Here is a 57,314-nt window from a genome sequence, read left to right as displayed (position 1 = left end):
CGATCGCCATGATCATCGCGACGAGACCGAAGTCGCTCGGCTCCAGCAGACGCGCGAGGATCATCGTCGAGGCGAGCTGGATGAGCGTCTTCAGCCACAGTCCGCCGGCGGTCACGGCCGCACCGCGCGAGGCGCGGTGGCTGAGATTCGACGGAACCGTGTTCATGCCCTCGCCGCCGATCGCAGACTGTCGTCGCGCGCCCACGACACCGGGCTCCGGCGCTCCGCACGCGCCTTGAGCTGCACCATGCCGAAGCCGTAGACGTACGCGGGCAGGCTCGGCCACAGCGACGGGCGGGCGCCGACGCGGCGCAGCAGGCGCGCGTACCGCACCGCCGCCGGATCCTGGCCGGCCAGCTGGACCTGGGCGGGAAGCGCGCGGTTGCCGCGCTCGATCCGCACGCCCCGACGGATGTGGGAGCCCATGTCGCGGGACGCCGCGACGGTGAACGAATGCCCGGGGAGCGTGAGCCGCTCGTCGGGGAGGAAGCGCTGCTGGACGAACCGGTCGTCCGCGATCACGTCCGGGAACGCCTCCCACCGAGCGCGCCCTTCGGCGTTGACGGCGTAGACCCCGGAGCCGATGTGCCCGCTCGCCCGGTAGTCCGACAGGGCCCAGATCCGGTAGTAGGCGCGCACCGCCGCGCTGCTGCGCGAGCTGTCGATCCGCAGCGCGGGCGCGGCGGCGCGCGCCGGCGACGGGGACGACAGCGCGTCGGCCAGCGCCCGCAGGGCGGCGGTGTCGATCGCGACGTCGGAGTCCACGTACGCGCGGGGAAGGACGGTGGCGACGGCGTCGCCGGCGTTGAGCGCGGCGATCTTCGACGCGCGGTCGATCTCCACGACCTCGACCCCCGGGACGGCGCGAGCCTGGGCCGCGGTGTCGTCGGAGCAGCCGTTGGCCACCACCACGACCTCGAACTCGCCGGGTGCCGCCTCGGCCAGCATCCGCTCGAGGGTGGTGCGCACGAGCGCGCCCTCGTCGTGGGCGGGGACGATCACGCTCATCCGCGTCACGAGGGACTCTCCGCGGCGACCGGGTCCGCCGTCCCCTCCGTCGCGACCGGCGCGCCGTCGCGGGCGGCGATCGCGGGCGGGCTCGCCGTCAGCAGCCACGCGCCGCAGGCGAAGAGGAACATCAGGACGAAGAAGGTCTGATAGAAGCCGAACGCGTCGTAGAAGAACAGCGCCGCGATGTACCCGGCCATCGACACCGAGAGCGTGAACGCGAGCATCGCATAGCGCGGCGCGTGCCGCGCCGTCGTGAAGGCGTATCTGAGCAGCATGATCGGCGGGGTGAGGACGAGGACGGCGAGGCCGATCACGCCGACCGCGCCCGCCTCCAGCAGCGTGCCCAGCACCTGGTTGTCGAGGATGAACGCGTTGGCGTCGTCGCCGATGACGATGCGGCTTCCGACGCCGGTCCCGAAGAACGGATGCTGCCGGGCCAGCGCCATGGCCGGTTCCAGGTCCGCCAGGCGACCGGCCCCGCCCCACCCGGCCGAGGTCTTCTGCGACGCGATGAGCGAGTCCACGTCGAGGAACGACCCGATCAGGGTGTCGAAGACCTTGGGCAGGATCAGGTACCCGGCCACCAGCGCCGGCAGTCCGAGGGCGATGAGGGTGACCCCGAGCATCGGGCGCAGGATGAGGGCGAGGAGCACCATCACGGCCAGCACCACGACGGCGGTGCGGGAGACCGCCGACAGGACGCCGAGCAGCAGGAAGACCACGGCGCCGCCGTAGGCGATGCGGCGGTTGATGTCGTTGACCGGTCGCGCACCGTAGCGGGCGAGGTAGATGGCGATCGGAATGAGCATGCACAGCATCACCGACAGCGCGATCGGATGCTGGGCCGAGGCGTACGAGCGGTAGCCGCCGGCGCGGAACGCGGCGCTCTCGTCGGTGAGCAGGTCCAGCGGCAGGAACGTCGAGAGCCGCCAGAACACGTTCACGCGCGTGGCCCGCTCGAAGGTCGCCAGGATCGCCACGATGACGCCCGACCAGACGAGACCGGTGAGCAGGCCCATCACGATGCGCTCGGTCGTGACGAGCTGCCGCACGATGTAGAAGGTCGACAGGAGGATGCCGTAGTTCACGAGCGCGCCGACCGCCGTCGAGGCGAGGTTCTGTTCGACCAGGCTGGTGCCGTTGACGATGACCGACAGCATCAGGGTCCCCACGAAGATCCCGATGGGCCACCCGAACGCCACGGGCTGCCAGCGCCGCGTGCGGTCCAGGACGAGGGCGCCCAGGACCGCGATCAGAAGCAGGATCAGCACCACGCGGTACGGCTCGAGCGCGAACGGGAGGGGGATCGGCAGCGAGTACCGCCGCACCGGGATGAACATGACGACCGCCACGAGGATCGTCAGTCCGCCGATCCACGAGAACACCAGCCGGCGCGCCAGGTACAGCAGGGCCACGGTGAGCAGCACCGCCCCGGCGATGAGCGGGGGGAGCAGCAGCACCGACGCCACGGCGATCACGGCGACGATGGCGCCGGCGATCAGCTGGCGCACGCCGGTGCGTGCCGGGGCGGTCTCGTCACCGGTCGCCGCGGACGGCGTCGCGTCGGAGTCGATCGGAGCCAGGTGGGTCACGATCCGAGCCGATCAGGGCGTGTACGACGGTTCGTGCTCGACGGTGGATTCCTCGTCGGGGGTCGTCTCCGGCTCCTCGGAGGTGCCCTGTGCCGCGCGGGACCGGCGCGTCGCACCCGAATCGGCGACGGGCTCGTCGGACCGTGCCTCCTCGGCATCCTCCGGCGTCTCGGAGGCGCCGTCGGCCTGCTCGGCCGCCAGGGCCTTCTTGCGGGCGCGAGAGCTCCGGGCGCCGGCCACGATGAACGCGGCGACGACGAACAGCAGGAAGACGCCGACGAACGTGATCGCGATCGGGATGGCCGGGTTGGAGCCCTCGACCTCCTCGGCGGTCGCCGTGTCGAGCACCGAGAGCACGACGCGATCGCCGTTGGGGATGTTCGACTCGTCCTGCTGCGCGAGGACGTCCTCGATGAACAGCTGGGCGGCCGCGTCCGAGATCTCCTCGGCCCGATCGGGCGACGTCGAGCCGCCGACCACCGCGATGATGGGGAGCGTGTAGCGCCCGGGGAAGGCCTCGTCGCCGCCCGGCTGCGTCGTGCGGCGCAGGGCCGTGAGTCCCTCGGTGTCGCTGAACGCGCCCACCTGGGTCTCGACGCGCTCGCGCATGTCGGTGCCGCTGATGATGTAGGCGTACAGGATGGCCTTGGAGGTCAGGTCGGTCTCCTCCGGGAGCGTCTGCCCCTCGACGAGCGCCTGGCCGGGGATGACGGCCTGGTACATGTCGCTCGACGGGCTCGAGACCAGCAGCGTGGTCTCGGCCGTGTACTCCTGCACCGCGCGTGACTGCACCTTGCCGTCGACGATCGCGAAGCCCGCGAAGAACGCCGCGACCGCGGCGACGAGCACGCCGACCAGCAGCAGCCACTTGCTCTCCCACAGAACCTGCAGGTACCTGGGTACGCCCATTGTCTCTTCTCCCTGTCCCGCCCCCCGGGCGACTGGGTGATGAATCCGCCGCCGTGGCGCTGAACAGGGGAAATGAGCCGATCCGGCATCGTTCCCCGTCTTCATCTTGGGGCCGTGCGGCCGAAGTTGTGTTGCCGGAGTGTTAAGGGCTCGCGACATTTCGGTGGGAGCCCGCCGAAGGGGTTGCCCCGCGGCCCCCGGGCCACCCACCCTGGTCTCAGACGGCTCGACCGTCGAGCGATGGGGCGGGAAGACCGTTCCCGTCCCGCATACCTCCGGGGGGTCGGATGCGGGTTCTGATGTCATTCCCGCACGCGCTGGGCGCGCCGGGCATCGGCTGGACCGCATGGAATCAGGCCGACTCGCTCGTGCGCGCCGGACACGAGGTCCACCTCGTCGCAGCCAGCTTCGCCCGCCGCGTTCCCGGCGCCGCCTCGGCGACCGCGTCGCTGTCTGCCGGGCGCGTGCGGATCCCGCACCGGGCGATCGGACGCGACCGCGCCTTCGCGTGGCACGACCGGGTCGCCGCGGGCGTCCTCGCCCGCACGCAGGTGGATGTCGTCCACCTGTGGCCGCTCGCTCCCGGCATCACCGCGCGGGCCGCTCGTGCACGGGGGATCCCCGCGGTGCGGGAGGCTCCGAACACCCACACCCGTCGGGCCTGGCGCACGGTCGCCGACGAGATCTCGCGCCTCGGCCTGACCGCCGATCGCACCGCGCACACCGAGGACCCCGCGCACCTGGCGATGGAGACCGCCGAATGGGACGCGGTGACGGGCATCCTCGCCCCGTCCGAACCGGTGGCCGAGTCCTTCATCGCCGAGGGCTTCGCGCCCGAGCGGATCCTCCGGCACCGGTACGGCCATCGGCCCGGCACCAGACTCGCGCGCGTGCGCGGCGGGGATCGTCCGCTGCGGGTCGTCTACGTCGGGCTCGCGGAGCCGCGCAAGGGACTCCATCACGCGCTGCGCGCCTGGGCCGACTCCACCGCCTCCGAGCGCGGCACCTTCCTCGTCGTGGGACGCATGCTCCCGGGGTACGCCGACATGCTCGCGCCGCTGCTGGCCCACCCCGGCGTGGAGGTCGTCGGCTTCAGCGACCGCGTGGATGCGGCGCTCGCATCCGCCGACGTCATGGTGCTGCCCACGCTCGAAGAGGGCAGCGCCCTGGTGACGTACGAGGCCCAGGCCGCCGGCTGCGTTCCGCTGGTCTCGTCGGCGGCGGGCGCCGTGATCGACCACGGCATCCACGGTCTCGTGCACGCGCCGGGCGACGTCGCCGAGCTCACGAGGCAGCTCGACCGGCTGGACGCCGACCGCGAGGAGCTCGCGCGCCTGAGCGCCGCCGCGCTCGCGCACGCGCCCGAGCTGACGTGGGACGCCGCGGCCGAGGCGCTCGTCGCCGCCTACCGGCAGGCGGTCGAGAGGACGGGGGCGCGCGATGCCGCAGCCGTCTGACATCACCATCATCGTGTGCACCCGCAACCGCGCGGCCATGCTGACCGAGGCCCTGTCCGCGATCGCCGCGGCCTCGCCGCCCGAAGCCGAGGTGCTGGTCGTCGACAGCGCGAGCGACACGGACGACACGCGACGGGTGGCCGAGGCCGCCGGGGTGGCTTACGTGCGCGCCGGCAAGGGGCTCTCGGTCGCCCGGAACGCGGGCATCACGTCGGCGGCGCGCCCGCTCGTGGTGTTCACCGACGACGACTGCCGCCCGACCGTCGGCTGGATCGAGCGACTGCTCGCCTGCTTCGAGGACCCCGGCGTGGCCGCCGCGACGGGGCGCATGCTCGACCACACGCTCACCGCCGACGCTCCCTACTCCCGGCCCGCCCGGTACACGACGCCGCTGAGCGGTCTGGATGCGGGGCACGGCGCCGTGATGGCCTTCCGCCGTGAGGTGCTGCTGCGGCTGGGGGGCTTCGACGACCTGATGGGTGCGGGTCAGAAGCACGCGGGAGCCGAGGACCTCGACATCTTCATCCGCATCCTCCGCGCCGGGCCGGACGTGGTCCACGACGGCAAGTGCGTCGTCCTGCACGCCAACACGCGCGTCGGCGATGCGTACGTCGACCTGCACCGCGGATACGGCCTCGGCCTGGGGGCGCTCGTCGGCAAGTGGCTGCGTCTGGACCCCGTCTTCGGCATCCGCATGGGGTGGACGCTCACCCGCCGGACGGCCGCGCGCATCGCCCGGTCCCGCCGCCGCGGGGGCTCGGCCGCCCACGAGCGCGCGATGGTGCAGGGGCTGATCAGCGGCGTCATCGACGTCCGGCGGATACCGCTCGTGGGCGAGCGGTTCGTCCCTCCCTGGTCCCCCCAGCGCGTTCCCGTGCTGCGAGCCGAAGGAGTCGTCTCATGACGCGACCGCCCGTCAGGGTCGAGCTGATCCGCACGCTCGACGAGCAGAAGATCGTCGACAGCATCGTGTACGAGGCCATGCACATCGGCGCGGTCATCGTGATGGACGGGGCGCCGTTCCTGCGCCCCGACGGCACCATCGACCGCGAGCGGATCCACGCCCAGCTGCGGTCCTCGCTCGGGCGGGTGCCGGAGTTCTCGATGCGGCTCATGCACGCGCCCCTGGGGATCACCACGCCCGCCTGGGTGCCCGACGAGCACTTCGACCTGCGCGACCACGTGACCTTCGACGACTCTCCGACACCGCTCACGGGCGAGACCGTGCCCGCGCTCGCCGGGTTCGGCAGACCGCCCCTGCCGCAGGACCGGCCCCTGTGGGACGTGCGGTTCACGGTGCTCGACACGGGCGAGATCGCCCTCGGGGCCCGGATGCACCACGTCGTCGGCGACGGCGAGTGGGGGTTCAGCGTCATCAAGCGCGTGACGAGGCCGGAGCCGCAGACGCCGGATCACTCGGCGGCGCTGCCGCACCCGGGGCGCCCGCCGCGGACGTCGCTGGCGATCCCCGTCGTCGCGCTGCGCCGCTTCCTCGCGGCGAACCCCACGCCGGCGGCCGCCTGGCACGAGTACTGGCGGAAGCCGTTCGTCAAGCGGGTCCGCCGCGCCGGCGGCCGCTGCATCCGCCCGCTCAAGGAGCACTGGATCCGGCGCACGGGAATGCGCGACCGGATGCTGCCCGCCACGCGGACGGCGATGTTCGAGGTCGACGCGTCGCGCGCGGCCCGCGACGCGGCGCGGCTGCGCGGCTCGCTCACCGACCTGCTCGTGGCCGCGGCCACGCGCGCCGTGGACGACGACGAGCGCGGCATCGACCTGATGGTGCCGGTCTCGCGTCGTCGGCGGGGTGCGGGGGGCGACTCCCGCAACCACATCTCGATGGCCCGCGTGCACACCGCTCCCGGTGCGGGGCTCGCCGACCGCGTGGCGGGCATCCGCGAGACGGTGCGGGCGATCGTGCGCGGGGAGGGCGAACCCGACACGCCGCGCGGGCGCATGGTGGGCTACGCGACGCTCATGCAGCTGTCCGACCGGCCGCTGTGGTTCGGCGACGCCCGTGTGACGCGCATCGCGTTCCTCCCCGCCGGGGATCCTCGCAGCGAGATCTCGGTGCTGGGGACGGTGTACGACGGAACGCTCTACACGACGATCGCCTCACGGCTCGAGTTCGACGTCGACGCGATGGCCGGTCGCATCCGCGCGGATCTGGCCGACGCCGCGGCGCCGGCGCGGGCGGACGCGGTCGACGGCTCCGATCGGCAGGAGGCCGCATGAAGCGCGTGCTGCACGCCGTCGGGTCGCTGATCGACCCGCGCGTCTACCTGCACGGACTGCGGATCCTGCACTTCTACGGCTACGCCCACGTCTCGCAGGTGCGCCGTCTCACCCGCGGGGCGAACGTGTCCTTCGCCCCGAACGTCTCCTTCCGCAACGCGGAGCGGATCACGATCGGCGCCGGCACGCACATCGGCGAGTACTCGACGATCTGGGCCGGCAACGCCACCGGACGCATCACGTTCGGCGAGAAGGCGCTGCTGGCGCCGCGCGTGACCGTCACGGCCTCCAACTACGGCACCGCGCGCGGGGTCCCACCGATGGACCAGCCGAAGGTCGAGCAGGACATCGTGATCGGCGCCGGGACGTGGCTGGGCGCCGACGTCGTGGTCCTGGCCGGGGTCACGATCGGCGACGGCGCGATCGTCGCCGCCGGCGCGGTCGTGACGCGCGACATCCCGGCGGACGCCATCGCGGGCGGCGTCCCCGCCAAGGTCATCGGGTGGCGGTCGGATGCGGCTGCGGCCGAGGCGGCGCAGGGGGCGGCGTGACCGGGCCGACCGTCGACGTCATCGTCGTGAACTTCAACACGCGCGAGCGCACGATCGAGTGCCTGGATTCCGTGCGCGACCAGGCGATTCCCGGCGTGCGGGTGATCGTGGTCGACAACGGGTCCGCCGACGGCAGCCTGGCGGCGATCGGTGCGGCGCACCCCGGGGTGACGCTGGTGGACGCCGGCGAGAACCTCGGTTTCGCGCGCGGCGTCAACCGGGGCGTGGCGGTGTCGGACGCCGACTACGTGCTGCTGCTGAACCCGGACGCGACCGTCTTCCCGGGGTCGCTCGAGGCGCTCGTGGACTTCGCGGAGGCCCACCCGGGGCACGGCGTCTACGGCGGGCGCACCGTGCGCGCCGACGGCGCGCTCGATCCGTCGTCGTGCTGGGGTGCGCCCACGCTGTGGTCCCTGAGCTGCTACGCGCTGGGGCTGACCACGGCGTTCCGGCACTCGCGGCTCTTCGACCCCGAGTCGCTGGGTCGCTGGCAGCGCGACACGGTGCGCGAGGTGCCCGTGATCACCGGCTGCCTGCTGCTGGCGCGGCGCGCCGACTGGGATCGCATCGGCGGCATGGACGAGAGGTTCTTCCTGTACGGCGAGGACGCGGAGTTCTCGGCGCGCGCCCGGCGACGCGGCTTCGCCCCCGTCGTCGTCCCGCAGGCCGTGATCCAGCACGACGTCGGGGGCTCCACCGCGTCCAGCGGCCGGAAGATGGCGATGGTGATGGCCGGCAAGGTCACCTACCTGAACCTCGTGTGGCATCCGGCGACGGCGCTCGCCGGCAATCTGCTGCTGCAGGCCGGCGCGGGGATCCGGGCGGCGCTCGAGCGCGTGACCGGCTCGACCCGGCGCACGTGGCGAGACGTCTGGCGCAACCGCCGGGCCTGGCGCCGGGGGTACCCGGATGCCGAGCGGACCCTGTTCGGGCGGACACCTGCGAACGTGCCCTCGCCGCTGCGGGTGCAGGCCGAGCCGGCGTTCCGCACCGAGCGCGCCAATCCCTACAACGGGCGCCTGTACCGCGCGCTCCAGCGGCGCGGCGCGCGCGTGACCGACCTGAACTACTGGCATCTGCTCGTCGAGCCCACCGACGTCGTCCACCTCCATTGGCCCGACCTGTCCTTCCTGTCGGGATCGCGGCGCGTGATCCACGCCGCGCGGCTGGCGTGGTTCTACGGCGCGCTGCGCGCGGTGCGCGCCCGCGGGACGGTGCTGGTGTGGACCGTCCACAACGTCTCGTCCCACGAGGAGCGCTCGTCCCCCCGGGTGCGGCGTGCGGCCGAGCGGCTGCTGCTGAGCAGCGTGGACGGGATCATCGCGCTGACCGAGGACGGCGTCGACGCCGCGCGTGCCGCCTACCCGCGGCTGCGCGAGGTTCCCGCCGCCGTGACGCCGCACGGCCACTACCGCGGCGACTACGCGTTCGGGCTGTCGCGCGCGCAGGCGCGCACGCGTCTGGGACTGGACCCCGACCGGCCGGTCGTGGTGGCGGTGGGCCAGCTGCGTCCGTACAAGAACATCCCGCACCTGATCACGACCTTCCGGTCCCTCGATCCCGACGCGGTCCTGCTGGTGGCGGGAAAGGCCGCGCCGGCGGAGCTCGAGCGGGAGGTCCGCGCCGCCGCGGCCGACGATCCGCGGGTGGTCCTGGATCTGCGCTTCCTGCCCGACGAGGAGCTGCCGGTGGTGCTCGCCGCCGCCGACCTCGTCGTCCTTCCCTATTCCCGGATCCAGAACTCCGGGTCGGCCATCCTCGCCGCCTCGGCGGACCGTCCCGTGCTCGTGCCCGATCTCGGGGCCATGCGGGAGCTGCAGACCCAGCTGTCGGACCAGTGGGTGCGGCTGTACTCGGGGGACCTGGAGCCGGACGACCTGGCCGGGGCCCTGGCGTGGGCGACCGCCGAGGGCCGCCCCGAGACCGCCGACCTGTCGGCCCTGGACTGGGACGAGATCGCCGCGCGCACGCTCGCGGCCTACGAGGACTTCCGTGAACGGTCACGGTGGCGCCGACAGCCGGCGGCGAAAGAACCGGCGATCAGCTAGGGGGCTGAACCATCATGATCGGATCGACTTCCGGCGCCCGGGGGGACGCCGGACGACGGCTCCGCACCGGAGCCGTCATCGCGGCGGGGATCGCGCTGGTCGCGGCGACCCTCGCGGCGCCGCAGCCGGCGGCGGCACTGCCCGCCGGCTCGTACGTCGTCGTCCTCGACGACGGCGTCAATGCGGCTGCGCTCGCGCGCTCCGCCGGCATCCAGCGCGATCAGCGCTTCGTGTCGGCGCTCAACGGATTCTCGGTCGAACTCACCGCCGCCGAGGCGACGGCGCTCGCCCGGGATCCCCGCGTGCTCGCGGTGAGCCCGGACTTCCCCATCGAGGGGATGGCGCAGACGGTTCCGCCGCACGTCCCGTCCGTCGAAGCCGACGAGGCGCCGGTGAACGCCGGCGACGGGGTCACGCAGTGGAGCGGGCCGGCCGTCGCGATCGTCGACTCGGGGGTGAACCCGCATCCGGACTACAACCTCGCCGGAGCGGTGAGCTGCTACCCGGGCCTGGACGCGAGCGACGGCAACGGCCACGGCACGGCCGTCGCCGGCTATATGGCCGCGTACGACGACGACTCGGGAACCGTGGGGGTCGCGCCCGGCGCACCGATATATTCCGTGCGGGTGATGGACGCGAAGAACCGCGGCACGCTCTCGACGCTGCTGTGCGGTCTGGACTGGGTCTCGCGCAACGCCGCGAGCCTCGGGATCGAGGTCGTCAACCTCAGCCTCGCGGCCCGCGGCGACGATGACGGCAACTGCGGCTACTCCAACGGGGATCCCCTCCACCAGGCCATCTGCGGGCTGGAGGACGCCGGGCTGGTCATGGTGGCCTCCGCCGGCAACTCCGACACCGATCTGGCCGGGTACGTCCCCGGGGCGTATGACGAGGTGCTCGCTGCCACGAACGTCGGCGACTACGACGGCCGTCCCGGAGGGCTGGCATCGGCTCCGTGCTCGGTGAGCACGCGCGACGACGAGCCGGCGGTCAACACCAACTACGCCGTCACCGCGGCCGACCGTGCGCATACCATCGCGGCGCCGGGGATGTGCCCGTACACGACGCTCAAGGGCGACCGGTACGGCTACATCCAGTCGGGCACGTCGATGTCGGCGGCGGCCGTGAGCGGCGTCGTCCTGGACTGCCTCGCCGCGGGCGACTGCGGCGGCTCCGCCGCGCAGATCCGCAGCACGGTGCTTGCGCAGGCTCAGGCGGCGGCCGCGCGCGGTCATCGCTTCGCGGGCGATCCGCTGTCGCCGGTCGCCGGCCGGTACTTCGGGTACCTCGCCTCGACCGTCCCGGCCGGCGGCACCGTTCCGACGCCGACGCCGACGCCGACGCCGACTCCGACGCCGACTCCGACTCCGACTCCGACGCCCACGCCGACTCCGACTCCGACGCCGACGCCGACTCCGACGCCGACGCCGACTCCGACGCCGGACACCACCGCGCCGACGGTCGCCATCGTGTCGCCGCCGTCCGGAGCGGTGGCCAGCGGCACCGGAACGATCGTCGCGACCGCATCGGACGACGTGGGCGTGACCGCCGTGTCGTTCTGGTCGGGCGGCACGCGTCTGGGCACCGGGACACAGGCCGCCGACGGGACCTGGCGCGCGACGCTGTCGACGACGGGCTTCCCGAACGGGACCTACCCGGTCCACGCACGGGCGAGCGACGCCGCGGGCAACGTGGGGCAGAGCGCGACGATCACGGTGATCGTGCGGAACTGAGCGTGCGTCCGCACCCCGGCCGCTCGCGCGCCGGGGTGCGGACGCCCTGAGCAGCAGGAGGCTGTGCGATGAAGATGAGCGTGATCGGGTGCGGGTACCTCGGTGCCGTGCACGCGGCGGCGATGGCGGAACTGGGCCACGAGGTGGTCGGCGTGGACGTCGACGCCGGCAAGATCGCGGCACTGTCGGCCGGCCGCGCGCCCTTCTTCGAGCCGGGGCTCCCCGAGATCCTCGCGTCGGCGCTCGCGAGCGGGCGGCTCCGTTTCACGACCGATATCGCGGAGGCCGGCGGCGCGCGCGTGCACTTCATCGCCGTGGGGACGCCGCAGACCAAGGACTCGTACGCGGCCGATCTCACCTACGTCGACGCCTCCGTGGCGGCGCTTCTGCCGCACCTCGGCGACGGGGACCTGGTCGTGGGCAAGAGCACGGTGCCCGTCGGCACGGCGGCACGCCTCGCCGACGCGATCACGGCATCGGGCTCGGGGGCGCGTCTGGCGTGGAATCCGGAGTTCCTGCGCGAGGGCTTCGCCGTGAAGGACACCCTCGAGCCGGACCGGCTCGTGTACGGGGTGGCGGATCCTGCGGACGCCGAGGTGCTCGACGAGGTCTACCAGCGCGCACTCGGCGCGGGCACGCCTCGCATCGTGACCGACTTCGCGACCGCCGAGCTGGTCAAGGTCTCGGCCAACGCGTTCCTGGCGACGAAGATCTCGTTCATCAACGCGATGGCCGAGATCGCCGAGGCGACCGGCGCCGACGTGACCCGCCTCGCCGACGCGATCGGGCACGATGCCCGCATCGGGCGGCGGTTCCTCAACGCCGGGGTGGGCTTCGGCGGCGGCTGCCTGCCCAAGGACATCCGCGCGTTCACGGCGCGCGCCGAGGAGCTGGGCAGAGGCGAATCGGTGGCGTTCCTCAAGGAGGTCGACGCCATCAACCTCCGCCGCCGCCAGCGCGTCGCCGACCTCGCCGTCGACCTTCTCGACGGGTCCGTCGTGGGCAGTAAGGTGGCGGTCCTCGGGGCGACGTTCAAGCCGCACTCCGACGATGTGCGGGACTCCCCCGCCCTCGATGTCGCGGTCCGTCTCAAGGGACTCGGCGCCGACGTCGTGGTCACCGACCCCGAGGGGCTCGACAACGCACGTGCGCGGCATCCGCAGCTGCTGTACGCGGCGATCGCCGACGAGGCGCTGCGTCACGCGGATCTCGCCGTGCTCGTCACGGAGTGGCCGCAGTACACGAGCCTGGAGCCCGCCGACGTCGGTGCGATCATGCGCGGGCGGCGCGTCATCGACGGCCGCAATGCGCTCGACGCGGCGTCCTGGCGCGCGGCCGGATTCACCTACGCCGGACTGGGCCGCGGCTGAGGCCCGACGCGCCGGGAGCTCAGCGGGCGAGCCGGCTGTAGTCGGCGAGGGCCTTGGCGTCCTCGGCGTCGCGCATCGCGCGCCGTGCGGCGTCGAGGGCCTCGACGGGGTCGGCGGCCTGACGGGCGCCGGCGAGCTCGGTCTGGGCGGACAGCAGCCGCGCGCGGGCATCCGCTCCGGCGCGTGTGCGCGTGATCGCGGCCTCCGCGGCGGCGATGGCCTGGCGTGCGGCCGCGAGCGTCCCCGGCAGGGCCGTGCGCGCGCCGCGCAGACGCTGCTGAGCCGTGCGCGCGTCGCCGAGCGCGATGTCGAGGCGGTCCCTGATGCGCGCGATCGCGTCGACCGTGCGCGTGGGCCGGCGTGCGGCCTGCGGCTCGAGGGCATCGAGCTGGTCCGTGAGGGCGCGCACTTCGGCGCCGAGCCGGGCGGAGTCCGCGGGCTCCAGGTGCTCGCGCGTCACGGAGGCCTGCCGCAGCGCAGCGCGCGCCGCCTCGAACTCCCCCGGCAGCGCCTGTGCGGCCTGCGTCACCAGCCGGTGGGTCTCCTCGAGGATGCGGGACTCGGCCTCGGCCTGCCGCAGGGCGCGCTCGGCCGCCGCGAGGTCGCCCAGGACCGAGGTGCTGGGGTCGGGAGCCGCCGCGGACGCCTCCGCCAGGAGCGACTGCGCCGTATCGGCGGCACGCGTCGCCGCGGTCGCCGCGCGCCGCGCATCCGCCCATTCCTCCTCGTCGAACCGCTGCTCGAGCGTCGCCATGAGGGCGGTCGGGTCGCCCATCTCGGCACGCAGGCGCGTCAGGCGCTCGCGCCCCGCGGCGACCTGGCGCGGCGCCGACACGTTCGCGCTGACCCACGCGGCATGGTCTCGACGCGCCGAGGCGATCGTGGCGAGCGCCTCGGCCGTGCGCCGCTTGATGCGGGCGGAGCCGCGCCGCACCTCCGCGGGGTGGACGCCCTCCTCCCCCAGCCGGCGGTACTCGTCGAACGATTCGTCCCGCACGTGCTGCGCGGTCATGCGAGCCCGCCGCAGCGACGACGGCGCCGTCCCGCCGTACAGCGCGCCCGAGAGCCCGACCTCGAGCTCGAGCTCTTCGACGGCGTCGTCCAGGCGCACGAGCTCCACGCCCGCGGCGGCGCGCACCGGCTCGGCCGCCGCACGCGCACGGGGCGAGCGCCGTGCGCGACGCACCGCCCACACCGTGACGGCGACGGCGATCGCCGTCACGCCGAACACGACCAGCGCCGGGATGAGCCAGCCGAGCACGGCGCCGAGGAGGTCAGGCATCGACATCCTCGAACAGCAGCAGCGTGCGCAGCTCGTCCACCGTGTCGACGGCGGCCTGGGCGCCCTCGGCCTCGTGCGGCCAGCTGAATCCCCACCGCACGAAGATGACGGGCACGCCGTGCTCGGCGCCGCCCTCCACGTCGTGGTGCCGATCGCCGATGAGCACGGGCCGGTCCGTGTCGATGCCCTCGGCTTCGAGGCGCCGCAGCGCTTCGGCGACGATGTCGGCCTTCGAGCTGAGCGTGCGCTCGTCGATCGTGGCTCCGACGATCGCGTTCAGGTGCGGCGACAGATCGAAGTGGTCCATGAGGGCGTCGACCTGGATCTCGGGCTTGGAGCTCGCGGTGGACTGCGCGATGCCGGCGGCGGAGATGTCGCGGATGAGCTCGCCGATGCCGTCGAAGAGCTTCGCGCCCGTCGTGTAGCCGTCCTCGCGGCCGATGGCCCGATAGTGGCTGACGGCGGCCGAGGCCTCGTCGGGGGTCATGCCGACGTTCACCTGGAAGGAGTCGTACATCGGCGGTCCGATCCAGTGCACGAGCTCCTCGCGCGTCGGGGCCTTCCTGCCGAAGTGCTCGAGGCACATCGTCAGACGGCGCAGGATCCCGTCGGAGGCATCGACGACGGTGCCGTCGACATCCCACAGGACGCAGGACCAGGGCGAGCGCATCGTCATGTCCTTACGCTACCGGCCGCGCCGCGGGCCGGCGTCCACTCAGAACAGGCGCGGAGCGCCGGACTCGACGCCCTTCATGCCCTCGTAGTCGAGGGTGACGCAGCGGATGCCGCGGTCGGCGGCGAGCACCTTCGCCTGGGGCTTGATCTCCTGCGCGGCGAACACGCCCGTCACCGGCGCGAGGTGCGGATCGCGGCCCAGCAGGTCGAGGTAGCGGGTCAGCTGCTCGACGCCGTCGATGTCGCCGCGCCGCTTGACCTCCACGGCCACGGTGCCGCCCGAGGACGCGTCCCGCAGCAGCAGATCGACGGGCCCGATCGCGGTGGGGAACTCGCGGCGCATTAGGCTGAGCCCGTCGCCGATGACGTCGACCTGCTCGGCCAGCAGGCGCTGCAGGTCGGCTTCGACGCCGTCCTTCTGCAGGCCGGGGTCGACGCCGAGCTCGTGCGAGGAGTCGTGCAGCACCTCGTAGATGCGCACCAGGAGCGCGTCGCCGGTCTTGGCGTGCGTGACGCGCCAGTGCTCCTGCACCCCGGCTGCGGCGGAGTCGGCATCCGGCTCCTCGACCTCGAGCCGGCAGGGCGGGCTCATCCAGTTCAGGGGCTTGTACGACCCGCCGTCGGAGTGGACCAGCAGGCTGCCGTCGCCCTTGTGCACCAGCAGGCGCGTGGCCAGCGGCAGATGGGCGTTGAGGCGGCCGGTGTAGTCCACCGAGCAGCGGGCGATGACGAGGCGCACCCGAAGATCCTAGTGCGCCCGCACTCCCCCGGCACCGACTCCGGAGCCCTTGAGCGGCCGTGCCGCGGGCGATGCCAGGCCCGACGCCACGATGAGGACGACGAGGATCAGCAGCGTGTTCAGCAGGCCGATGTGCTCGCTGATGAGGCCGAGCAGGGGCGGTCCCGCGAGGAAGGCGACGTAGCCGATCGTGGCGGCGGCGCTCACGCGCGCGGCGGCGCGGGCGGGATCGTCGGCGGCCGCCGACATGCCGAGCGGGAACCCGAGCGACACGCCCGCGCCCCACAGCGCCGCGCCCGCGAAGACGAGCGGCACGTTCGGCGCGTAGATGAACAGCAGCAGGCCGGCCGCGGCCAGGACCGACAGCACGCGCAGCACCGCGACGCGGCCGAACCGGTCGACCAGCGGTCCGCCGAACATGCGCACGAGGGTCATGCTGACCGAGAAGACCGCGAGCCCCGCCGCGCCCAGCGCCGCGCTCTCGCCGTGGCCCTCGACCACGCCGAGCGCGAGCCAGTCGTTCGCGCCGCCCTCGGCGAAGGCCATGCCGAGCATCACGACGCCCAGCGCGTACGTGCGCGGCTCACGCCAGGCCGACATCGCGAGCGCCAGCCGCTCGCGCCACGTGCCGCGCTCCTCCCCCGCTTCGGGGTCCATGGCCGCCTCGCGCCGTGGCACGTTCAGCACGCTGACCACCCCGATCGCGACGATGAGGACGGCGGTGGCGGCCAGATGCGTGATCGGCGGCATGCCCCACGCGATCGCCAGGATGCCGATGCCGGCGCCGAGGACCGTGCCGAAGCTGAAGAACGCGTGGAACAGGGGCAGCAGCGTCTTGCCGGTGGTGTTCTCGATCGCCGCGCCCTCGACGTTCATCATGACGTCGACCGCGCCGTTGCCGAAGCCCCACAGCATCAGCCCCACGACGACGACGGGAGCCGAGTGCAGGGTGTCGGCGCCGATGCCGATGACGGCGAGACCGCTCGCGAACACCGCGATCGCGCCCATCATCCCCCGTCGCGCGCCGAACCGCGCGAGCACCACCGACGACAGCGACAGGCCGACGATCGAGGCGATCCCGCCCGCGAGCAGCATCAGGCCGAGCTCGGCCCGATCGACCGAGACGGCGTCCTTGATCTCGGGGACGCGCGCCGCCCAGGTCGCCACGCTCAGGCCGCTGCTGAGGAAGATCGCGAAGATCGCCAGGCGCCAGCGCAGCAGCTGGGAGGCGGTGAGGGTCAGGTCCACTGCTGAAGGATATCGAATCGATTCGAAACACGGAACCACGCGGGCGACGATCCCCGGTACCATCGCGGTCATGAGCCCCCGCCGTGCCACCATCGCCGACGTCGCGCGCCGCGCCGGCGTGGCGCCGTCGACGGCGTCGGTGGTGTTCAGCGGGAAGACGTCGGTGTCGGACGCGACGCGGGCGCGAGTCCTGGACGCCGCCGATCAGCTCGGGTACACCGGGCCCGACCCGGTCGCGGCGTCGCTGCGCACCGGGCGCTCGGGGATCGTGGGGGTCGTCTTCGAGGAGCACCTCGGTCGCGCGTTCCTCGACCCCGTCAAGACCCTCATGATGGACGGCCTCGCCGACGCGGTGGCACCCCTCGGCGCGGGCCTGCTGCTGCTGCGCGACCAGGAGCCGGCAGGCACCGGCCCCACCCTCACCACCGCTCCCCTCGACGCGGCGGTGCTCGTGGGCTGCAGCGGCCTGCTGCGCGAATCGCTGCACGCGGTGCGGGCGCGCGGCATCCCCGTCGTCGTGATCGAGGGCGATGCCGGGGAGGACGTGCCCCGCATCGATCTCGACAACCGCGAGGCCCAGCGCCAGGCCGCATCGCACCTGCGGGGTCTCGGACACGAGCGGGTGGCCACGGTCACGCTGCCGATCCGGGCCGGGTGGCGCGCGGGATGGGTCGAGCCGGACGCCGAGATCTCGGTCGAGGTCACGCGCGATCGGCTCGACGCCGTGCGCGACGTGTACCCCGACGCGCCGGCGTACGCGGCCTCGGCGAGCTCGATCGACGAGGGGCTGGCCGCCGGCCGCGTGCTGCTGGCAGACCCCGGGACCCGTCCCACCGCGGTCATCGCCCAGAGCGACCTGCTCGGCGCGGGCGTGATCCGCGCGGCCGAGGAGCTCGGTCTCGACGTGCCGGGCGACGTCAGCGTCACCGGCTTCGACGGCATCGTCGTGGACGGTCTCGCTCCGTACCGGCTGACCACCCTGGTCCAGCCCGCGACCGAGAAGGGGCGCGCCGCCGGGCGCGCGGTCGCCGCGCTCGTCGACGGAGACGATGCGCCGTCGATCTCGCTCACGAGCACGTTCCGCGAGGGAAATACGACCGCGCCGCCACCGTCCCCCGCGTCGGTAGACTGAGCCATCACGCCCTGATCGCCTGAGCCGGTGACACATCCGGCCCGACGAACCGAGGAGGCCGCCATGCTCCTCCTCCTCGCTGCGTTCGCGCTCGTCCCGCTCGCCCTGCCGTGGCTCGTCGCCCGGATCGGGCCGCGGGCCTTCACGGTCGCCTCCGTCCTGCCGTTCGCCGCGTTCGCGCATGCCGCCGTCCAGACGCCCGCCGTCGCCGCGGGGAACATTCCCTATGAGGAATTCGAGTGGATCCCCTCGCTCGGGATCGCCCTGTCGATGCGGATGGACACGCTGTCGTGGGTCATGACGCTGATCGTCACCGGCGTCGGCGGCCTCGTGCTGGTGTACTGCCGCTGGTACTTCGTCGACGAGGGGGTGGGGCTCGGTCGCTTCGCCGCGGTGCTGCTCGGGTTCGCCGGCGCCATGTACGGACTCGTCCTCACCGACGACCTGGTCGTCCTCGTGATGTTCTGGGAGATCACGAGCGTCCTGTCGTACCTGCTGATCGGCCACTACAACCGCCGCGCCCCGAGCAGGCGCGCCGCCCTCCAGGCGCTGCTGGTGACCACGCTCGGCGGTCTGGTCATGTTCATCGGCGTCGTCCTGCTCGTGGTGCGCGCCGGAACCTCCAGCATCTCGGCGGCCGTCGCCGACCCGCCGTCGGGCCCCGTGGTCACCGCCGCGATCGTGCTCCTGCTGGTCGGGGCCCTCAGCAAGTCGGCGATCTTCCCGTTCCACTTCTGGCTGCCCGGGGCCATGGCGGCGCCCACCCCCGTGAGCGCCTACCTGCACGCCGCGGCCATGGTGAAGGCGGGCATCTACCTCATCGCGCTCGCGGCCCCCGTGGCCGCCGAATCGCCCGCGTGGCGGCCGATCGTGATCGGGCTCGGCGCGTTCACCATGCTCCTCGGCGGTTTCCAGGCCCTGCGCGAGACCGACCTCAAGCGCATCCTGGCCTTCGGGACGGTCAGCCAGCTCGGGATGCTGACGGTCGTCCTCGGCTACGGCACGCGGGACGCGGCGCTCGCCGGGCTCGCCCTGCTGATCGCGCACGCGCTGTTCAAGTCCGCGCTGTTCCTCATCGTCGGCGTGATCGACCGCCAGCTGGGAACGCGCGACATCGGCGAGCTGAGCGGCCTCGGCCGGCGCGCTCCCGTCTCGGCGGCGGCATCCGTCCTCGCGATCGCGTCGATGGCGGGGGTGATCCCCACCATCGGGTTCGTCGCCAAAGAGGGGGCGCTCACGGCCCTGCTCGACGAGGCGCTCGGCGGCGCCGCGTGGGGAATGGTCGGGATCTCCGCGGTCGCGCTCGGGACGGTGCTGACGTGCGCGTACGGCATCCGTTTCCTGTGGGGGGCGTTCGCCACCAAGAAGGATGCCGACGGAGGCATGCTGCCGGCGACCGACTGGCCGCGTCCCCCGTTCGGGTTCGTCCTCGCGCCCGCTCTCCTGGCCCTGCTGAGCCTCGCCGGGGGTTTCGCGGCACCCTGGCTCGACACCGTGCTCACGCCGTATGCCGAGACCGCACCGGCCGCCTCACCGGGGGTCGCCGCGCCGGAGCACCCCGCGCACCTCGCGCTGTGGCACGGGTTCCAGCCCGCGCTGTGGATCTCGGTGGCGGCCCTCGCCCTCGGCATCGGGGTGTTCGCGCTGACGCGGGGATGGACGCCCGCACGCCGTTTCATTCCGTTCACCGCATGGGATGTCTACAACGGCGCGCTGCGTGGGCTCGCGAAGCTGTCGGTGGCGACGACGAGCGTCACCCAGCGCGGATCGCTGCCGATCTACGTGGGGATCATCTTCGCGGTCCTGGTCGCCGCCGAGGCGACGGCGATCGCGGCGGGCTCCCCGTGGAATCTCGACCTCACCACGTTCCAGACGCCGACGCAGTGGGTGGCGGCGCCCATCATGATCGCCGCGGGGATCATCGCGGTGCGCGCGCGCAAGCGCTACACCGGCGTCGTGCTCGTGTCAGTCACCGGCATCGGGATGACGGTGCTCTTCGCGACCATGGGAGCACCCGATCTCGCCCTGACGCAGATCCTCATCGAGACGGTCACGATGGTGGCCTTCGCCCTCGTGCTGCGGCGCATCCCGGCGCGCCTGGGGGAGCGCAACGCCTCGGTCAAGCCGGTGCTGCGGGCGATCCTCGGGGCGGCCGTCGGCCTCACGATGGCCGCGGTCGCCGTCGTCGCGGTGTCGGCGCGCGTGCACGCTCCGGTCTCGGAAGCCTTCCCCGAACTCGCCTACGAGATCGGCCACGGGAAGAACATCGTCAACGTCGCCCTGGTCGACCTGCGCGGATGGGACACGATGGGGGAGCTGTCGGTGCTGATCCTGGCCGCGACCGGCGTCGCGTCGCTGGTGTTCGTGACGCACCGCGCCGACACGCTGTCGGATCTGACTCAGCCGCTCCCCCGCGACATCACCCGTCACCGGCGCCCTCTCGTCGAGACGCACGGGCCCGAGGCCGCCGACAGCTCGTCCCCGGCGCGCACGGCCTGGCTCGTCGGCGGGCAGCGCGTCCGGTCACGGGAGCGGTCGATCATGCTCGAGGTCGTCGTCCGCATCCTCTTCCACACGATCATCGTGATCTCGCTGTACCTGCTGTTCGCCGGGCACAACCTCCCCGGCGGCGGGTTCGCGGGCGGGCTCGTCGCGGGCATGGCGCTGGTCATGCGGTACGTCGCGGGCGGCCGGTACGAGCTGGGAGCGGCCGCCCCCGCGGACGCCGGGCGCCTGCTCGGCATCGGCATGGCGATCGCGGTGGGCTGCGCCGTGATCCCGGTGCTGCTGGGAGCGGCGCCCCTCACGCGCGGATTCGTCGAGGCGACGGTGCCGGTGCTCGGGCATGTGGAGTTCGTGACGTCGACCCTGTTCGACGTCGGGGTGTACCTCGTGGTGATCGGCCTTGTGCTCGACGTGCTGCGCAGCCTCGGGGCAGAAGTGGACCGTCAGCGTCTGGCGGCGACCGGATCGGGGGAGCGGGCATGACCGAGACCGCGGATGCCGAACTGAGCGTGTCGATCGTGCTGATCGTCGTCATGGCGGTGCTCTTCGCCGCCGGCGTCTACGCGATGCTCGAGCGCAGCCTCACGCGCGTGCTGATCGGGTTCCTGCTGCTGGGGAACGCGGCCAATCTGCTGCTGCTGATCGTCATGGGGGCCCCGGGCGTCGCGCCGTTCGCGGGGACCGCCGAGGCCTCCGAGATGTCGGATCCGCTCCCGCAGGCGCTCATGCTCACCGCGATCGTGATCACTTTCGCCGTCTCGGCGTTCCTCCTGGCCCTCATCTACCGGTCGTGGCAGCTCGGACGCGCTGACACCGTCGAGGACGACGAGGCGGACCGCGCGGTGCGCGAGCGCGGCGCCGAGGACGAGGAGTCGCTGGACGCCGAGACCGAGGTCGAGGCGTCGGATGCCACCACCGACTTCGTCGACATCCAGACGCGGCCGATCACGATCCCGACGGCGCGCGACGCGACGCGCCGCGAGGACGGGGGACGGACGTGACCCCCATCGCCCCGGCCCTGGTCCCGCTGCTGGTGACGCTGCCCCTGCTGGGCGCGGCGATCGCCCTCATCGCCGCGCGCCATCGCCGCGTGCAGGTGGGCGTGTCGATCGTGACGCTCACGGTGGTGTGCGCCATCGCGGGGATCCTGCTGGCCGTGGTGGACCTCGGCGACCAGGCGATCGCGGTCTCGGTGGGCGGCTGGCCGATCCCGTACGGCATCGTGCTGTACGTCGACCGCTTCGCGGCGCTGCTGGTCATGGTCTCGTCGATCGTGCTGCTGGCCGTCCTGCTCTTCTCGGTCGGCCAGGGCGCCGCCGACGGCGACGACGACACCCCGGTGTCGATCTTCCACCCCACGTACCTCGTGCTCGCCGCCGGCATCTTCACCGCGTTCGTGGCCGGGGACCTGTTCAACCTGTACGTCGGGTTCGAGATCCTGCTGGTGGCCTCGTACGTGCTCATCACGCTCGGCTCGACGAGGTCGCGCATCCGCACCGGCGCCGTGTACATCGTCGTCTCGCTGGTGTCGTCCATCCTGTTCCTCGCGGCGATCGCGATGATCTACGGCGCCCTCGGCACGGTCAACATGGTGCACATCGCCCAGCGGATGTCGGAGCTGCCGCAGGAGACGCAGCTCGTGCTGCACGTCCTGCTGATCGTGGCCTTCAGCATCAAGGCCGCGGTGTTCCCGCTGTCGTTCTGGCTGCCCGACTCGTACCCGACGGCGCCGGCGCCGGTCACGGCGGTGTTCGCGGGCCTGCTGACCAAGGTCGGCGTGTACGCCATCATCCGCACCGAGACCGAGCTGTTCCTCGACAACGACATCAACACCGTGCTGATGTACGCAGCGCTGGCCACGATGATCGTCGGGGTCCTCGGCGCCGTCGCGCAGGCCGAGCTCAAACGCATCCTGTCGTTCACGCTGGTCAGCCACATCGGCTACATGATCTTCGGGCTCGCGATCGCGACGCCGGCGGCGATCGGCGCGACGGTGTACTACATGGTCCACCACATCGTCGTGCAGACGACGCTGTTCCTCGCGGTGGGGCTGGTGGAGCGCCGGGCCGGGTCGACGTCGATCCTGCGGGTGAAGGGACTCATGCGCGCGGCGCCGGTCATCGCGGTGCTGTACTTCATCCCGGCCGTCAACCTGGGCGGGCTGCCGCCGTTCTCGGGGTTCATCGGCAAGTTCGCGCTGTTCGACGCGGCCGCGCAGGTGGGGACGCCGCTCATGATCGTGCTCATCGTCGGCGGGGTCGTGACGTCGCTGCTGACGCTGTACGCGCTGATGCGGGCCTGGAACCTCTCGTTCTGGCGCGAGGAGGCCGACTCCGCCGAGACCGAGGAGCGCATCGCCTACCTCGGGGACGCGCCGGAGGCGACCGTGCAGACCGAGCGCCGGGCGATCCCGCGCATCATGACCGCCGCCACGACCGGCATGGTCACCGTGACGATCGCGCTGACGGTGTTCGCCGGCCCCCTGTACGACATCTGCGCCCGCATCGGCGGCGCGCTCCTGCAGCCGGTGACCGTCGTGCAGCTCGAACAGGAGCACGATGAGAGCACCGGACAGTCGGGGGAGGAGGCGCCGTGACGAACGTGGACACGACACCGCCCCGCGCACGGGAGACCCTCACGCGGCTGTGGCGCCAGCTGCCCTTCTTCGTGTGGCTGGTGGCGCTGTGGATGCTGCTGTGGGGCCAGTTCACCTGGACGGCGGCGATCACCGGGCTGATCGCCGCGATCGTGGTGACGCGGGTGTTCCGCCTGCCGCCGGTCGAGCTGTCCGGCCGGGTGAACGCGTGGTACGGGCTCGTCTTCGTCGTCGAATTCCTCGGTGCGCTGGTGCTCGGCTCGCTCACGGTGGCGTGGCAGGTCGTCAGCCCGCGAGGACAGCCCGGCGCCGCCATCATCGCCGTGCACCTGATCACCGACGACGACCTGATCATGACGCACACGGCGGTCACGGCATCCCTCATCCCGGGATCGCTCGTCCTCGAGGCCGATCGCGAGCGCCGCGTGCTGTACCTGCACGTGATCGGCGTGCGCGACGACCGCGATGCCGAGCGTCAGCGCGAGAGCGTGCTGCGGTGGGAGCGGCGGATCGTCAAGGCGGTGGGCTCGCGCGCCCAGGTCGCGCAGCTGCGGAGCGCGTCGGAGGATGCCGCATGAACACCGTGCTCGCCATCGCCTACGCGATCTTCGCGATCGCGGCGCTCGTGACGGTCTACAAGATCGTCGTCGGGCCGTCGATCCTCGATCGCGCCGTGGCGTCGGACGTCCTGCTCACCGAGGTGATGTGCGTGCTCGGCGTCGACATGGCCGTGAACCATCACACGCGATCGCTGCCGGTGCTGCTGATCATCGCGGCGGTCGGCGTGTTCGGGTCCATCGCGATCGCGCGGTTCGTCGCGCGCAGAGACCAGGAGGACCGATGACCGCGTTCCTCGACATCCTCTCGCTCGCCCTCATCCTGGCGGGCGCGGTGCTGTGCCTCACCGCGGCGATCGGGCTGCTGCGCTTCCGCGACGTCCCGAGCCGGCTGCATGCCGCGACCAAGCCGCAGGTGCTCGGCTTCCTGCTGATCGCGCTCGCGGTGGCGCTGTCGCTGCGGTCGTGGCCGGTCGTGGCGTTCCTCGTCCCGGTGGTGCTGATCCAGCTCGCCACCGCGCCGCTGGCCGCTCACATCGTCGGCCGTCAGGCGTACCGCAACGGCACGATCGACCGCCCGGGACTCGTCGTGGACGACCTCGACGAGTCGCGTCGGACGCCGCCGGGGTCGGGCGGCTGACTCAGCCGGCGGGCGTGAGGGTGAGCGTGTTCGTCGTCGCCGCGGCGACGGCCTCGCGCGAGAACGCCCACGGCGTCAGCCGCACCTGCTGCCAGGCCTCCGTCTGATCGATGTAGTTCGGGTGGAACGCGTGGCCGCTCGTGCCGGTCAGGATGTGCCAGCTCGACGCGTCGAAGTCGGACAGGTCGACGATCATGCGCATCGAGGGCACGGTCACCGTCGAGAAGTCCCCGCCGAGCCGCCAGCCCGTGGCGTTCACGAGCGAGGTGCCGCCCGAGGTCGGGTACGGGCCGCGGTTGAACAGCAGCTCGATCGGCGCGATGCCCGATTCCCCGAAGGTCTCGCTGCGCAGCTCGAGGGTGTGCAGCGATCCCCAGTCCCAGCGCGACGGCTTCGCGCCCTGCACGGCGGCGAGACGGCGGTAGGCGTCGGACGCGCTCCGCTCGAGCATCTCGTCCATGCCCGACACCCCGAGCCCCTGGTTGGTCCACCACGACGACTCGGGATCGTCGAACAGGTCGTCCACGAGCAGGAACAGCCGGCTCTGGTCCGAGATCGGCGCCGCGGACTCGCGCCCGAGCACGAAGAGGTTCCGCACGAGCTCGTCCCACAGGACGTTCGCGTATGCGGCGGCGGCCGAGTCGGCCGCGTTGTGCGCGTCCCATGTCCGCAGCAGGTCGAGCGCCGCGTCGACGGCGGGATCCTCGGAGGTGCGCGTGAGGAACACCGCGGCCAGGCGCTTGCCCATGAAGAACTCGTCGTCGGCGAGGATGTCGCGCATCTGCTCGGCGGTGAGCGTGCTGTTGGTCTCGGCGATGCGGCGCTCGATGAGCTCGGTGATGCGCGCGGCGCGCCACCCGTAGTCCCAGTCGCTGGTGAGCGCGTAGCCGTAGTCGTCGGTGACGACGGCGTTGTTGGCCGTGACGATGTAGCCGTCGTCGGGGTTGAACAGCACCGGCAGGTTCTCGAACGGGATGTAGCCCTGCCAGTCGTAGGCCGAGGACCACCCGGGCATCGGCATCGAGCCGTCGCCCTTGCCGCGCACCGGCAGGCTGCCGGGGGTCTGGTAGCCGATGTTGCCGTCGACGTCGGCGTACACGAGGTTCTGCGCGGGGACGTCGAACAGGGACGCGGCGGCGCGGAACGCGCCGAAGTCGGTCGCGGTGTTCAGGGCGAAGAGGGCGGATGCCGTCGTCCCCGGCTCGAGGGCGGTCCAGCGCAGACTCACCGCGTACTCGCCGGTGGGCGCCGACGAGGGCTGCACGGCGGCGTCGGTCCTGCCGACGTACGGCTGCGAGGCGATCGTGGCGAAGTCGGGCGCGGCCTCCGAGACGACGGGGCCGTGGACGGTGCTGCGCACCTGGATCGTCACGTCCTCGCCGCCGGCGACGCGGATGGTCTCGGTGCGCGTCTCGAGCGGCACGAGCTCGCCGTCGCGCCAGTACGCGTCGCCCTCGAGCTTCTCGACGTAGAGGTCGGTGACGTCGCTGGTGAGGTTGGTGAAGCCCCACGCGACCCGCGCGTTGTGCCCGATGATGATGCCCGGCAGACCCGAGAACGAGAAGCCGGCGACGTCGAACGGGCAGCTCTCGTCGACGACCGCGCAGCGCAGCTGGACCTGGTGCCACACGCTCGGCAGCGATGCGCCGAGGTGCGGGTCGTTGACCAGCAGCGGCATGCCGGTCTCGGTGAGGTTGCCCGAGATCACCCAGGAGTTCGAGCCGATGCCCTCGCCGGCGTCGCCCACGAGCGTCCCGACGGCCTCGATGACGCTCCCCACCTCGGTCCACTCGATCGAGGCGGATGCCGTGGACGCGGTCTCGTCGGACTCGGCGTCGTGCGACGCGGTGGCGATGTCGGGAAGCGACATCAGGCGCGGGACGATCACCGGGTTCCGGTCGAAGGGGTACGAGGGGTAGAGCTCCGCGATCTGCTCGGCGGTGAGGTCCTGCGCCGTGATCGCGCGCTCGGTCTCGTCCTCGACGTTCGAGCGCAGGTCCCAGGCCATCGCCTTGAACCACGCGATGGAGTCGGCGGGCGTCCACGGCTCGATGACGTAGTCGGGGTTCTGAAGCTCGAGCACGGCGTACTCGAGCGACACATCGGCGCCCTCGCGGTCCGCCAGGTAGGCGTTGACGCCCTCGGCGTACGCGTCGTAGTACGACCGGGTGGTCTCGTCGAGCGACTCGGCCTCGACCTCGGCGATGGCGTGCCAGCCGAGCGTGCGCAGGAACGTGTCGGTGGCGACCTGCGACTCGCCGAACAGCTCCGAGAGCCGTCCGCTGGTGACGTGCCGGCGGAAGTCCATCTCCCAGAACCGGTCCTGCGCGTGCACGTATCCCTGGGCGTAGAAGAGGTCGTGCGTGTTCGAGGCCGTGATGGTCGGCACGCCGAGCTCGTCGCGCTGGACCGTGACCTCCTGCCGGAGGCCGGGGGCCGCGGCGGCGCCGTCGAGCTGCGGGAACGAGCGCTGGATCGTCCAGACGACGAAGCCCGCGGCGATGAGGGCGAGAACGGTCACGATCGCGAAACCGGTGTAGAGCGTGGTCGCGACCCGGCGGCCGAAGGAGGGTCGTCGGGGGGCTCCGTCGTCATCGTCGGCGAGCGGAGCAGGGGGTACCGTCATCGGGAGCCTTTCGGGGGCAGGCGTGAGCAGACGCGGTTTCGGGGACCGCGACACTCGCTCTCATGCGTTCGGGTCACATGAAAGGTGGTTCGCATCGTAACCCGCGACGGCGTGCGGGTCCAAGGCGACCGTCGAAAGGCGGGGTGTCAGTCGGTGCCGGCGTCGAAGGCGGATGCTTCGTTCACGGCATCCGTCGCCTCAGCGAGCTCCTCGCGCTCGGCGCTGTACTCCACGGCGTGCTCGGTGATCTCGTCGGCCGCGCCCTGCTCGAGCGAGCCCACGAGCTCGCCGGTGGCGCCGCCGATGATGCCGCGCGACGCGTAGAACTCCAGGCTCGAGCGGGAGTCGGCGATGTCGAGGTTGCGCATGGTCAGCTGGCCGATGCGGTCGGTGGGGCCGAAGGCGGCGTCGCCCACCCGCTCCATCGACAGCTTCTCGGGCGCGTACGACAGGCGCGGGGCGGTCGTGTCGAGGATCGTGTAGTCCTCGCCGCGGCGCAGGCGCAGCGAGACGGTGCCCGAGATGGTCGATCCGACCCACTTCTGGATGGACTCGCGCAGCATGAGCGACTGCGGCTCGAGCCAGCGGCCCTCGTACATGAGGCGTCCGAGGCGGCGGCCCTGCTCGTGGTACGTCGCGAGGGTGTCCTCGTTGAGGATGCCGTTGACGAGGCGCTCGTAGGCGATGAACAGCAGCGCCATGCCGGGCGCTTCGTAGATGCCGCGCGACTTCGCCTCGATGATGCGGTTCTCGATCTGGTCGCTCATGCCGAGGCCATGGCGGCCGCCGATACGGTTGGCCTCGAAGACGAGCTGCACCGGGTCGGTGTACTCCACGCCGTTCAGCGCGACGGGCCGGCCGTCCGCGAACGTCACCGTGACGTCCTCGGTCTCGATCTCGACGGCGGGATCCCAGAAGCGCACGCCCATGATCGGCTCCACGACTTCGAGCGAGACGTCGAGGTGCTCGAGCGTCTTCGCCTCGTGCGTGGCGCCCCAGATGTTCGCGTCGGTCGAATAGGCCTTCTCCGCCGAGTCGCGGTAGGGGAAGCCGTGCTCGACGAGCCACTCGCTCATCTCCTGACGTCCGCCGAGCTCCGAGACGAACCCGGCGTCGAGCCAGGGCTTGTAGATGCGCAGCGCGGGGTTGGCGAGCAGTCCGTAGCGGTAGAACCGCTCGATGTCGTTGCCCTTGTAGGTCGACCCGTCGCCCCAGATGTCGACGCCGTCCTCCTTCATGGCGCGCACCAGCAGCGTGCCGGTGACGGCGCGGCCGATGGGCGTGGTGTTGAAGTAGGTGCGGCCGCCCGAGCGGATGTGGAAGGCGCCGCACGCGAGCGCGCCGAAGCCCTCTTCGACGAGCGCGGTCTTGCAGTCGATCAGGCGCGAGACCTCGGCGCCGTACTCGAGGGCGCGGCCCGGGATCGACTCGATGTCGTCCTCGTCGGGCTGCCCGAGGTCGCCCGTGTACGTGCAGGGGATCGCGCCCTTGTCGCGCATCCACGCGACGGCCACGGAGGTGTCGAGACCTCCCGAGAAGGCGATGCCGACGCGCTCGCCGACGGGCAGGGACTCAAGCACCTTGGACATGGGTCACAATTCTACCGAGCGCGCGCCCGCCGCCCGGCACGGTGACGCACTCAGGCCGCGGTCGCGTCGACGGCGGCCGCCGCACCGGCGCGCCGCAGCGCGCGCCGGTGCCGGAACCGGCCGATCGCGATGATGAGCGACCCGATGACGACGAAGGCGACGGTGATGCCGCCGATGTAGAGCATCACCGAGCCGTATCCGCCGTCGCCGTGGGGGTCGAGGAACGGATACGGGTACCACCACGGCGCGCTGCCGTCGGGATTCGCGACCAGCTCGCCGCGCACCATCGTGTAGATCGTCCACACCAGCGGATACCCGACCAGCACGGTGAGCGACCACCACGGCAGTCCGCGACGCCGAGGCGCGAAGAGCAGGTCGATGACGAGGAACAGCGGCAGCACGACGTGCAGCACCTCGATCGCGTACCTGTCGCAGGCGAAGATGAACGGCGGATCGGTGAGGGCCGCCTCGGAGGGGAGTCCGCGCAGCAGGAGGTTGTAGACCGCGCCGACGAGCAGCGTCGGCGCTGTCACGACCGCCATGCTGAGCGCGATGGCGAAGGGCTCGGGCGAGGTGCCCGGATGCCGGAGCGACCAGACCGCCGCGACGATGAGGACGATCACCACGAGGAGCGTCGTGAAGATCGTGAGGAAGCTGAGGTAGTTCGCCAGGACCGCGCCGAGGTCCTCGCCGAATCGCCGTGCCCGCGCGACATTGACGATCAGTCCAGCGATGAAGCCCGACGCGGCGGCGACGGCGCCGGCGATCCGCACCCAGGCCCAGAGCATGCGCTCAGTGTGGGGCATCCGCGCATCCGGCGGAAGGGGCGCGCTCGCGGGACCAACGGCATTCCGCGTCGGCGCGGACCGGAGGACAGTGGGTGGCATGAGCATTCACGTCAACGTCGACAACTTCGTCCGGGCCGAGACCGACCGCATGTTCGCCGGGATGGCCGCCGTCGCCGGCGGGGTGGGCGTCTTCGGCCATCACCGCGCACCGACGCCGATCGACCAGCAGACCGTCATCCGCATGAATCGCGACACGCTGTACAGCTTCGCGCTGATCGACGTGTCCCAGGGCGCGACCGTCACGCTTCCCGATGCCGGGGATCGGTATCTCTCGGCGATGGTCGTCAACCAGGACCACTACGTCATGGCCATCCATCACGCGGCGGGCGACTTCTCGCTCACGGCCGAGAACTGCGGCTCCGACTACGCGCTCGTCGCGGTGCGCATCCTCGTCGATCCGCTGGATCCCGCCGACCTCGACGCCGTCGCCGCTCTGCAGGACGGGCTGCGCGTCGCGGCGGGGGCGTCGCGCCCCTTCGTCATGCCCGACTACGACACCGCGAGCATGGACGCCACGCGCGAGGCGCTGCTGGCGCTCGCCGCGGGCATGAGCGACTACGAGCGCGCGTTCGGGACGCCCCACGAGGTCGACCCGGTGCGGCACCTGGTCGGCACCGCGTCGGGATGGGGCGGCCTGCCGAACTCCGAGGCGATCTACTCGGCCATCAACCCCGGCCTCGAACCGGGGGAGTACACGCTGGTGATGCGGGATGTCCCCGTCGACGCGTTCTGGTCCGTGTCCGTCTACGACGCAGGGGGCTTCTTCGCCGAGAACCCCGCGGGGCGCTACACGGTCAACAGCGTGACCGGCATCCCGGACGCCGACGGCGCGGTGACGGTCCGGTTCACCGCCGACCGCGAGACGACGGCACCGAACGCGATCCCGGTGCCCGAGGGATGGAACGCCGTCGTGCGCTTCTACCGTCCGAGGGGGGCGCTGGCCGACGGCTCCTGGACGCTGCCGGCGATCGAGCCGGTCGGCTGAGCCCCGCGACGGCGTCCGACCCCGACCACGGCCCACGCCACGATCGCGATCGCGGCCGCGATCCCGACGACGTACACCGCGACGCCGGCGTATCCGTCCTGCACATTCGGGTCCAGGAACGGGTACGGGTACCACCATCCGGCATTCGTCACCGGGTTCACCGTGAGGGGACCGCGCACCAGCGTGTAACCGACCCACACGATCGGGAAGACCACGACGGCGCCGATCGTGCCCCAGCCGAGTGCCCGCCGGCGCGGGCCGAGCAGCACATCCAGGAGCAGCACGGCCGGGCCGACCACGTGGAGGATCTCGTTCGACCACGGCACCGTCGTGCCCTGGGGAAGTTCGATGTGCCGCAGCAGGGTGTTGTAGACGATGCCGGTGACGATCATGTAGGTCGAGACGCACGCGAGCGCCACCGCGATCGCCGTGGGCTCGACCCGGATGCGGTCGGCACCGGGACCCGTTCCCCTCGTCCACAGCCAGACCGCCGCCCACGCGAGGACGATCGCCGACGAGACGTTGGAGAGGATCGTGAAGAAGCTGAAGAAGTTGACGATGGTCGTGCCGACGTCGCGGCCGTCGTCGATCGCGCCGCCGATCGTCACCTGCGCCTGCGCGATCACCGCGGCGGCGATCAGCCCCGCCGTCAGCAGCCGGACGATGGACCAGGTCTGCTCCCACCAGGGCGTGCGCGTCATGTCGGCCACACTATCGGCGGGCTCGCGGGCGCCGCCCCGATAGGATCGGGTGTAACCGTCCGACAACGGGGGAGTGGGCCATGCCAGGCATCGTGATCGTCGGCGTCCAGTGGGGCGATGAGGGCAAGGGCAAGGCGACAGACCTGCTCGGGGACCGCACCGACTGGGTCGTGAAGTTCAACGGCGGCAACAACGCCGGACACACCGTGGTGATCGGCGACGAGAAGTACGCCCTGCACCTGCTGCCCAGCGGCATCCTGTCGCCGGGGGTCCACCCGGTCATCGGCAACGGCGTCGTGGTCGACCTCGAGGTGCTCTTCAACGAGCTGAAGGCGCTGAACGCCCGCGGACTCGACACCTCGCGCCTGCGCATCAGCGCCAACGCGCACATCATCACGCACTACCACCGGACACTCGACAAGGTCAGCGAGCGTTTCCTCGGCAAGCGCCAGATCGGCACGACCGGCCGCGGCATCGGCCCGGCCTATGCCGACAAGATCAACCGCGTCGGCATCCGCGTCCAGGACCTCTTCGACGAGAACATCCTGCGCCAGAAGGTCGAGGGCGCCCTCGACCAGAAGAACCACCTGCTCGTGAAGGTCTTCAACCGCCGGGCGATCACGGTCGACGAGATCGTCGACGACCTGCTGTCATACACCGAGCGCCTCCGGCCGATGGTCGCCGACACGTCGCTGCTGCTGAACGAGGCGCTCGACGCCGGTGACGTCGTCGTGTTCGAGGGCGGCCAGGCCACGATGCTCGACGTCGACCACGGCACCTACCCGTTCGTCACGTCCTCGTCGGCGACCGCCGGCGGCGCCGCGACCGGGTCGGGCGTCGGCCCCAAGCGTCTCGACCGCATCGTGGGCATCGTCAAGGCGTACACGACGCGCGTGGGCTCGGGACCGTTCCCGACCGAGCTGTTCGACGAGCAGGGCGACTGGCTGCGCTCGCGCGGCTTCGAGTTCGGCACCACCACCGGCCGCCCGCGGCGGGTCGGCTGGTACGACGCCCCGATCACGCGGTACGCCACCCGCATCAACGGCATCACCGACCTCGTGCTCACCAAGCTCGACATCCTCACCGGCCTCGACGAGATCCCGGTGTGCGTCGCGTACGACGTCGACGGCACGCGCTTCGACGAGGTCCCGGTCAACCAGTCGGACTTCCACCACGCCACGCCGATCCTCGAGTACCTGCCCGGCTGGAAGGAGGACATCTCGACCGCCCGCACGTTCGAGGAGCTCCCGAAGGCGGCTCAGGACTACGTCCTCGCGCTCGAGGCGATGAGCGGCACGCGCATCTCGGTCATCGGCGTCGGCCCGGCGCGCGACGCCGTGATCGTGCGCCACGACCTGATCGACTGACGTGCGCTTCTGGATCGGCGGCTACACCGCCGACATGGACGGTCACGCCTCGGGGATCGGGATGCTGCGCGCCGGCGACGCCGACTCCCCGCTCGCCGGCGGACAGCTCGCGTACACCGACTCCGTCGCCGATGCGGCCTCGCCGTCATGGCTCGCCGCGCACCCGACGCTCGACGTCGTCTACGCGGCGCTCGAGGGCGAGGGGGCCGTGCAGGCGTTCCGGCGCACCGGCGAGGACTCCTTCGCGCGGCTCGGCGACGCCGTGCCCGCCGGCGACCTGACCTGCCACATCGCGGTGGCGCCCGACGGCGGCTCGCTGCTGGCCAGCTGCTGGGGGGACGGACGGCTCGTGCGCATGGCGCTGGATGCCGCGGGTCGCCCCGCGCGGCCGTCGATCGCGCCGGTCACCGTCGACCCGTACGGGGCGGATGCCGCCCCGGGCACGCCCGACGCCGATCCCGATCTCGCCGCGGCGGCTCGGGCGCTCCGCGAGGCGGCCGGCGACGAATACGCGCACCTCGTGCCCGACCACGACCTCCCCGACGATGTGCAGACGGATGCCGCGCCCGGCGAGGGCGCCGAACGCCCGTCGCGCGCTCACCAGGCCCGCTACCTCGACGGAGGGCTGGTGGCCACGACCGACATGGGCCGCGACGTCGTGCGGATCTGGCGGGCGCGGCCCGAGGGGCTGAGGCTCGTGCAGAGCGTCGCCCTGCCGAAGGGCTGCGGCCCGCGCCACACCGTATGGCACCCCAGCGGTCACCTGTACGTGATCGGCGAGCTGTCGTGCGAGGTGTTCGCGCTCGCCGCGGATCGCGAGGGCGCGTGGCGCGTCGTCGCGGGGACGCCTCTCGGGGCCGGAACGCTGCCGGGTGACGGCGCCGCGGAACTCGCTTCGTCGCGCGACGGCGGGTTCCTGTACGCCGGCGTGCGGGGGAGCAACACGATCGCGACGCTGCGGGTGCGCGGCGACGGCTCGCGTCTCGAGCCCGTCGCGCTCGCCGAGGCGGGCGTGGACTGGCCGCGCCACCACATCGTCGTCCGCGACACGCTTCTGGTGGGCGGTCAGCTGTCGGACGAGATCGCCTCGCTCGCGCTCGATGCGCGCACGGGCGCGCCGGGCCGCGTGCGGCATCGGGTGACGGCCGGGAGCCCGACCTGCCTTCTGCCGGCCCGCGACTGAGGGCCGGTCAGACCTTCGCGTCCTGCTTGGGTATCCACACCTGCTTGATGATGAGCAGGATCGAGGCGGTCACGGGCACCGCGACGAGCGCGCCCAGCAGTCCGAGCAGGGTTCCGCCGACCAGTGCGCCGATCACCACAAGCGAGCCGGGAACCGAGACCGCCTTGTTCATGACCCGCGGCGTGAGCACGTATGCCTCGATCTGCATGTAGATGAGATAGGCGATTGCGAACACCAGTGCGGCCACCGGATTGAGGAACAGCGCGACGGTCGAGCCGATGATCCAGAACAGCACGGGTCCCACGAGGGGGATGATCGTGATGCAGAACGACGTGACCGCCATCAGCGCAGCGAACTGAAGGCCGAGCAGCAGGTACATGATGAACGTGAACGTGGCGTTGAAGAACGCGAGCATCACCATTCCGACGAGGTAGCCGCCGATCGAGTCGGTGATCTGCTCGGTGAGGTCGGCGAACTTGGGGCGGCTGTGCGCGGGCGCCAGCTGGTACATCGCCTGCTTCATCGACCCCAGCGACGCCAGGAAGTACAGGCTGAGGACGATGACGATGATGCCGCCCGAGATAGCCGTCCCGATGCCGGCGACGACCTGCAGCACGCCGCCACCGACGCTGGCGATGTTGCCGGGATCCGAGATGAACTTCTCGATCTCGCTCGTGAGCGTCTCGATCGGATCGCCCCACATCGACGTCAGCCACCCGTAAACGTCTGTCTGCTGGAAATCGCTGACGATCGTCGGGATGTCCTTGACGAACTGGGCGATCTGCGAGATCACCGTCGGGATGATCAGCAGCAGGACGCCGGCGAGCACGATCGCGAACGCGGAGTACACGATGACGATCGACCACGAGCGGGCGACCTTGCGCCGTTCGAGCATGCGAACAGCCGGGTCGAGGCCGAGAGCCACGAACAGCGCCAGCGCGATGTAGATGATGATCGTCGACAGGCTCCCCACCGCGAGGCCGAGGACGAGCGCGACGAGGCCGCCGAGGGTGAGGGTGAAGCCGACCGCGAACGGGTTGTTCAGGTTCGCCCATCGTTCCAAGGATGCCCGCAGGCCGGACGTCGGGACGCTCGGAGGCGCGGCGCTCTCGGCCGAGGACGGAGCGGTCGGGTTCGCGTCGGTCATGGTCACACTCTAGGGGTGACGTAACGCTGCGTACTATGCCGATTCGCCGTGTCGCGGGCGAGGTATCGTCGTGGCCAGGAGGGTGCCATGAACGAAGATCCCACGACGACGCTGATGCGCTTGCGCGGCAGCATCGACAACATCGACGCCGCGCTCATCCACCTTCTGGCCGAGCGCTTCAAGGCGACCAAGCAGGTCGGTCAGCTCAAGGCCGAGCACGGCATGCCGCCGTCGGACCCCGCCCGCGAGGAGCAGCAGGTCGCGCGTCTGCGTCGCCTCGCCGAGGAGGCGGACCTCGATCCCGCCTTCGCCGAGAAGTGGTTCAACTTCGTGGTGGCCGAGGTCATCCGCCACCACACCGCCGCCGCCGACGCCCGCTGACGTCGACGGCGGGCGGCTGCGTCAGACGGTCGCGCGGCGCAGCGTCAGGAACGAGACGCCGCCGAGCACCACCACGAGGACCAGGCCCCACAGGCCGAGCCCCAGCGCGCCCAGCTCCGCGAACCACGCGAAGACGTCGGCCCACGCGTTCAGGCGCGCGATCACGAACAGGGCGGCGACCAGGAGAGCGCCGAGGCCCACCAGCAGCAGCGTCAGCGCGAGCGACCCGAAGCGCCGGTACACCGTGGCGATCCAGAACCCCACGATGAAGAACGTCAGCGTCAGGGCGAAGAAGAACAGCCCGGCGGCGGCCGGTCCCGCCTCCCACACCCACGGCAGCAGGAAGAAGTAGCCTTGCATGCCCCAGCCGGCGGTCGCCTCCTCGAGGAAGCCGCCGACGACGAACACCGCGGCCAGGATCGCCGAGGTGAGCATCGCGGTGAGGATCGTGCCGAGGAAGAACTCCCGGCGCGTGACGCTCATCGCCTGCGAGAACGGGAAGGTCAGGGCGAGGGCCTGGATGCCGACGACGCCGAAGTACCACAGCGGCGCCTGGGCGCCCCCGCCGTAGTAGGGGCCGGGGATGCCCGACGACGCGATGATCGCGTAGACCGCGAGCGTCATCGTGAGGGATCCGAACAGGATGATCACCGGGATCCACACGAAGGCGGCGCGGTTGACCAGCTGCATGCGGATGACGTTGAGGATGCGGGTCATCGGAGTGCTCCTTCGGACGCGGCGCGGTCCTCCGCGCCGTGGGCGTGCTGCGTCTTGCGCACGATGAGCTGCTGAAGAGACACCGGGCCGATGTCGAGGCCGGCGGCGTCGAGCTCCGCGCGATCCTCGGCCGTGAGCCGCCCGATGACCGTCACGGACGCGACGCGGCCGAGGGTCTCTCGGTGGATCACCTCGCGTCCCGCGGTGAAGGCGTCGACGGCGACGGCGTCGCCCACGATGGTCGCGGCCTGCTCGCGGACGGCATCCGTCTCCTCGTCCAGGATGATGCGGCCCCGGTCGATGACGAGGACGCGCTCGATGAGACTCGCGACCTCGTCGATCAGGTGGCTGGACAGGATGATCGTCCGCGGGTGCTCGGAGTAGTCCTCGAGCAGCCGGTCGTAGAAGATCTGACGTGCGACGGCGTCGAGGCCCAGATACGGCTCGTCGAAGAACGTGATCTCGGCGCGCGACGCGAGGCCGATGATGACGGCGACCGCCGAGGTCTGACCCAGCGACAGCTTCTTGATCCGACGGTTCAGCGGCAGCTGGAAGTCCTCGACGAGGCGCTCGGCGAGGTCCTGGTCCCAGTTGGGGAAGAACAGCCGGGCGGTCGCGAGGGCGTGCTTGGCGGTGGCGTCGTCGGGATACTTCTGGCTCTCGCGCATGAAGCACATGCGCGAGAGCACGTGGGCGTTCTCGTACGGGTGCTGGCCGAACACGCGGATCTCGCCGGCCGTGGCGAAGTTCTGGGCCGTGAGGATCGACATGAGCGTGGTCTTGCCGGCGCCGTTGCGGCCGAGCAGGCCGTAGATCGTGTCCTTCTCGATGGCGAGGTCCACGTCGTCGACGGCGATCGTGTCGCCGTAGCGCTTCGTGAGGTGCGACACCTCGATGACGGCGGTCATCGCTGGGTCCTTTCGGTCGGGGTGGTCGAAACAGGGTCGGATGCCGCGGCCGCGCCGATCAGCGCGGCGACGTCGTCCGGAGTCAGGCCGAGCTTGCGGGCCTCGGCGAGCAGCGGGGCGAGGAAGCGATCGGTGAAGGCGGCGCGGCGCTCGGCCAGCAGCCGCTCGCGGGCGCCGGGGGAGACGAACATCCCGACGCCGCGTCGCTTGTAGAGGACGCCCTTGTCGACGAGCATGTTCACTCCCTTCGCCGCGGTGGCGGGATTGATGCGGTGGAAGGCGGCCAGCTCGTTGGTCGAGGGCGCGCGCTCCTCTTCGCCGAGGGTCCCCTCGACGATCGCGTCCTCGACCGCCTCGGCGATCTGGACGAAGATCGCGCGTCCTTCGTCGACCATGCGCATTCCTCACTGGTTCATTAGTTGACTAACTAACCATGCAACAGTTACGCAGATGTTGTCAACCTCGTTCTGCCGCACCAGGATGCCCGCGCGTGCGCGATAGCACAGCGAGCGACGTTTCGCCCGTTTGCGGCCTCGGAGCAACGTGGATACCGTCGAAGCGGGCCACAGCGCCCACTGACGACCAGTCCGCGGCTGCGGAGCGCACGACATTCCCCGGGGGGATTCGCGCGACGCGAGGCGTATGGTCGGCGGTCTTGACGGGCTCCCGATGTGTCCCGCCGGAGTGTCGCCGGTTTTGAGAACCTGCTGCCGACGCCGATGATCCCGACCCGGACGAAACCGATGCAGAGCGTGGTTCGCCGCGCCGCCGAGGTGAGAACGTGACCGTCGAAGTCGCTCTTGAAGCGCGAAATCTCTACAAGATCTTCGGAAAGAACCCCCAGGACGTCGTCCGCCGTCTCGAGGCGGGCGAGAGCCGCAGCGATGTCGCGGACGCCGGAACGGCCGCCGTCATCGACGCGAGCTTCACCGTCAACAAGGGCGAGATCTTCGTGATCATGGGCCTGTCCGGCTCGGGCAAGTCCACCATCATCCGCATGCTCAACGGCCTGAACCCGCCGACCGAGGGCGATGTCGTCGTCCAGGGCAACAGCATCGGCGAGGCGTCGCCGAAGGAGCTGCGCGAGATCCGTCAGCGCCACGTCTCGATGGTGTTCCAGCACTTCGCGCTGCTGCCGCACCTCTCGGTGCTCGACAACGCCGCCTACGGCCTCGAGATCCAGGGCGTCGGCAAGGAGGAGCGCCGGGCGCGCGCGCAGGAGATCCTCGAGAAGGTCGGTCTCGGCGACCGCTCGTCGGCGATGCCCCATGAGCTGTCGGGCGGCATGCAGCAGCGCGTGGGTCTCGCGCGTGCGCTGACCGCGGGCACCGACATCATGCTGATGGACGAGGCCTTCTCGGCCCTCGACCCGCTGATCCGCCGCGAGATGCAGGAGCAGCTGATCACCCTGCAGCAGGAGCTCGGCCGCACGATCGTGTTCATCACGCACGACCTGAACGAGGCGATGTTCCTCGGCGACCGCATTGCGGTCATGCGCGACGGCCGCATCGTGCAGAACGGCACGCCGGAGGAGATCCTCACCGACCCGGCGAACGACTACGTGGCGCAGTTCGTCCAGGACGTCGACCGTGCGCGCGTGCTCACGGCCGCATCCGTCATGGAGCAGCCCACCGCGGTCTCCACGCTCCACGCCGGCGTGCGCGGCGCCCTCAAGGTCATGCGCGACCGTCAGGCCAGCTCGGTGTCGATCGTCGAGAACCTCAAGTTCGTCGGCGCGGTCACCGATCGATCGGTCATCCGCGCCGTCAAGGAGGGCCGAACCGACCTGCGCAGCCTCATCGAGAACGTGCAGCCGACCGTGCACCCCGACGACCCGCTCACCGAGGTCGTCGACCGCTCCGTCGAGTCCCACGTGCCGGTCGCCGTCGTCGACAGCACCGACCGCCTCGTCGGCGTGATCCCCCGCGTGACGCTCCTCGCGGCGCTGGGCAACGTCGCGCCCGAGACCCGCTCGATCCCGATCGTCGACACCGTGCCCGCGGCGTCGGCGCAGGAGCTCGACCTGACCCTGGCCGCCGTCGGCGGCGGGGAGGCCGCCGTGCCGGCTGAGGCCGCGACGGAAGGAGGCGTGTGATGGAGAACTTCCGCATTCCCCTCGGTGACTGGGTCGAGGCGTTCGTCGACTTCCTCGGCGACGTCTTCGGATGGCTGTTCGACGCGATCGCCACCGTGCTCGGCGTCGTCTACGACGGGCTGGCCTGGCTGCTCGTCACGCCGCCGTTCTGGGTGATCATCATCGTGATCGCCGCCGTCGCGTACTGGGTGAAGGGCTGGAAGCTGGCCCTCGGAACCGCGCTCGGCCTGCTGCTCATCGTCCTGCTCGACCAGTGGGAGACGGCGATGGACACCCTGGCGCTCGTGCTGGTGGCCTCTGCGATCGCGACGGCGATCAGCATCCCGGTCGGCATCTGGGCGGCCCGCAACGACCACGTGTCGCGCGCGGTGCGCCCGGTCCTCGACTTCCTGCAGACGATGCCGGCATTCGTCTACCTCATCCCCGCCATCATCTTCTTCGGCGTGGGTGCGGTCCCCGGCATGATCGCGACCATCCTGTTCGCCCTCGCCCCGGGCGTCCGGCTCACCGAGCTCGGCATCCGCGGTGTGGACACCGAGGTCGTCGAGGCCGGCAACGCGTTCGGCGCGACGCCGGGCCGCATCCTCCGCCAGATCCAGCTGCCGCTGGCCCTGCCCAGCATCATGGCCGGTGTCAACCAGGTCATCATGCTCAGCCTGTCGATGGTCGTCATCGCCGGCATGGTCGGCGCCGGCGGACTCGGCGGCGAGATCGTGCGCGCGATCGGCCGCATCGACGTCGGCCTCGGGTTCGAGGCGGGCATCTCGGTGGTCATCCTCGCGATGATCCTCGACCGCATCACGTCGGCGCTGGCGAATCCGGATCGCAGGCGCGGCGTCGGCAAGCCCGTCCGCGGTTCGAGCACCTCGAGCGAGACGGCTCAGCCGCTTCCGGCGGCGACGGCCTGACAACACGCGCGGATGCCGACGCATCCGCCCACACAGACCAGGCGGGTCCATCAGCCCGCCGGAGACGCGCGAGACACGCGCGTCTGACAGACAACGACCGATCCGCGGACAGCAACGCGGATGGAGAGGACGTCATCATGATGACCAAGAGAAAGAACCTCGTCGCCGGCATCGCCCTCGCCGGCGCGGCAGCCCTGGCCCTCACGGGCTGCGCGAGCACCACCGACTCGGGCGCGTCCGACTCGGGCGAGAGCACCGGCGGCGCCGACCGCGCCATCGAGCTCGCCGTCTTCAACGGCTGGGACGAGGGCATCGCCGCGTCCTACCTGTGGCAGGCGATCCTCGAGGACAAGGGCTACGACGTCGAGCTGACGTACGCCGACGTCGCACCGGTCTACGCCGGCCTCGCGGGCGGCGACTTCGACCTCGTGCTCGACACGTGGCTGCCGATCACCCACTCCGACTACATGGAGCAGTACGGTGACGACGTCGTGGACCTCGGCGCCTGGAACGACGAGGCCAAGCTCACCATCGCGGTGAACGAGGACGCCCCGATCGACTCGCTCGACGAGCTCGCCGCCGCGGCGGACGACTTCAACAACGAGATCGTCGGCATCGAGCCCGGCTCGGGCCTCATGCGCATCACCGGCGAGGAGGTCGTCCCCGGTTACGGTCTGGACGACATGACCCTCATCGAGTCGTCGACGCCGGCCATGCTGGCCGAGCTCACCAGCGCCACCGACGCCGGCGAGAACATCGTCGTCACCCTGTGGCGTCCGCACTGGGCGTACAACGCCTTCCCGATCAAGGACCTCGAGGACCCGCAGGGTCTGCTGGGCGACGCCGAGGGCATCCACACGGTGACCGCTTCGTCCTTCGCCGAGGACTTCCCCGAGGTCAACGAGTGGCTCTCGAACTGGGCGATGGACAGCGAGCTGCTGTACTCGCTCGAGGACGCCATGTTCAACCAGTACGACGGTGACGACTACCTCCCCGTCGTGCAGGACTGGATCGCCGAGAACCAGGAGTTCGTCGACGGTCTGACCTCCTGATCCCAGGAGCTCTCAGGGAGCGGGCGGCCTTCGGGCCGTCCGCTCCTGTCCGTTCCGGGGGTCGGGCTCTGCGGGCAGCTCGAGCGCGACCTTCTGCTCGAGCACCTCGATGGCGTCGTCCGACAGGGCGAGCAGCCCGTCGAGCTCGTCCCGCACGCGGCGGTACGCGAGCTGGCGCTCGGCGGGGGTCGCCGCCTGGTCGACCGCGACCGTGAGCAGCTGCTTCGCGGTGTCGAGGCGCTTGCGCTCGCTCGCGGTGAACCCGGAGTCGCGCACGCGGCGCGCCTCGCGCTCGGCGACGTCGAACGCGACCTCGTAGTCGGTTACCGACGTCCGGTACTCGCGGAGCTGCTCGGGCGAGAGCTTCCCGGTCGCCGACGCCGGACGCAGGCGGTCGGCCTCCTTCTTCGCGCGCAGGAACGCCGCCGTGAGGGGCTGCCGGCCGTCGCTCATGGCCGGGAACGCGATCATCTTCGCCACGTCCAGCTCGTACTCGAGCCACCGGCGGGTGACGTCGTCGTGGGCGGCGAAGAGTCGCTCCAGCTGCGCGTGCTGGGGATCGGCGGGAGCCGGCGGGTCCGAGGACGCGACCTCCGGGGCACCGGGCCCGGTGCGAGCGCGACCATTCGCCGCGGCCTTCGCCGCCGAGACCTCGCCCTTGGCCTTGATGATCTCGAGGCGCCGGCGATGGCGCCGCCGGGCGCTGCGCTCCCACGCGTTGCCGACGGACGCGAGCACGCCCATGAGCGGGAACACGAGCCACCAGTAGTGCCCGAGGAACTCCAGGAACGGCTCCACGTCGGGCCTCTCAGCCGTCCGAACGCGGCGAGCGACTCGGCACGGGCCAGGTCGGCGGCTCCGACCGGGACTCGGCCGGGCGCGACTGGCCGGCCGGACCGGGGGGAGCCTTCGGCGCCGGGCGCTGCGCACGCTCTCCGGATCCGGAGGGCGCCGATGCCGCCCGCGAGCGGTTCGCGAGGGCGTCGGCCGCGGCCTCGGCCGCCTGGGCGATGGCTTCGGCCGACAGCGACACCACCTGCTGGGCCACGGTCGCCCACGGCGCGACCTGATCGCGCTCGGGAGCCGGGGGGACGGCTCCGCTGGCGCGCGCCTCGCGCCACGCGTCCTGCTCGGCGGCGGCGAACGAGGTCTCGACGGCCGCGACCGCGTCGCGGTAGCGCAGGAACTGCTCGGGCGTCATGCGCGTGCGGGCAGACTCCGGCCGCAGCTCGAGGGCCTGCTGCTGCATCGTGAGGAACGTGCCCGTCAGCGGATGCCGCGCGTCGCTCATCTGCGGGAACGCGATGCGCTTGGCGACGTCGGTCTCGTACTCCATCCACCGTGCCGTGACGGAATCGTGGCGTCGGAGGAGCCGCGCCACGGGCAGTTCGGTCTCGCCGGTCGCGGCGTGCAGGTGCGCGCGGGCCGACTTGACGCCGCTGCGCTTCGCGCGCAGCGTCAGCGTCGCGGTGCGGTGCTCGGCCTTGGCCGCCTGCAGCTCGCCGCGCGCCTGCGCGACCGACGGCAGGCCGGGCACGACGACGCCGGGCTGCGTCTGCGCCGCCTGGAGCCGGGCCTTGGCCTCGCGCTCATGGGCGCGGGCGGCGATGAGGGCGTTGTAGGCGGTGCCGACCTCCTGGCGCGCGGCGTCCAGTTCGAGGCGCCGGGCGCGCCGCCGCGGGGCCGAGATCACTCCGTAGCCCACGGCACCGAGGCCGATGGCGGTCGGGCCGACCCACCACCAGGCGCCGAGGAGCTCGAGCCACGGGTCCACGTGGCCATCTTAACCGCCGGGCCGGGCGCGCGCCCGTCTCAGCCGAAGAGCAGGGCGAACACCGTCGCGCCGCCGCCGACGAGGATGAGCGCCACGATGACCACCCACGCCACGACCTTGATGCGGCGCTGACGTGCGTCGCTGTAGACGCCGTAGTCTTCGTCGTCCGTCATCGGTTCCCCTCCTGAAGTGTCTGCGCGCCGGTCACGACGTGGGCTCGGCCACGGTGGGGCCGAAGGCCGCCGGGAGCGTCGCGGTCGACAGCCCCGACAGCTCGGGCGCCGTCACCGTGAACAGTCCCTGCACCTCGAGTGCGGCCGGGCTGCCGTCGCGCGGCACGTCGGTCACGCCGATGCGCAGCACCGGATAGCCGCGGCCTTCGCACAGCCCGCGGAACTTCACGTCGTCTTCGCGCGGCACCGAGACGATGACGCGGCCGGTCGACTCCGAGAACAGCGCCATCGCCGCATCCACGCCGTCGCGCTCCATGATCTCGTCGAGCCATACGCGCGCGCCGACGCCGAAGCGCATGACGCCCTCGGCGAGGGCCTGTGCGAGGCCGCCCGACGACAGGTCGTGGGCGCTCGAGACGAGGCCCTGCTGGCCGGCCGCGTGCAGCAGATCGCCCAGGCGCCGCTCGCCGGCGAGGTCCACGCGCGGCGGGCGTCCGCCGAGGTGACCGTGGATCGTGGCGGCCCACTGCGAGCCGCTGAGCTCGTTGGCGGTGACGCCGAGCAGGTAGATGTTCTCGCCCGGGTCCTGCCAGCCGCTCGGGATGCGGCGGGCGACGTCGTCGATGATGCCCATGACGCCGACGACCGGGGTCGGGAAGATGGGCTGGTCGCCGGTCTGGTTGTAGAACGACACGTTGCCGCCCGTGACCGGGATCCCGATCTCGAGGCATCCGTCCGACAGGCCCTCGACGGCCTGCGAGAACTGCCACATGACCTCGGGGTTCTCGGGGCTGCCGAAGTTCAGGCAGTCGGTGACCGCTGCCGGGGCGGCGCCGGTCACGGCGACGTTGCGGTAGGCCTCGGCGAGGGCGAGCTTGGCGCCCTCGTACGGGTCGAGCTGGCAGAAGCGGCCGTTGCAGTCGGTGGCGATGGCGAAGCCGAGGCCGGAGTTCTCGTCGACGCGGATCATGCCGGCGTCGTCGGGGAACGACAGCGCGGTGTTGCCCATGACGTAGTAGTCGTACTGGTTGGTCACCCACGACGTATCGGCGAGATTGGGGCTCGAGACCAGCTGCGTGAACTGCTCGCGCAGGGTCTCGCCGTCGCAGGGGCGGGGGAGGGCCTGCGCCGAGTCGTCGCGCAGCGCGTCGATCCACGTCGGGTAGGCGACCGGGCGCTCGTACACCGGGCCGTCGACGGCGACGGTGGACGGGTCGACGTTGACGATCTCCTCGCCGTGCCAGAAGATCTGCAGGCGGCCGTCGCCGGTCACCTCGCCGAGCACGCTCGTCTCGACCTCCCACTTGGCGACGACCTCGAGGAAGCGGTCGAGCTTCTCGGGGGCGACGATCGCCATCATGCGCTCCTGGCTCTCGCTCATGAGGATCTCCTCGGGCGTGAGCGTGGGGTCGCGCAGCAGCACGTTCTCGAGGTCGACGCGCATGCCCGAGCCGCCGTTGGCGGCCAGCTCGCTCGTCGCGCACGAGATGCCGGCGGCGCCGAGGTCCTGGATGGCCTCGACCAGGTCGTTCTTGTAGAGCTCCTGGCAGCACTCGATGAGCACCTTCTCGGCGAACGGGTCGCCGACCTGCACCGCGGGGCGCTTGGTCGGGCCGCCGTCGGCGAACGTGTCCGAGGCGAGGATCGAGGCGCCGCCGATGCCGTCGCCGCCGGTGCGGGCGCCGAAGAGGACGACCTTGTTGCCGGCGCCCGAGGCGTTGGCGAGCTTGAGGTCCTCGTGGCGGAGGACGCCGACCGCGAGGGCGTTGACGAGCGGGTTGCCCTGGTACACCGGGTCGAACACGGTCTCGCCGCCGATGTTGGGCAGGCCCAGGCAGTTGCCGTAGAACGAGATGCCGCTGACGACGCCGTGGACCACGCGCGCGGTGTCGGGGTGGTCGATGGCGCCGAAGCGCAGCTGGTCCATGACGGCCACGGGGCGCGCGCCCATCGAGATGATGTCGCGGACGATGCCGCCGACGCCGGTCGCGGCGCCCTGGAACGGCTCGATGTAGCTGGGGTGGTTGTGGGACTCGACCTTGAAGGTCACCGCCCAGCCCTCGCCGATGTCGACGACGCCGGCGTTCTGGCCCATGCCGACCATGAGGCGCTCGCGCATCTCGTCGGAGACCTTCTGGCCGAACTGGCGCAGGTAGATCTTGCTCGACTTGTAGGAGCAGTGCTCGCTCCACATCACCGAGTACATGGCCAGCTCGCCCGACGTGGGGCGGCGGCCGAGCAGCGACCGGATCTCGGCGTACTCCTCGGGCTTGAGGCCGAGGGCCGCGTACGGCTGCTCCCGCTCGGGGGTGGCGGCGGCGTTGTCGACGGTGTCGGCGGCGGGTCGCGCGGCCGCGGTGGTGTCGAGGGATGTCATGCGCGGCTGAGCTCCAGGATTTCTGCGGATGCCGGACGCTTCAGTCTATCCGGGCGGCGGACCGGTCCCCCAGAGGATCGGGGTCGCCGTCCGCGCCGGGGAGCACGCTGTGGCCCGCGCCGAGCTTCGGGGGCGTGTACGTGCAGGTGTCGCCCGCGCACATCGTCGGCTTCTCCTTCGCGAAGCGGCGCGACAGCTCGCACCCGACGCAGATCCCGAACGCGGCCTCGACGAACAGCAGCAGCAGGCAGCTCGCGCAGATCGTCTGCGCGATGACGGCGGGAAGACCCAGCCACCCGAGCGTGAAGCATCCGAGCAGGGCCATGCCGAGCCCGAGGCTCCAGGCGAACTGCTTCGACCGAGCTTCGACCCATTCGGGGCGCTGCGGGCGCGTGATGAGCGTGCCGAGGATGAGGGTCGGCGTGTACCGCGTGCCGACGAACAGGCGCAGCATCATCTCGACGGCGAAGAGGATGCCGAAGCCCTTCATGGGCTGCAGGTCGCCCGTGCTCACGCCCCACATCCAGGCCGCGAACCCGAGCAGGAAGAGGATGCCGGCCGAGGCGCGAACCGCGCGCTCGTTCACGACCGGGACGTCGATGCCCTCGACCCACTCGCCGATGACGGGGCGGACGGTGCGGTCTGCGGTGGCGTCGCTCATGAGAAGCGATCATACCCCAGGGGGTATTGAGAGAAGGCCGGGAGCCCGACGGCGCTCTCTACGATGATCGGGTGGACTTCTCCTTCGCATTCACGCCCGACCTGATCGCCGTCTTCCTCACACTGTTCGTGCTCGAGGTGGTCCTGGGCGTCGACAACGTCATCTTCATCTCGATCCTCGCCTCCAAGCTCCCGCAGGAGCAGCAGGCGAAGGCGCGCAACCTCGGCCTGACGCTGGCGATGCTGATGCGCGTGATCCTGGTGCTGTTCGCCGGATGGATCATCACGCTGAAGGAGGACATCTTCGTCCTGTGGGGGATGGGCTTCTCGTGGAAGGACCTCATCCTCATCGCGGGTGGCCTCTTCCTCGTCTACAAGGCGGTGACCGAGATCCATCACAAACTCGAGGGCGCCGAAGAGGAGCACGGCGCCGGCGGGACGAAGGCGATCACGTTCGGCGCCGTGATCGCGCAGATCCTGCTGCTCGACATCGTGTTCTCGCTCGACTCGGTGATCACGGCGGTCGGCATGACCGAGAACCTGCTGGTGATCATCACCGTCGTGGTGCTGTCGTTCGGGATCATGCTGTTCGCGGCGCGCTTCATCTTCGCGTTCGTCAACAACCACCCGACGGTGAAGATGCTGGCGCTGTCGTTCCTGCTGCTGATCGGCGTCTTCCTCGTCGCCGAGGGCTTCGGCTTCCACATCGACAAGGCGTTCATCTACGGGCCGATGGCCTTCGCGATCTTCGTCGAGGCGCTGAATCTGTGGGCCGCCTCGCGCAAGGCCAAGCGCGAGCAGAAGCGCCGCAGCGCCGTGAGGCTGCGCCCGCAGTACCCCGACGTCGACGAGTCTGTGGCGGTCTCGGCCGCGCTGTCGAAGGCGCCCGGGTCGGGGTCGGTCGGGCTGTCGCGCCGCCCGGTCGCCGGCGACGCCGACGAGCCGGCGGAGCGGTCGGGCCTCGGCTGACCCCGGGTCAGCCCGCGTCGGCGATGGCCGCCTCGAGGCGCGTCAGGTCGGTGCCGTCCTCGCGCACCTCGAAGAAGGCGCCGTCGACGGCGACGCTCGGCACGTACTGCAGCGCCTCGCCGGTGCCGGGGATCTCGCGCCCCAGCCAGTAGTCGTTCGCGGCGCGGGCGAGGTCGATGTACTCGTCGCCGGTGAGGGCGGTGCTGAGATCGGCGGTCACGCCCGCCTCGGCCGCGTAGGTGAGCAGCTCTTCGTCGGAGGGGGCGCCGGTCTCGTCGACCTGGTTCTCCTGGATGAGCGCATAGAGGGCGGGGACGGCATCCGTCTCGCCGGCGTCGGCCGCAGCGAACAGCAGCGCGGCCGAGCGCGTCGAGTAATCGGTGGTGTCGCCGCGCTTCTCGCTGACGTAGGTCATGGGGTGCAGCTCCAGCGTGATCTCGCCGGCGTCGACCGCCGCGGCGAGGGTGTCGCCGACCTCGGCGTCGAGGATCATGCAGTGGGGGCAGGCGGCGTCGCCGAACACCACGACCGTCACCGGGCCGTCGCCGACGCGGATGCCGTCCGCGATGAGGGGCGAGCCCGCGGCATCCGTCGTCGCCGCGTCGGTGGCGGGTGCGGACGTGCAGGCGGCGAGCAGGGGGATGGTCGCGAGGGCGGTCGCGCCGAAGGCGGCGAGGCGCCGATGTGCTGTGCGCATGGACGCGATCCTACACGTGTGGTCTGACCATAGACCGTGCGTTCGCCGCACCGCTTGCGGCGAACCGCGACGTCGCTCCCGGGCTGGCCGGTGCGACGGGGGCAGGATGATCGCATGCTGACGGTGCGCGTCACGGCGACACGAGAGGTCGCCGAGCGCGTGCGCGCCGTGCTCGAGGCCGAGCCGACCGTGAGCGACCTCGTCGTCGTCTCGGCTGAGGCGTCGGGCGCGACGCGCGACATCGTCTTCTTCGAGCTCGCGCGCGAGAACGCCAACCGCGTGATGCAGCAGCTGCGCCACGTCGGCGTCCCCCTCGCCGGGGCGATCGTCGTCACCGAGCCGCTGACCGTGATCTCGGATGCCGCCGCCACCGCCGAGCGCCTCGCGCCCGGGCATCCGGCCGACGGCGTCGTGTGGGCGCAGCTGTCGGACCGGACGCAGGAGGACGCCCGTCCGTCGTGGGTGTTCTTCGTGTTCCTGCTGCTGGCCACCCTCATCGCCGGCGTCGGCCGCATCCTCGATCAGCCGATCCTCGTCATCGGCGCGATGGTCGTGGGACCCGAGTTCGCCCCCATCGCGGCCCTCTGCTACGCGATCGTGCGGGGCAAGCGGACGCTCGTCGGCGAGGCGCTCGCGACGCTGGTGTCGGGCTTCGCCGCGGCGGTCGCGATCGCGTGGGCGGTGTGGGCGGTCGCGTACGCCGCCGGGTGGATCACGTTCACGGCGGCGACCACCGGGCCGCGGACCTCCTTCATCATCGAACCCTCGGGGTGGTCTTTCGTCATCGCGCTGCTCGCGGGCGTCGCGGGGGTGCTGTCGATGACGACCGAGAAGTCCTCGGCCCTGGTCGGCGTCTTCATCTCGATCACCACTGTCCCCGCCGCCGGAACGCTCGCCCTGACGGCCGCCGTCGGCGCGTGGGACGAAGCGCTCGCCTCGATCGTGCAGCTCGGCGTCAACGTGCTGGGGCTCGTGATCGCGGGCACCGCGACCCTCGCGGTGCAGCTGCACGTGAGCAGGCCGATCCGCCGGCGCCTGGCGACGCGGCGGGGGAGCCTGCCGAGGCTGCGTCGATGACCGCGGGGACGAAGGTCCTTGCCGCGCCCGCGCGTGAGCGCGTACGCTCCTGGCCGTTGCCGTCGGTGGCGCCCGCCCCCCTGAGCGCGCCACTCGGCGAACGACGCACCCGAAGGGAACCCCTCGTCCCATGACCTCGGCGATCACCACCACGGCGCTGACCAAGCGCTACGGCTCGCACACGGCGATCCGCGAACTCGACATGGCGGTCGAACGCGGCTCGGTGTTCGGGCTGATCGGCCCCAACGGAGCCGGCAAGACGACGACGCTGCGCCTGCTCCTCGACATCATCCGGCCGACCTCCGGGTCGATGACGGTGCTCGGCGTCGATCCGCGCGCCGGGGGAGCGGACCTGCGCCGGCGCATCGGCTTCATCCCCGGCGAACTGCGGCTCGAGGGGCGCGTCAAGGGCGGCGCGCTGCTGCGCCACCTCGCCGAGATCAGCGGCCCGGTCGCGCCCGGCGCGATCGAGGAGCTGGCAGAGCGCATCTCGCTCGACCTCACCCGCCCCGTGCGGACCCTGTCGAAGGGCAACAAGCAGAAGCTGGGCCTCGTGCAGGCGTTCATGCACAAGCCCGAGCTGCTCGTGCTCGACGAGCCGACGAGCGGTCTGGACCCGCTCATCCAGCGCGAGTTCCTGGTGATGCTGCGCGAGGCCCGCGAGGCGGGGCAGACCGTGCTGCTGAGCTCGCACGTGCTGAGCGAGGTGCAGCAGGCCGCCGACGATGTCGCCGTGCTCGCCGACGGCAAGATCGTCGCGCGCGGCGACGTGGCGTCGCTGCGCATCGCGAGCGTCCGCCGCATCCGCGCGACGGTCGCGGGGGCGGATGCCGACACTCTCCGCACCGCGCTCGCCGCAGTGCCGGAGGTCGAGGATCTCGACGTCGCGGACTCGCCGGGAGCCGCCGACCTCGTGCGGGTGTCGGCGACGGCGCACAACGGCATCGACGCGGTCGTCCGGGCGCTCACGCTCGGCGAGATCCGCGACCTCACGGTGGAGGAGCCCGACCTCGAGGAGTCGGTCCTCGATCTGTACGCCCGGACGGAGGGGGCATCATGACCGCGGTCGCCGCATCCGCCCCCCGCATCTCCGCCGCGCCGCTGCCGATCATGCGCCGCGCGCTGTTCGACGGCTGGCGGGGCCTGGTCGGCTGGATCATCGGCATCGCGGCCGTCGTGAGCGTGTACGTGCCGCTGTTCCCGACGATGGCGTCGCCCGAGCTCGCCGGCATGCTCGACTCGCTGCCGCCCGAGCTGGTGAACACGCTCAACTACGGCGACATCACGTCGGGCGCGGGCTACGTGCAGGCGACGTTCTTCGGCCTGACCGGCTTCGCGCTGCTGAGCATCGCGTGCATCGGGTGGGGCTCGTCGCTGACCGGCGGCGCCGAGGAGTCCGGTCGCCTCGAGCTGACGCTCGGCCACGGCGTCGGTCGCGTGCAGTACGCGCTCGAGACCGCGGGCGTGCTGCTCGTGCGCGTCATCGTGATCGGCGCGGTCGGCTACGGCATGGTGTGGCTGTACGACGCCCCCGCCGAGCTCGAGCTGGACGCCGGGAACCTGCTGGCGGCGACCGTCGCGTGGATGGGCCTCGGGATGCTGACCGCGGCCGCGTCGTTCGTGGTCGGCACCTCGACCGGTCGCCGGGCGTGGGCGGTCGGCGCGGGCTCGGGCCTCGCGATCGTCGGGTTCGTCATGCAGGCCGTCGCGAACAACAGCGAGGACCTCGACTGGCTGCACCGCTTCTCGCCGTTCGACTGGGCCTACTACCAGGACCCACTCGTCGACGGCTGGGACTGGGGCGGCCTCGGCCTGCTGTGGGGCGGCTCGGCGCTGCTGATCGCCATCGGCACCTTCGCGCTGTCGCGGAGGGACATCCTGGGCTGAGGCGCGGGAGCGCCGGCCCGCGCGCTCGTTTGTCGGGCCCATCTGCTCGCGGGGTCCGGGCGGGCTATACGCGCACCTTGGCCCATAGGGACGATGCTGCGGGTGCGGGTGCAGCCGTTCGTACGATGAGCGAACCGGCTTCGGTCAGCCGTAGTCTGGTCCGCATTTTCGTATTACGATGTCGCCATGGGTGACGAGGAGACGATCAACGGCGTTCCGGTGACGGAAGAGCAGATCGCGGCGTGGGCCGAGGAGGCTGAAGCCGGCTTCGACGTCCAGGCTCTCAAGCGGCGTGGACGCGGACGTCCCGGCCGCGGGGCTGAGCCCGCGCAGGTGGTCGCGCTCCGGCTCACGTCCGAGGAGCTTGCCGCTCTCGATGCTCGCGCCGCGCGCGAGCACAAGACCCGCTCAGAGCTCATTCGCGAAGCGATCGCTGCGTACGCGGCGTGAAGGTCCACGACTCTGCGCTCAAGCACGGCATCGCACCCGAGGACATCGTCCAGGCGGCGTCGTGGCCGCTGTGGATCGACGACCTCGACGACGACTCGCCCGCGCGCCAACTCCGGCTCGGGTTCGATGGGCAAGGACGGCTGCTTGAGCTGCTGGTGCTGGTCTTCGACAGCGGAAACGAGCTCGTGATCCACGCCATGAAGGCCAGACCTCAGATGCTCGACCTCCTGCCGTAGGCGACTGAGCCACAGCGAACGCTCACGGGGCGCAATGCGCACGGCGTGGGTCTCGACGCCGCAGGATGTCCCGAGGGCCGGCGAACGCACGCGGTTTCACGCCGGGATGCGTTCGCACGCCGACCGACATGCGGGCAACGACCTCGCGAGCCTCCGGCCCCATCCTGATTTCGAACCACCGGCACGCGTCGCGCTGGTCCAAGCCAGCCATGTCGCCGTGCGCCAGTAGCCTGAGAGAACCCGAGGTCATCAACATGAAGTGAACCGCATGAGGCGCGAGGAGAAGTACAAGTCAATGACGCCGACCACCAAAGAATCCCAGCGCGCAGAACTGCACAAGACCATCTGGCGAATCGCGAACGACCTGCGTGGGTCCGTCGATGGCTGGGACTTCAAGAGCTACGTCCTGGGCATGCTCTTTTACCGCTTCATTTCGGAGAACCTTGCCGCATACATCAACAAGGGCGAGCACGAGGCCGGCGCGACCGGCTTCGACTACGCGCAACTACCCGACGCCCAGGCGGAGTTCGGTCGCAAGGCGACTGTCGAGGAGAAGGGCTTCTACGTCCTGCCGTCGGAGCTATTCGGGAACGTACGCGCACGTGCGTCCAAAGATCAGAACCTCAACGAGACGCTCGAGCGCGTCTTCAAGACCATCGAAGGATCGGCCGTCGGAACCGAGAGCGAAGACGACCTCAAGGGCCTCTTCGACGACCTCGATGTGAACAGCTCAAAGCTCGGCAACACTGTTGCCAAGCGCAACGAGAAGCTCGTGAAGCTCCTCGATGCCATCGGCGATCTTCCTCTCGGCAATTTCGAAGACAACTCGATCGACCTCTTCGGCGACGCCTACGAGTACCTCATGACGATGTACGCCTCTCAGGCCGGAAAGTCAGGTGGCGAGTTCTTCACGCCACAGGAGGTGTCTGAGGTTCTCGCGCGCATCACCGTCATGGGCAAGGAGCGAGTCAACAAGGTCTACGACCCTGCATGCGGGTCGGGCTCGCTGCTGCTCAAGTTCGCCAAGGTACTCGGCCCGGAGAATGTCGGTGGCTTCTATGGCCAGGAGAACAATCTCACTACCTACAACCTCGCGCGGATCAACATGTTCCTGCACGACGTCAACTACGAGAGGTTCGACATCGCGCACGGCGACACGCTTCTCGAACCCCAGCACTGGGACGACGAGCCCTTCGAGGCGATCGTTTCCAATCCGCCCTACTCAATCAAGTGGCCTGGCGACGCCAATCCGCTGCTGATCAACGACGAGCGCTTCGCGCCAGCCGGTGTGCTCGCGCCGAAGTCGAAAGCCGATCTCGCGTTCACGATGCACATACTGAGCTGGCTGGCCGTGAACGGCACCGCAGCGATCGTCGAGTTTCCTGGGGTGCTGTACCGCGCTGGCGCTGAGCAGAGGATCCGCAAGTACCTGATAGACAACAACTACGTCGACACCGTGATCCAGCTGCCGCCGGATCTGTTCTTCGGCACCACCATCGCGACCTGCATCATCGTGCTCAAGAAGTCGAAGACCGATAACTCGGTCCTCTTTGTCAACGCCTCGGACGAGTTCAAACGCGTCGGAAACAAGAACAAGCTCACCACGGAAAACCAGCAGAACATCCTCGGCGCCTTCGCAGACCGCGAGAGTGTCGAACACTTCTCCACGATCGTCCCAAACGAGATGATCGCCGCCAACGACTACGACATCGCGGTCTCGTCGTACGTCGAGGAGGAGGACGTGCGCGAGGCCATCGACATCACGGCTCTAAATGCGGAGATTGCCCAGATAGTTGCACGACAAGCCGAACTGCGGGCCTCGCTCGATGCGATCGTGGTGGACCTGGAGGCGTCGAGGTGAGTCTGGTCGATGACTTGACTGCGCAACTCGCGCCCAGCGGTGTTCCCTTCGTGCCGCTTGGTCAACTCCTCACCTACGAGCAGCCGACGAAGTACTTGGTCGCATCGACAAACTACAACGACAAGTTCACCACTCCCGTTCTCACGGCGGGGCAGACCTTCGTGCTTGGTCGCACAGACGAAACCGAGGGCATCTATCCGGCATCGCCCGCGTCGCCCGTCATCATCTTCGATGACTTCACAACTGCGTTTAAGTGGGTGGACTTCCCGTTCAAAGCCAAGTCCTCAGCGATGAAGATGCTCACGCCAAGCGATGAGCCAAGAGTGACGCTTCGCTACGCCTTCTATGCGATGCAGACAATCAGGTACGCACCCCAAGACCACGCTCGTCAGTGGATTGGCACCTACTCAGGCTTTCGCATCCCAGTGCCGCCTGTAGAGGTGCAGCACGAGATCGTGCGAATCTTGGACCAGTTCACCCTGCTCGAAGCGGAGCTGGAAACGGAGCTGGACGCGCGCCAGCGCCAATACGGCTACTACCGGTCTCATCTGGTCGCGGAGCCTCAAGGATTCTCAACTGCACTACCACTCGGGGAAATCTTCGAGATGCGTGCTGGCAAGCACATCCCATCATCCGAGATCTCAGAGGTACCCACCGACGAGAAGCCCTATCCGTGCTTCGGTGGCAACGGACTTCGCGGCTACGTCAGCGAATACAACTACGATCGCAGCGTCTTGCTTATCGGGCGCCAGGGCGCTCTCTGCGGAAATGTGCATCGAGCAGACGGGAAGATCTATGCGACCGAGCATGCGGTCGTTGTAACGCCAAGGCTGGATGTCGACATGGCTTGGGCCTACCACAAGCTCGCATACATGAACCTCAACCAGTACAAGACTAAGTCCGCTCAGCCCGGGTTGGCGGTCGGGAAGATCAAAGACCTGCGGATCGCATACGTACCGGTTGCGGAGCAGGCGCATCGAACAGCAGTGCTCGATGAACTCGATGCGCTCATGAATGACCCAAGCACAGGACTCCCGGCGGAAATCGCGGCCCGTCGCAAGCAATACGCGTACTACCGTGACAAGCTCTTCGCGTTCGAAGAGGCCGTGACATGAGCGAGGCTGTTCACCGCAATTACGACCCGATCGCAGTCTCCGCCGAGTCCACGGTTGTCGCGGAGTACATTCCGGAAGCTCACACCGCGACCGCGTATCAGTCTGAGTCGGCGCTCGAGAAGGAGCTCATCCATCTTCTGAATTCGCAGGCCTACGAGTACCTGCCGATCACGTCTGAAGCGCAGCTGGTTGCAAACCTGCGTGCTCAGCTTGAGGCGCTCAACCACATCACGTTCTCCGACGCAGAATGGATGGATTTCTTCGACGCCAAGGTCGCGGGCAGGAGCGACGGAATTGTCGAGAAGACCGTTCGCATCCAGGAGGACCACGTCCAGCTCCTGAAGCGCGACGACGGTTCGACAAAGAACATCACTTTGCTCGACAAGCAGAACATCCACAACAACCGGCTCCAGGTCATCAACCAGTACGAGATCGGCCAGGGCGAGGGCGGCGCGAACCACGCGAACCGATATGACGTGACCATTCTCGTCAACGGCCTCCCGATGGTGCACATCGAGCTCAAGCGCCGCGGCGTCGACATCCGTGAAGCGTTCAACCAGATCAACCGCTATCAGCGCGATAGCTTCTGGGTCGGCTCCGGCTTGTTCGAGTACGTGCAGCTGTTCGTGATCAGCAACGGCACGCTGACGAAGTACTACTCGAACACGACACGCACCCAGCACATCAGCGAGGGCAAGAAGCAGACCAAGGGTCGCAAGACCTCGAACTCGTTCGAGTTCACCTCGTGGTGGGCGGACGCGCAGAACAAGCCGATCACCGATCTGACATCATTCGCGAAGACCTTCTTCGCCAAGCACACGCTGCTGAACATCCTCACCCGCTACTGCGTCCTCACAGCCGACCGGCTTCTGCTTGTGATGCGCCCGTACCAGATCGTCGCGACCGAGCGGATCCTGCAGCGCATCGACATCGCCACCAACTACAAGCAGCTCGGCACCGTCGCCGCAGGCGGCTACGTCTGGCACACCACCGGATCGGGCAAGACCCTCACGAGCTTCAAGACCGCGCAACTGGCGTCGAAGCTGCCAAGCGTCGACAAGGTGCTGTTCGTCGTGGACCGCAAGGATCTCGACTACCAGACCATGCGCGAGTACGACCGCTTCGAGAAGGGAGCGGCGAACTCGAACACCTCAACTGCGGTGCTGAAGAAGCAGCTCGAGGATCCGAACGCGCGGATCATCATCACGACGATCCAGAAGCTCTCGACTTTCATCAAGGCCAACAAGGGTCACGCGATCACGAACGACCACGTCGTAATCATCTTCGACGAGTGCCACCGTTCGCAGTTCGGTGACATGCACACCGACATCACCCGCGCATTCAAGCGCTACAACCTCTTCGGCTTCACCGGCACCCCGATCTTCGCGGTCAATGCCGGCACGGGCGGTAACCCGCAACTCAAGACCACCGAGCAGGCGTTCGGCGAGAAGCTCCACACCTACACGATCGTCGATGCGATCACCGACAAGAACGTGCTGCCGTTCCGGATCGACTACGTCAACACAGTGAAGGTCGGCACCATCGTCGACAAGCAGGTGTCGGCCATCGATACCGAGAAGGCGCTGCTGGCGCCGGAACGCATCAGCCAGGTCGTGCAGTACACGCTGGAGCACTTCGATCAGAAGACCAAGCGCTCCTCGAGCTACGAGCACTCCGTCGTGACGAACGTCGCTGAGTCGACGCGTGCGCGGCGTCAGGCCGAGGCGGTGCGTGAGCGCAAGCGCGTGCGCGGCTTCAACGCCATCTTCGCGACGGCCTCGATCGATGCGGCGCGTCGCTACTACAACCATTTCCAGATTCAGCAGGAAGCGCTCGCGGCTGACCGCCGCCTGAAGATCGGCCTTATCTACTCGTACGGCGCCAACGATGCCAGCGACGACGGCATCCTCGACGACGAAGCCTTCGACACCGATGCGCTCAGCACGGACGCGCGCGGCTTCCTCGAAGACGCCATCCAGGACTACAACGCCATCTTCGGCACGAGCTACGACACCAGCGCAGACAAATTCCAGAACTACTACAAGGACCTCTCGCAACGGCTGAAGAACCGCGAACTCGACCTCGTCATCGTGGTCAACATGTTCCTCACCGGCTTCGACGCCACGACCCTCAACACACTCTTCGTCGACAAGAACCTGCGCGCGCACGGCCTAATCCAGGCGTACTCGCGCACCAACCGCATCCTCAACTCGGTCAAGACGTACGGCAACATCGTCGCCTTCCGTGATCTCGAGGAAGAGACCAACGCCGCACTCGAACTGTTCGGCAACAAGGACGCCCGCGGGGTCGTGCTTCTCAAGCCGTACGGCGACTACTACGGCGAGTACGCCGAGAAGGTCGACGAGCTACTCGCTTCGTTCCCGCTCGGTCGGTCGATCACCGGTGAGGCTGCGCAGAAGGAGTTCATCCAGCTGTTCGGGCAGATCCTGCGGTTGGAGAACATCCTCACCTCGTTCGATGACTTCGCCGGCCACGAGATCCTCACCGAGCGCCAGGGCCAGGACTACCGCAGCGTCTACCTCGACCTCTACGCCGAGTTCCGCAAGGACAAGGACGCCGACAAGGAACTCATCAACGACGACGTCGTGTTCGAGATCGAGCTGATCAAGCAGGTCGAGATCAACGTCGACTACATCCTGATGCTCGTCCAGAAGTACCGCAGCCAGCACGGCGACGGCGAGGACAAGGAGATCCGCGCCGAGATCTCCCGCGCCGTCGACGCCAGCCCGACACTACGCAACAAGAAGGACCTCATCGAAGCCTTCGTCGACTCCGTCTCGGTCGACGGCGCCATCGACGAGGAGTGGCAGGCATTCATCGCTGCCAAGCGCGAGGCCGAACTCGAGGCCATCATCGAGGACGAGCGACTCCGCGCCGACGCCACTCGCGCATTTGTCCAGATCGCGTTCCGCGACGGTGCGCTCCGCACGACCGGTACAGCGATCACCAAGGTGCTTCCGCCGGCCTCCCGGTTCTCTGCCGACGGCAGCCACGGCGAGAAGAAGCAGCGCGTGATTGAGAAGCTCGGCGTGTTCTTCGAGCGGTTCTTCGGGCTTACAAGCAGTCAGGACATGAAGCGATGACTAACTTCGCACGGTCGGTGAAAGCGATGACGTCATGAGAGTTCGCCACATACGGATTCAGAGCTTCCGGGGTATTGAAGACAGCGAGATCCATTTCAAGACGCACACACTGCTCGTCGGCGGCAATAACGCCGGAAAGTCGACCAT

General features: G+C 70.3%; 53 protein-coding genes (2 of these 53 cut by a window edge). 31 read left to right on the top strand and 22 right to left on the bottom strand.

All coding sequences use genetic code 11. The features are described 5' to 3' along the window. The 4 genes in view from HD594_RS02910 to HD594_RS02895 are tightly spaced (at most 12 nt apart) and all read right to left on the bottom strand, a layout consistent with a single transcriptional unit that may run on beyond the window. Positions 1–205: the 5' portion of an oligosaccharide flippase family protein gene (locus tag HD594_RS02910; protein ID WP_184749536.1), read on the bottom strand. 1,454 nt of this gene lie to the left of the window's left edge; only the first 205 of its 1,659 coding nucleotides appear in the window; the start codon lies at positions 203–205; its stop codon lies beyond the left edge, outside the window. Further along, a complete protein-coding gene (locus HD594_RS02905; protein WP_246414190.1) occupies positions 163–1,008 on the bottom strand; it encodes a glycosyltransferase family 2 protein in 846 nt (281 codons plus the stop codon). The genes HD594_RS02910 and HD594_RS02905 overlap by 43 nt, the downstream gene beginning before the upstream one ends. Positions 1,009–1,013: 5 nt before the next feature. Beyond that, entirely contained in the window at positions 1,014–2,603 is a 1,590-nt protein-coding gene (locus HD594_RS02900; protein WP_184749534.1) for an O-antigen ligase family protein, read from the bottom strand. 12 nt (positions 2,604–2,615) lie between these two features. Further along, positions 2,616–3,512, bottom strand: a complete 897-nt coding sequence (locus tag HD594_RS02895) for a YveK family protein (protein WP_184749533.1) — start codon at positions 3,510–3,512, stop codon at positions 2,616–2,618. A 299-nt stretch (positions 3,513–3,811) separates the two neighbouring features. Between HD594_RS02895 and HD594_RS02890 the strand changes: the two genes are divergently transcribed. The 7 genes from HD594_RS02890 to HD594_RS02860 all read left to right on the top strand — a co-directional run bounded on the left by HD594_RS02890 (position 3,812) and on the right by HD594_RS02860 (position 12,906). Continuing rightward, on the top strand, positions 3,812–4,969 hold the full coding sequence (locus HD594_RS02890; protein ID WP_184749532.1) for a glycosyltransferase family 4 protein: 1,158 nt from the start codon (positions 3,812–3,814) through the stop codon (positions 4,967–4,969). Then, positions 4,953–5,873, top strand: a complete 921-nt coding sequence (locus tag HD594_RS02885; RefSeq protein ID WP_184749531.1) for a glycosyltransferase family 2 protein — start codon at positions 4,953–4,955, stop codon at positions 5,871–5,873. Before HD594_RS02890 ends, HD594_RS02885 begins: the two co-directional genes overlap by 17 nt. Continuing rightward, positions 5,870–7,204: a wax ester/triacylglycerol synthase domain-containing protein gene (locus tag HD594_RS02880; protein WP_184749530.1), complete on the top strand. Its 1,335-nt coding sequence runs from the start codon at positions 5,870–5,872 to the stop codon at positions 7,202–7,204. Before HD594_RS02885 ends, HD594_RS02880 begins: the two co-directional genes overlap by 4 nt. Beyond that, complete coding sequence (locus tag HD594_RS02875) at positions 7,201–7,755, top strand: acyltransferase (protein WP_184749529.1); 555 nt, start codon at positions 7,201–7,203, stop codon at positions 7,753–7,755. The genes HD594_RS02880 and HD594_RS02875 overlap by 4 nt, the downstream gene beginning before the upstream one ends. Next, positions 7,752–9,803, top strand: a complete 2,052-nt coding sequence (locus HD594_RS17805) for a glycosyltransferase (protein WP_184749528.1) — start codon at positions 7,752–7,754, stop codon at positions 9,801–9,803. The genes HD594_RS02875 and HD594_RS17805 overlap by 4 nt, the downstream gene beginning before the upstream one ends. A gap of 14 nt (positions 9,804–9,817) precedes the next feature. Beyond that, entirely contained in the window at positions 9,818–11,536 is a 1,719-nt protein-coding gene (locus HD594_RS02865; protein WP_184749527.1) for a S8 family serine peptidase, read from the top strand. A 68-nt stretch (positions 11,537–11,604) separates the two neighbouring features. Next, positions 11,605–12,906: a UDP-glucose dehydrogenase family protein gene (locus HD594_RS02860; RefSeq protein ID WP_184749526.1), complete on the top strand. Its 1,302-nt coding sequence runs from the start codon at positions 11,605–11,607 to the stop codon at positions 12,904–12,906. A 19-nt stretch (positions 12,907–12,925) separates the two neighbouring features. Here the strand turns inward: HD594_RS02860 and HD594_RS02855 are convergent, their stop codons facing one another. Genes HD594_RS02855 through HD594_RS02840 form a run of 4 tightly spaced genes read right to left on the bottom strand, consistent with a single transcriptional unit; the run spans position 12,926 to position 16,850 of the window. Beyond that, a complete protein-coding gene (locus HD594_RS02855; RefSeq protein ID WP_184749525.1) occupies positions 12,926–14,188 on the bottom strand; it encodes a hypothetical protein in 1,263 nt (420 codons plus the stop codon). Next, positions 14,181–14,864, bottom strand: a complete 684-nt coding sequence (locus tag HD594_RS02850) for an HAD hydrolase-like protein (RefSeq protein WP_184749524.1) — start codon at positions 14,862–14,864, stop codon at positions 14,181–14,183. The genes HD594_RS02855 and HD594_RS02850 overlap by 8 nt, the downstream gene beginning before the upstream one ends. Positions 14,865–14,903: 39 nt before the next feature. Beyond that, complete coding sequence (nucS, locus tag HD594_RS02845) at positions 14,904–15,602, bottom strand: endonuclease NucS (protein ID WP_184749523.1); 699 nt, start codon at positions 15,600–15,602, stop codon at positions 14,904–14,906. 9 nt (positions 15,603–15,611) lie between these two features. Next, on the bottom strand, positions 15,612–16,850 hold the full coding sequence (locus HD594_RS02840) for an MFS transporter (RefSeq protein WP_184749522.1): 1,239 nt from the start codon (positions 16,848–16,850) through the stop codon (positions 15,612–15,614). A gap of 70 nt (positions 16,851–16,920) precedes the next feature. On the opposite strand from HD594_RS02840, the gene HD594_RS02835 reads away from it, so the two are divergent. The 7 genes from HD594_RS02835 to mnhG all read left to right on the top strand — a co-directional run bounded on the left by HD594_RS02835 (position 16,921) and on the right by mnhG (position 24,280). Further along, positions 16,921–17,982, top strand: coding sequence for a LacI family DNA-binding transcriptional regulator (locus tag HD594_RS02835; protein ID WP_184749521.1), 1,062 nt, complete (start codon positions 16,921–16,923; stop codon positions 17,980–17,982). Positions 17,983–18,045: 63 nt separating this feature from the next. Next, on the top strand, positions 18,046–20,970 hold the full coding sequence (locus HD594_RS02830) for a Na+/H+ antiporter subunit A (protein ID WP_184749520.1): 2,925 nt from the start codon (positions 18,046–18,048) through the stop codon (positions 20,968–20,970). Positions 20,971–20,990: 20 nt separating this feature from the next. Then, on the top strand, positions 20,991–21,488 hold the full coding sequence (locus HD594_RS02825) for a Na(+)/H(+) antiporter subunit C (RefSeq protein ID WP_184752486.1): 498 nt from the start codon (positions 20,991–20,993) through the stop codon (positions 21,486–21,488). Next, complete coding sequence (locus HD594_RS02820; RefSeq protein ID WP_184749519.1) at positions 21,485–23,083, top strand: Na+/H+ antiporter subunit D; 1,599 nt, start codon at positions 21,485–21,487, stop codon at positions 23,081–23,083. Before HD594_RS02825 ends, HD594_RS02820 begins: the two co-directional genes overlap by 4 nt. Further along, positions 23,080–23,661, top strand: coding sequence for a Na+/H+ antiporter subunit E (locus HD594_RS02815; RefSeq protein WP_271171281.1), 582 nt, complete (start codon positions 23,080–23,082; stop codon positions 23,659–23,661). Before HD594_RS02820 ends, HD594_RS02815 begins: the two co-directional genes overlap by 4 nt. After that, on the top strand, positions 23,658–23,927 hold the full coding sequence (locus HD594_RS02810; protein ID WP_184749518.1) for an MrpF/PhaF family protein: 270 nt from the start codon (positions 23,658–23,660) through the stop codon (positions 23,925–23,927). The genes HD594_RS02815 and HD594_RS02810 overlap by 4 nt, the downstream gene beginning before the upstream one ends. Continuing rightward, a complete protein-coding gene (gene mnhG / locus HD594_RS02805) occupies positions 23,924–24,280 on the top strand; it encodes a monovalent cation/H(+) antiporter subunit G (RefSeq protein ID WP_184749517.1) in 357 nt (118 codons plus the stop codon). Before HD594_RS02810 ends, mnhG begins: the two co-directional genes overlap by 4 nt. A gap of 1 nt (position 24,281) precedes the next feature. Here mnhG and HD594_RS02800 read toward each other — a convergent pair whose 3' ends face one another. The 3 genes from HD594_RS02800 to HD594_RS02790 all read right to left on the bottom strand — a co-directional run bounded on the left by HD594_RS02800 (position 24,282) and on the right by HD594_RS02790 (position 29,283). Further along, on the bottom strand, positions 24,282–26,906 hold the full coding sequence (locus tag HD594_RS02800; RefSeq protein ID WP_184749516.1) for a penicillin acylase family protein: 2,625 nt from the start codon (positions 26,904–26,906) through the stop codon (positions 24,282–24,284). A gap of 146 nt (positions 26,907–27,052) precedes the next feature. Then, on the bottom strand, positions 27,053–28,495 hold the full coding sequence (gene argG, locus HD594_RS02795) for an argininosuccinate synthase (protein WP_184749515.1): 1,443 nt from the start codon (positions 28,493–28,495) through the stop codon (positions 27,053–27,055). A gap of 50 nt (positions 28,496–28,545) precedes the next feature. After that, positions 28,546–29,283: a Pr6Pr family membrane protein gene (locus HD594_RS02790; protein ID WP_184749514.1), complete on the bottom strand. Its 738-nt coding sequence runs from the start codon at positions 29,281–29,283 to the stop codon at positions 28,546–28,548. 97 nt (positions 29,284–29,380) lie between these two features. Between HD594_RS02790 and HD594_RS02785 the strand changes: the two genes are divergently transcribed. Then, complete coding sequence (locus HD594_RS02785; RefSeq protein WP_184749513.1) at positions 29,381–30,328, top strand: DUF1214 domain-containing protein; 948 nt, start codon at positions 29,381–29,383, stop codon at positions 30,326–30,328. Here the strand turns inward: HD594_RS02785 and HD594_RS02780 are convergent. Beyond that, positions 30,262–31,029, bottom strand: coding sequence for a Pr6Pr family membrane protein (locus HD594_RS02780; RefSeq protein ID WP_184749512.1), 768 nt, complete (start codon positions 31,027–31,029; stop codon positions 30,262–30,264). The two genes, HD594_RS02785 and HD594_RS02780, sit on opposite strands and share 67 nt — an antisense overlap. Positions 31,030–31,109: 80 nt before the next feature. Here HD594_RS02780 and HD594_RS02775 point away from each other — a divergent pair, with 80 nt between their 5' ends. After that, a complete protein-coding gene (locus HD594_RS02775) occupies positions 31,110–32,396 on the top strand; it encodes an adenylosuccinate synthase (protein WP_184749510.1) in 1,287 nt (428 codons plus the stop codon). 1 nt (position 32,397) lies between these two features. Further along, entirely contained in the window at positions 32,398–33,579 is a 1,182-nt protein-coding gene (locus HD594_RS02770; RefSeq protein WP_184749508.1) for a lactonase family protein, read from the top strand. 7 nt (positions 33,580–33,586) lie between these two features. On the opposite strand, the gene HD594_RS02765 is transcribed toward HD594_RS02770, so the two are convergent. After that, positions 33,587–34,726 carry an AI-2E family transporter gene (locus HD594_RS02765; protein ID WP_184749506.1) on the bottom strand — a complete coding sequence of 380 codons (1,140 nt, stop codon included), beginning with the start codon at positions 34,724–34,726 and terminating at the stop codon, positions 33,587–33,589. Between the two features lie 87 nt (positions 34,727–34,813). On the opposite strand from HD594_RS02765, the gene HD594_RS02760 reads away from it, so the two are divergent. Then, positions 34,814–35,107, top strand: coding sequence for a chorismate mutase (locus HD594_RS02760; RefSeq protein ID WP_184749504.1), 294 nt, complete (start codon positions 34,814–34,816; stop codon positions 35,105–35,107). 21 nt (positions 35,108–35,128) lie between these two features. Here the strand turns inward: HD594_RS02760 and HD594_RS02755 are convergent, their stop codons facing one another. Genes HD594_RS02755 through HD594_RS02745 form a run of 3 tightly spaced genes read right to left on the bottom strand, consistent with a single transcriptional unit; the run spans position 35,129 to position 37,127 of the window. Next, a complete protein-coding gene (locus HD594_RS02755) occupies positions 35,129–35,824 on the bottom strand; it encodes a hypothetical protein (RefSeq protein ID WP_184749502.1) in 696 nt (231 codons plus the stop codon). Next, on the bottom strand, positions 35,821–36,732 hold the full coding sequence (locus HD594_RS02750; protein WP_184749501.1) for an ABC transporter ATP-binding protein: 912 nt from the start codon (positions 36,730–36,732) through the stop codon (positions 35,821–35,823). Before HD594_RS02750 ends, HD594_RS02755 begins: the two co-directional genes overlap by 4 nt. Then, complete coding sequence (locus HD594_RS02745) at positions 36,729–37,127, bottom strand: GntR family transcriptional regulator (protein ID WP_184749499.1); 399 nt, start codon at positions 37,125–37,127, stop codon at positions 36,729–36,731. Before HD594_RS02745 ends, HD594_RS02750 begins: the two co-directional genes overlap by 4 nt. A gap of 386 nt (positions 37,128–37,513) precedes the next feature. On the opposite strand from HD594_RS02745, the gene HD594_RS02740 reads away from it, so the two are divergent. The 3 genes from HD594_RS02740 (at position 37,514) to HD594_RS02730 (ending at position 40,787) form a co-directional block, all read left to right on the top strand. Then, positions 37,514–38,827, top strand: a complete 1,314-nt coding sequence (locus tag HD594_RS02740; protein WP_184749496.1) for a quaternary amine ABC transporter ATP-binding protein — start codon at positions 37,514–37,516, stop codon at positions 38,825–38,827. Continuing rightward, the gene (locus tag HD594_RS02735; protein WP_184749494.1) at positions 38,827–39,735 is read left to right on the top strand and encodes an ABC transporter permease; all 909 of its coding nucleotides are present in this window, start codon (positions 38,827–38,829) and stop codon (positions 39,733–39,735) included. Before HD594_RS02740 ends, HD594_RS02735 begins: the two co-directional genes overlap by 1 nt. Before the next feature lie 137 nt (positions 39,736–39,872). Further along, positions 39,873–40,787: a glycine betaine ABC transporter substrate-binding protein gene (locus tag HD594_RS02730; protein ID WP_184749493.1), complete on the top strand. Its 915-nt coding sequence runs from the start codon at positions 39,873–39,875 to the stop codon at positions 40,785–40,787. A 12-nt stretch (positions 40,788–40,799) separates the two neighbouring features. On the opposite strand, the gene HD594_RS02725 is transcribed toward HD594_RS02730, so the two are convergent. The 5 genes from HD594_RS02725 to HD594_RS02710 are packed head-to-tail and all read right to left on the bottom strand — an operon-like array spanning position 40,800 to position 45,772. Further along, positions 40,800–41,585: a hypothetical protein gene (locus tag HD594_RS02725; protein WP_184749491.1), complete on the bottom strand. Its 786-nt coding sequence runs from the start codon at positions 41,583–41,585 to the stop codon at positions 40,800–40,802. A gap of 10 nt (positions 41,586–41,595) precedes the next feature. Next, a complete protein-coding gene (locus HD594_RS02720; protein ID WP_184749489.1) occupies positions 41,596–42,561 on the bottom strand; it encodes a hypothetical protein in 966 nt (321 codons plus the stop codon). Between the two features lie 38 nt (positions 42,562–42,599). Continuing rightward, positions 42,600–42,734, bottom strand: coding sequence for a hypothetical protein (locus HD594_RS17625; protein ID WP_271171280.1), 135 nt, complete (start codon positions 42,732–42,734; stop codon positions 42,600–42,602). A gap of 31 nt (positions 42,735–42,765) precedes the next feature. Then, positions 42,766–45,111, bottom strand: coding sequence for a phosphoribosylformylglycinamidine synthase subunit PurL (gene purL / locus HD594_RS02715; protein WP_184749487.1), 2,346 nt, complete (start codon positions 45,109–45,111; stop codon positions 42,766–42,768). Between the two features lie 40 nt (positions 45,112–45,151). Continuing rightward, positions 45,152–45,772, bottom strand: a complete 621-nt coding sequence (locus HD594_RS02710) for a DUF4395 domain-containing protein (RefSeq protein WP_184749486.1) — start codon at positions 45,770–45,772, stop codon at positions 45,152–45,154. Positions 45,773–45,843: 71 nt separating this feature from the next. On the opposite strand from HD594_RS02710, the gene HD594_RS02705 reads away from it, so the two are divergent. Beyond that, positions 45,844–46,740: a TerC family protein gene (locus HD594_RS02705; RefSeq protein WP_184749484.1), complete on the top strand. Its 897-nt coding sequence runs from the start codon at positions 45,844–45,846 to the stop codon at positions 46,738–46,740. A 7-nt stretch (positions 46,741–46,747) separates the two neighbouring features. Here the strand turns inward: HD594_RS02705 and HD594_RS02700 are convergent, their stop codons facing one another. Then, complete coding sequence (locus HD594_RS02700; protein ID WP_184749482.1) at positions 46,748–47,437, bottom strand: DsbA family protein; 690 nt, start codon at positions 47,435–47,437, stop codon at positions 46,748–46,750. Positions 47,438–47,551: 114 nt separating this feature from the next. Between HD594_RS02700 and HD594_RS02695 the strand changes: the two genes are divergently transcribed. The 9 genes from HD594_RS02695 to HD594_RS02655 form a co-directional block, all read left to right on the top strand. Further along, positions 47,552–48,514 (top strand): DUF389 domain-containing protein, encoded by a 963-nt coding sequence (locus HD594_RS02695; protein WP_184749480.1) that lies wholly within the window; start codon positions 47,552–47,554, stop codon positions 48,512–48,514. Positions 48,515–48,644: 130 nt separating this feature from the next. Further along, positions 48,645–49,574, top strand: coding sequence for an ABC transporter ATP-binding protein (locus tag HD594_RS02690; protein WP_184749478.1), 930 nt, complete (start codon positions 48,645–48,647; stop codon positions 49,572–49,574). Beyond that, entirely contained in the window at positions 49,571–50,401 is an 831-nt protein-coding gene (locus HD594_RS02685; protein WP_221446536.1) for an ABC transporter permease subunit, read from the top strand. Before HD594_RS02690 ends, HD594_RS02685 begins: the two co-directional genes overlap by 4 nt. 186 nt (positions 50,402–50,587) lie before the next feature. Beyond that, entirely contained in the window at positions 50,588–50,851 is a 264-nt protein-coding gene (locus tag HD594_RS02680) for a ribbon-helix-helix protein, CopG family (protein WP_184749476.1), read from the top strand. Further along, complete coding sequence (locus HD594_RS02675; protein WP_184749475.1) at positions 50,848–51,087, top strand: toxin; 240 nt, start codon at positions 50,848–50,850, stop codon at positions 51,085–51,087. Before HD594_RS02680 ends, HD594_RS02675 begins: the two co-directional genes overlap by 4 nt. A 295-nt stretch (positions 51,088–51,382) precedes the next feature. Further along, a complete protein-coding gene (locus HD594_RS02670) occupies positions 51,383–52,948 on the top strand; it encodes a type I restriction-modification system subunit M (RefSeq protein ID WP_184752480.1) in 1,566 nt (521 codons plus the stop codon). Then, complete coding sequence (locus HD594_RS02665) at positions 52,945–54,063, top strand: restriction endonuclease subunit S (RefSeq protein ID WP_184749473.1); 1,119 nt, start codon at positions 52,945–52,947, stop codon at positions 54,061–54,063. The genes HD594_RS02670 and HD594_RS02665 overlap by 4 nt, the downstream gene beginning before the upstream one ends. After that, entirely contained in the window at positions 54,060–57,167 is a 3,108-nt protein-coding gene (locus HD594_RS02660) for a type I restriction endonuclease subunit R (protein ID WP_184749471.1), read from the top strand. Before HD594_RS02665 ends, HD594_RS02660 begins: the two co-directional genes overlap by 4 nt. A gap of 34 nt (positions 57,168–57,201) precedes the next feature. Further along, on the top strand, positions 57,202–57,314 hold the 5' portion of the coding sequence (locus tag HD594_RS02655) for an ATP-dependent nuclease (RefSeq protein ID WP_184749470.1). 1,789 nt of this gene lie beyond the right edge of the window; the window shows 113 of its 1,902 coding nt (coding positions 1–113); the start codon lies at positions 57,202–57,204; its stop codon lies beyond the right edge, outside the window.

This window comes from Microbacterium thalassium (genome assembly GCF_014208045.1).
Taxonomy (GTDB): Bacteria; Actinomycetota; Actinomycetes; order Actinomycetales; family Microbacteriaceae; genus Microbacterium; species Microbacterium thalassium.
This window is presented reverse-complemented; position numbering and strand designations above follow the sequence as displayed.

Excerpts from the sequence above, each read along its gene's own strand:
- HD594_RS02875 (WP_184749529.1), top strand. The coding sequence starts at position 7,201 with ATGAAGCGCGTGCTGCACGCCGTCGGGTCGCTGATCGACCCGCGCGTC.
- HD594_RS02885 (WP_184749531.1), top strand. The coding sequence starts at position 4,953 with ATGCCGCAGCCGTCTGACATCACCATCATCGTGTGCACCCGCAACCGC.
- HD594_RS02810 (WP_184749518.1), top strand. The coding sequence starts at position 23,658 with ATGAACACCGTGCTCGCCATCGCCTACGCGATCTTCGCGATCGCGGCG.
- HD594_RS02735 (WP_184749494.1), top strand. The coding sequence starts at position 38,827 with ATGGAGAACTTCCGCATTCCCCTCGGTGACTGGGTCGAGGCGTTCGTC.
- HD594_RS02745 (WP_184749499.1), bottom strand. The coding sequence starts at position 37,127 with ATGGTCGACGAAGGACGCGCGATCTTCGTCCAGATCGCCGAGGCGGTC.
- HD594_RS02850 (WP_184749524.1), bottom strand. The coding sequence starts at position 14,864 with ATGACGATGCGCTCGCCCTGGTCCTGCGTCCTGTGGGATGTCGACGGC.
- purL (WP_184749487.1), bottom strand. The coding sequence starts at position 45,111 with ATGACATCCCTCGACACCACCGCGGCCGCGCGACCCGCCGCCGACACC.
- HD594_RS02765 (WP_184749506.1), bottom strand. The coding sequence starts at position 34,726 with ATGACCGACGCGAACCCGACCGCTCCGTCCTCGGCCGAGAGCGCCGCG.
- HD594_RS02835 (WP_184749521.1), top strand. The coding sequence starts at position 16,921 with ATGAGCCCCCGCCGTGCCACCATCGCCGACGTCGCGCGCCGCGCCGGC.
- HD594_RS02700 (WP_184749482.1), bottom strand. The coding sequence starts at position 47,437 with ATGCGCACAGCACATCGGCGCCTCGCCGCCTTCGGCGCGACCGCCCTC.
- HD594_RS02780 (WP_184749512.1), bottom strand. The coding sequence starts at position 31,029 with ATGACGCGCACGCCCTGGTGGGAGCAGACCTGGTCCATCGTCCGGCTG.
- argG (WP_184749515.1), bottom strand. The coding sequence starts at position 28,495 with ATGTCCAAGGTGCTTGAGTCCCTGCCCGTCGGCGAGCGCGTCGGCATC.
- HD594_RS02855 (WP_184749525.1), bottom strand. The coding sequence starts at position 14,188 with ATGCCTGACCTCCTCGGCGCCGTGCTCGGCTGGCTCATCCCGGCGCTG.
- HD594_RS02865 (WP_184749527.1), top strand. The coding sequence starts at position 9,818 with ATGATCGGATCGACTTCCGGCGCCCGGGGGGACGCCGGACGACGGCTC.
- HD594_RS02905 (WP_246414190.1), bottom strand. The coding sequence starts at position 1,008 with ATGAGCGTGATCGTCCCCGCCCACGACGAGGGCGCGCTCGTGCGCACC.
- HD594_RS02750 (WP_184749501.1), bottom strand. The coding sequence starts at position 36,732 with ATGACCGCCGTCATCGAGGTGTCGCACCTCACGAAGCGCTACGGCGAC.
- HD594_RS02785 (WP_184749513.1), top strand. The coding sequence starts at position 29,381 with ATGAGCATTCACGTCAACGTCGACAACTTCGTCCGGGCCGAGACCGAC.
- HD594_RS17625 (WP_271171280.1), bottom strand. The coding sequence starts at position 42,734 with ATGACGGACGACGAAGACTACGGCGTCTACAGCGACGCACGTCAGCGC.
- HD594_RS02755 (WP_184749502.1), bottom strand. The coding sequence starts at position 35,824 with ATGACCCGCATCCTCAACGTCATCCGCATGCAGCTGGTCAACCGCGCC.
- HD594_RS02790 (WP_184749514.1), bottom strand. The coding sequence starts at position 29,283 with ATGCTCTGGGCCTGGGTGCGGATCGCCGGCGCCGTCGCCGCCGCGTCG.
- HD594_RS02890 (WP_184749532.1), top strand. The coding sequence starts at position 3,812 with ATGTCATTCCCGCACGCGCTGGGCGCGCCGGGCATCGGCTGGACCGCA.
- HD594_RS02800 (WP_184749516.1), bottom strand. The coding sequence starts at position 26,906 with ATGACGGTACCCCCTGCTCCGCTCGCCGACGATGACGACGGAGCCCCC.
- HD594_RS02660 (WP_184749471.1), top strand. The coding sequence starts at position 54,060 with ATGAGCGAGGCTGTTCACCGCAATTACGACCCGATCGCAGTCTCCGCC.
- HD594_RS02680 (WP_184749476.1), top strand. The coding sequence starts at position 50,588 with ATGGGTGACGAGGAGACGATCAACGGCGTTCCGGTGACGGAAGAGCAG.
- HD594_RS02695 (WP_184749480.1), top strand. The coding sequence starts at position 47,552 with ATGCTGACGGTGCGCGTCACGGCGACACGAGAGGTCGCCGAGCGCGTG.
- HD594_RS02670 (WP_184752480.1), top strand. The coding sequence starts at position 51,383 with ATGACGCCGACCACCAAAGAATCCCAGCGCGCAGAACTGCACAAGACC.
- HD594_RS02860 (WP_184749526.1), top strand. The coding sequence starts at position 11,605 with ATGAAGATGAGCGTGATCGGGTGCGGGTACCTCGGTGCCGTGCACGCG.
- HD594_RS02830 (WP_184749520.1), top strand. The coding sequence starts at position 18,046 with ATGCTCCTCCTCCTCGCTGCGTTCGCGCTCGTCCCGCTCGCCCTGCCG.
- HD594_RS02895 (WP_184749533.1), bottom strand. The coding sequence starts at position 3,512 with ATGGGCGTACCCAGGTACCTGCAGGTTCTGTGGGAGAGCAAGTGGCTG.
- HD594_RS02685 (WP_221446536.1), top strand. The coding sequence starts at position 49,571 with ATGACCGCGGTCGCCGCATCCGCCCCCCGCATCTCCGCCGCGCCGCTG.
- HD594_RS02880 (WP_184749530.1), top strand. The coding sequence starts at position 5,870 with ATGACGCGACCGCCCGTCAGGGTCGAGCTGATCCGCACGCTCGACGAG.
- HD594_RS02690 (WP_184749478.1), top strand. The coding sequence starts at position 48,645 with ATGACCTCGGCGATCACCACCACGGCGCTGACCAAGCGCTACGGCTCG.
- mnhG (WP_184749517.1), top strand. The coding sequence starts at position 23,924 with ATGACCGCGTTCCTCGACATCCTCTCGCTCGCCCTCATCCTGGCGGGC.
- HD594_RS02775 (WP_184749510.1), top strand. The coding sequence starts at position 31,110 with ATGCCAGGCATCGTGATCGTCGGCGTCCAGTGGGGCGATGAGGGCAAG.
- HD594_RS02760 (WP_184749504.1), top strand. The coding sequence starts at position 34,814 with ATGAACGAAGATCCCACGACGACGCTGATGCGCTTGCGCGGCAGCATC.
- HD594_RS02710 (WP_184749486.1), bottom strand. The coding sequence starts at position 45,772 with ATGAGCGACGCCACCGCAGACCGCACCGTCCGCCCCGTCATCGGCGAG.
- HD594_RS02730 (WP_184749493.1), top strand. The coding sequence starts at position 39,873 with ATGATGACCAAGAGAAAGAACCTCGTCGCCGGCATCGCCCTCGCCGGC.